We start from the raw sequence: 57,671 nt of genomic DNA, 5'->3' as shown, positions 1-57,671 counted from the left end.
GAGATCGCCGCCTACGAACAGGAGTTCTCCGGCGCGCCGGCGAACACACCGAAGCTGCGGATCGAACGCGGTGCCCTCCAGGTGGCGATGCAGCAGCCGCAATACGTCAACGCCACCCTCTTCGACGGGCTCAACGGCAAGGTCTTCTCTCACCCAGCCCACAGGGCAGTGCATCAGGCGATGAAGGACGCCGGAGGCATCCGCACTGCGATCACCGACCCGGCCAGCTGGCCGGAGAAGGTCCTCGAAGCAGGTCCCGACCAGCTGCGCGGACTCATCGGCGAACTCGCCGTCACCCCGCTGCCGGCCACCGACGGGCAAGGCGTCGAACGCTACTCACGCGGCATCATCGCCAGCCTGTTCGACGAGGACATGACCCGCATCGCCCGCGAACTGCACTCCCGGCTCTCCCGCACCGACCCCAACGACCCGGCAGCGACGAAGCTGCTCGAGCAGCTCCAGGTGCTCGAACGCCAACGTGCCCGGCTGCGCGCACTCATGTGAACCAGCCGGCGCCTCGGGAACGGCGGCCAGCTGAGCCAGGGGGAGTGATCAGTCGATGACGTGCGCCGGTGTGCGGCCGGCGGCATGCTCGAGGAGATTCTCGACCGCCCGGGAGAAGACGCGGCTGACCGTATCGCGGGTCTGCGCCCCGGCATGCGGGGTGGCCACGACATTCGGGGCGTCGAGCAGCGGATGACCGGCGATGTTCGGCTCGCCGGTGAACACGTCGAGACCGGCGCCGGCCGTGTGCCCCGAGTGCAGCGAGGCCGCCAGGGCCTCCTCATCGACGATGCCGGCCCGCGAGAGATTCAGCACGATCGAACCGGTGGGCATCGCCGCGAGCTGCTTGGCGCCGATGAGACCGTTGGTCTCTTCGGTCAGCGGCACGTGGATCGAGAGCACATCAGCCAGCGGCAGCAGGTCGTCAAGGGCCATGAACTCGATGCCGAGCTGCTCCTCGACCTCCGGCGGCTGGCGGAAGACGTCGAAGTAGACCAGGCGCATGTCGAAGGCAGTCAGCCGGGCAGCCAGCAGCCGGCCGATGTGGCCGAGTCCGATGATCGCAGCAGTCTTGCCTGAGAGCTCGATCGAGGAGTGCAGCCAGCGATTCGGCGTCCACTCACCGGCATGTGTGGCGGTGTTGAGTCCAGGCAGGTGGCGGGCGCAGGCCAGCAGTGAGGCGACGGCAAGTTCGGCAACGGCCACCGAGTTCGCACCCGGCAGGTTCGCGACGGTCACGCCTGCCCGGCGTGCGGCGTCGAAGTCGATGCCGTCGGTGCCGGCGCCGACGCGCTGGACCATCTTCAGATTCGGGGCGCGTGAGAAGACGGCCTCGTCGAGGACGCCGGCGCCGTTGAGGATGTACTCGGTGCGGGCCAGCTCTTCACCCGAGGGCGCGGTGCCTGCGGGGATGATGAGATCGGCTCCGGGGACAGGGGTGAACGCGTCGCGCAGCAGTGACAGCACCTCAGGGTCCTGCTCGCCGATCCAGATTGCGGTGATCATGCTCCCATCACAGCACCCGAGAGTGAACAGAAGTGAAATAGTGCACACAGTGCAAAGTTGCGCTTGACGTAAAGTTGCACTGGGTGCAAAATCTTTATGTGAGCACCACCGAAACCGAAAGCCTCCGCGACCGCAAAGCCCGGCTGACCCGCCGGGCCATCCACGTCGCTGCCGTCAACCGCGTCCTGGAGGACGGCCTGGAGCAGGCCACCGTCGCCCAGATCGCCGAAGACGCCGGCATCTCCGCGCGCACCTTCTTCAACTACTTCGCCTCGAAGGAGGACGCGATCGTCGGCATGACCGACGTCGTCATCGACACCGACCAGATCGAGGAGTTCCTCGAAGTCGACCCGGTGGGAGCGGATCTTGCTGAGGACGTCGCCCGGCTCATCTACGGCACATATCAGCTGACCTTCAACTCCGATGACGTCGTCCTCAAACGCCGCCAGATCCTCGCCCGGTACCCGGCGCTCATGCGCCGCCAGTTCGAGAAGAACGAAGCCATCGAACACGCCGCCGCCGAGGTGGTCGCCGCCCGGCTGCGCCGCGGGGACATCGACTTCGGCGGTGCCGACGGCACACCGGAAGAGCTGGCGCTCATGCTCGTGCAGCTGTGCGCGGTGCCGCTGCGCTTCGCGGTGCGCACCGTAATGCAGTCCGAACCGGATCAGATCGCCGACCCGGACTTCTCCAAGGAGACATTCGAACGTTCCATCCGGCTGTTCCGCTCGGTTCTGGCCGGAACACAGACACCTCAGAAGGGAAATGGTAAGTGAGACGCATGGCAAAGGACGTGACCCCGCCGCATACGGCAGAAGCTGAGTTCGCAGGCCACCGCGCGCCTGCACCCGCTGACTGCCGTGCCGCGACGTCTGCTGCCAGCGACCCAGCTGACAACGGCTCCGGCATGACGACCGGTGCGATTCTGTGGGTGTTCGCCGCCCTCATGGTCGCGATGTTCATGTTCTCGCTCAACCAGACGGTGCTGGCCACCGCCCTGCCGACGATCGTCGGCGAACTCCATGGCGTCGATCAGATGCTGTGGGTTTCGACGGCCTTCATGCTCGCCTCGACGATCATGATGCCGATCTACGGCAAGATCGGCGACCTGTTCGGCCGCAAGCCGCTGTTCATCTTCGCGATCTCGATGTTCATGCTCGGCTCTGTCTTCGCCCTCCTCGCCCAGGACATGTCCTTCCTCATCATCGGCCGTGTCTTCCAGGGCATCGGCGGTGGCGGCATGATGATCCTCTCCCAGGCGATCATCGCCGCGATCGTGCCCGCCCGTGAGCGCGGCAAGTACATGGGTGCCATGGGTTCGGTCTTCGCTGTGTCCTCTGTTGCCGGCCCGCTCATCGGCGGCTGGCTGACCGAGGGGCCGGGTTGGCGCTGGAACTTCGCGATGAACTTCCCGCTCGGCATCTTCGCCATCATCGCCGCGATGATCCTGCTCCGTGTTCCCGACACCCGTCCCGAGGTGCGCCCGCGCATCGACGTCGCCGGCATGGCGCTCATCGCCGTGTTCACCTCCGCCGTCGTGCTCATCGCCGCATGGGGCGGCCACCAGTACGAGTGGACCTCACCGGTCATCCTCGGACTCGGCGCCGCTGCGCTCGTCGCCGGCACCATCTTCGTCTTCGTCGAGCGCCGGGCGGCCGAACCGATCATCCCGATGTCGCTGTTCCGCGACCGCAACTTCGTGCTGTCCACCATCGCCGGACTGACGATCGGTGTGGCGATGTTCGGTGTGCTCAGCTACATGCCGACCTATCTGCAGATGGTCCACGGTGTCGACGCCGCCCGTGCCGGCCTCATGATGGTGCCGATGATGGGGTGCATGCTCATCGTCTCCACCGGCATCGGATTCGTTGTCGCCCGCACCGGCCGCTACAAGTTCTACCCGATCATCGGCATGAGCCTCATCGTCACCTCACTTGTGCTCATGTCCCAGCTGCGGGCCGACAGCCCTGCTTGGACGACGATGATCTTTCTCGCCATCATGGGTTCGGGCCTGGGCCTGAGCATGCAGCTGCTCGTCCTCGTCGTGCAGAACTCCTTCCCTGTCGAGATGGTCGGCACCGCCACCGCCTCGAACAACTTCTTCCGCCAGATCGGCGCCAGCTTCGGCATGGCGATCATCGGCTCGCTGTTCACCAGCCGCCTGATGTCGAACCTGACCGAGAAGCTCAGCTCCGTCCCCGGTGCCGATGCCAGCGGACTGCACGCCAATGAACTGACACCCGAAGCGCTGTCCCAGCTGCCGACCGCTATCCAGGACCTCATCATCGGCGCCTACAACGATGCACTCGTGCCGCTGTTCCTGTGGGCGGCCCCGCTGCCGGTGCTCGGACTGCTCGTGCTCTTCTTCATCCGCGAGAAGCCGCTGGCCACCCGGATCGAACGCGCGCAGGCCCGCCCCGGCCAGCAGACCCGGTCTACGATTGACACCGAGGCCGACTCTGCTGGGCAGAAGCCGGCCACCTGAACCAGCCGACCGCTTGGAGGACCGCCCATGACCGTCCTGACGATCCTCACCGCCCCTGACAAGAAGCGCCCAGCGCACTTCGACCGCCTGGCCGACGAAGCCAGCGAGGTGCGCTGGGTCGAAGCCGATGAGCTGGCCGCCGCACTGCCCGGGACCGAGGTGCTGCTCATGTGGGACTTCTTCTCACCAGCGCTCAAGGACGCGTTCAGCAGTGCTGACCGGCTGGACTGGATCCACGCGGCATCGGCCGGGGTCGACTCGCTCATGTTCGATCAGCTGCGCGACTCCGAGGTCACCGTCACCAACGCCCGCGGCATCTTCGACCGCCCGATCGCCGAATTCGTGCTTGCCTTCATGCTGCATTTCGCCAAGGACTTCCCGACCTCGCTGGCCCACCAGCGGCAGCGGATCTGGCAGCACCGCGAATCCCGCGACCTGGCAGGCTCGCATGCGATGATCGTCGGCACCGGGTCGATCGGCCGGGCGATCGCGACCACGCTGCGCGCCCTCGGTGTGCACGTCACTGGGGCCGGCTCCCGCGCCCGAGGCGGGGATCCCGACTTCGGAGAGATCATCGCCAGTGCCGATCTCGCTGAGCACGTCGCAGGAGTCGACTGGCTCATCAACATCGCACCGCTGACGGAGCAGACCACCGGGCTCATCGATGCAGCCGTGCTTGAAGCGCTGCCTGAGAGCGCGCATCTCATCAACGTCGGGCGCGGCGCCAGTGTTGTCACCGACGATCTGGTCGCTGCGCTGGAATCCGGGCAGATCGCCGGAGCCGGCCTCGACGTCGTCGACCCGGAACCGCTGCCGGAGGACAGCCCGTTGTGGCAGATGGGCAGTGTGGTCATCACCCCGCACATGAGCGGTGACTCCGCGGGCTGGTCAGACCGCTTAGCTGAGCAGTTCATGGCCAACTGGGACCGGTACCGGTCAGGCCAGCAGCTGTTCAACATCGTCGACAAGGCCAAAGGCTACGCCGCCGGCTGACCCGGTCCGTCTGGGAAAGGGGCTTTAGGTCAGTCCTCGACCCAGCCGAGGGACCGCTCGATCGCCTGGCTCCACCGGCTCAGCAACTGCTGCCGGTCCGCTGCGGTGATCGACGGCTGCCAGGAGGCATCCGCCTGCCAGTAGCCGGCCAGCTCGTCTAGGGAGCCGTACACTCCCGCACCCAATCCGGCTGCATAGGCGGCGCCGGCAGCGGTGGCCTCGATGATCTGCGGGCGGACCACCTCGCAGCCGGCGATATCGGCCTGGAACTGCATGAGGATGTCCGAGGCGCACATGCCGCCGTCAGCGGCGATCCGATCAATCGTGTACCCGGAGTCGCGGCGCATGACATCGAGCACCTCGGCAGTCTGGAAGGCCGTGGCTTCCAGGGCTGCCCGGGCGATGTGCCCGCGGCTGGTGAAGCGGGTCATGCCGATGAGCACCCCGCGTGCGTCTGCCCGCCAGTGTGGGGCGTAGAGACCGGAGAAGGCCGGGACGAAGTAGACGTCGCCGTTGTCGGAGACCTCGCGGGCCAGATCGTTGACCTCATCGGCGGTGCGGATGAGCCCGAGGTTGTCGCGCAGCCACTGCACGAGCGCACCGGCTACCGCGATCGAGCCTTCGAGCGCGTACTGCAGCGGCTGGCCCTCGATCTGGTACGCCACGGTGGAGACGAGTCCGTTGGCTGACCGGCGGATCTCCTCCCCGGTGTTCGTCAGCAGGAAGCAGCCGGTGCCGTAGGTGTTCTTCGTATCGCCGGGGGAGAAGCGGCACTGGCCGAACGCGGCTGCCTGCTGGTCGCCGAGCACTCCGGCGATCGGCACGCCGGCCAGCAGCTGACCGGATGCGACTGTGCCGAAGGTCCCGACTGATGGCCGGATCTCCGGCAGGCAGGCGGCCGGGATGCCGAGCAGCTCGCACATCCGCTGTGACCACTGGCCGGTGTGCAGGTCCATGAGCAGGGTGCGTGAGGCGTTGGTGACGTCGGTGACGTGCGCGCCGCCGTTGACCCCGCCAGTGAGGTTCCACAGCAGCCAGGTGTCGATGGTGCCGAAGAGCACCTCACCTGCCGCTGCCCGTTCGCGCAGTCCGTCGACGTGGTCGAACAGCCAGCGCAGCTTGATGCCGGAGAAGTACGTGTTGACCGGCAGCCCGGTGATCTCGGCGATCTCCTCAGCGTATTCGCTGAGCTGCGTGACGTAATCGCCGCCGCGGGTGTCCTGCCACACGATCGCGTTGTGCACCGGCTGGCCGTTCGCCGCCTCCCACACGACGGTGGTCTCACGCTGGTTGGTGATGCCAACAGCGGCGATGTCGGCGCTTGTCAGCGAGGCGGTGCCCAGTGCCTGGCCGATGACCTCCCGGCTGGTCCGCCAGATCACCCCGGCGTCGTGTTCCACACGACCGGCGGCGGGGAAGATCTGCTCGAACTCCTGACCGGCAGAAGCGACCGTGCGGCCATCTTCAGAGAAGATGACCGCACGCGTCGAGGTCGTGCCCTCATCAAGTGCGAGGACGTAGCCCATGGCTCAGCTGCGCTTCGGGAAGGCCGGGGTGTCGATGCCGGCCATGTCGGCGATGCAGCGGACCACCTGGCAGGAGTAGCCGAATTCGTTGTCGTACCAGACGTAGACGACAGCGCGATCACCGTCGACGATGGTCGCCAGGCCGTCGACGATGCCGGCGCGCTTGGAGCCGACGAAGTCAGTCGAGACGACCTCTGGGGAGGCGATGTAGTCGATCTGGTTGCGCAGCTCGGAGTTCAGCGAGGTCTCCCGCAGGAACGTGTTGAGCTCATCGACGGTCGTCTCGCGCCCGAGGTTGAGGTTGAGGATCGCCATCGACACGTTCGGGGTGGGAACGCGGATTGCGTTGCCCGACAGCTTGCCCTTGAGCTCCGGCAGCGCCTTGGCCACGGCCTTAGCAGCACCGGTCTCGGTGAGCACCATGTTGAGCCCGGCAGCACGGCCGCGGCGCGAGCCCTTGTGGAAGTTGTCGATGAGGTTCTGGTCGTTGGTGAAGGAGTGGACGGTCTCGACGTGGCCGTTGCGCACACCGAATTCGTCGTTGAGGACCTTGAGCACCGGGGTGATCGCGTTCGTCGTGCACGAGGCAGCCGAGAGGATCGTGTCCTCGGCGGTGATGTCGTGGGAATTGACGCCGTAGACGACGTTCTTGATCTCGCCCTTGCCCGGTGCGGTCAGCAGCACCTTCGCCACACCCGGGCACTTGAGGTGCTTGCCCAGGCCCTCCTCATCGCGCCAGCGGCCGGTGTTGTCGACGACGATGGCGTTGTCGATGCCGCACTTCGTGTAGTCGACCGAGGACGGGTCATCGGAGTAGATGACCTGGATGAGCACGCCGTTGGCACAGATCGTGCTGTTCTCCTCATCGACGACGATGTTGCCGTCGAACTTGCCGTGCACCGAGTCGCGGCGCAGCAGGGAGGCGCGCTTGACGATGTCGTTGTCACCGCCGCGGCGCACGACGATCGCGCGCAGGCGCATGTTCGTGCCGCCGGCGCGGTCGACGAGGATGCGGGCGAGCAGCCGGCCGATGCGGCCGAAGCCGTAGAGGACGACGTCCTGCGGCTTGCTCTGCTCGCGGTCTACAGCGTCGACGACTTCGGAGAGCTGCTCGCGCAGGTAGGCCTCGACGTCGTCTCCGCCGGAGTTGCGGAAACCGGCGGCCATGCGGCCGAGATCGATGCGGCACGGGCCCAGGTTGAGACCGTCGAGCGCGGTGACCAGACGCAGCGTCTCATCCATGTCGAGCTCGGTGCCGTCGAAGTGACGGGCGTAGCGGTGGGCCTTGATGATGCCGTTGACGGACTTGTTCAGCAGGCTGCGGCCGTAGACGGTCAGCAGCACCTCGTTGTTGCGGTAGAGGCGGCCCACCAGAGGGATCATGTCCTCAGCGGCGCTCTGCTTCGAGGCCCACTCTGCCATTTTCGCGATCGTTGGATCAGTCACCAGAAATTCCCTTTCGAATCCTGTCTCAGCTACTTCGCACAATCCTACTGGCCAGCGCCGCCGCTGCCGAACCCCGTGGCCTCGAGCGTCGTCTCGAACTCCAGCAGCTCAGCGCCGGTGGCCACCGGCTTCTTCTTCTCCGCACCCTCGGCATGACTGCTGGCGAAGGACCGTGAGTTCTTCCAGCCCTCGTAGGCCTCTTCGCTGGCCCACTGCGTGTAGACGAACCACACCGAACGGTCATCAGTCGGCTTGAGCAGCGCGAACCGCTCAAAGCCCTCGAAGCTGTCGAGCCGTTCGATGGCCGGGGCGAACCGGTTGACGATCTCATCACCGGTCTCGGCCGGGACGGTCAGGGCATTGATCTTGACGACGGACATAGCGGGTCCCTCTTCCTTATCCGTGCGGGTGCAGGCGTGCTGCCCTCAGCCTAGACGACACTGACCTCACAGATACTGCCGGGCGGCTGTGATGCTCGCCTGCCGGTAGCCGCCGCCGAAGAGCACCGCGTGGGCGTAGAGGCCGAAGAACTGATACAGCTCGATGCGCTCACGCCAGTCGCGGCCGAGCATGTCGACCGGATAGGCCTCGGCCCAGGCGCCGATGATCGTCTCCAGGTGCGGGGCGCTGAAGAGGCTGAGCATCCCGAGGTCGATGAGCGGGTGGCCGGCCCAGGCGGCTGGGTCGATGAGGGCGGCCGTGCCCGAGGTGAAGAGCAGGTTGCCGGCCCACAGGTCGCCGTGGACGCGGGCAGGGGCGGCATCGTCGTCGAAGGTGCCTGCGCCGATCCGCTCGATGAGCTGGGTGACCTCGGCAGGCGGGTTGGGGTCGTATCCGGCCAGGGACTCAAGGCGTGCTGCGTAGGCCTCACCGCAGCTGTCGGCAAAGCGTGTTGTGATCTTCAGCGGCTGGCTCAGCGGGCCGAAGTAGTAGGTTTCGACCTTCGGTGGGTTGTCGCCGAATCGACCGGCCGGTGCCTGGTGGAGGGCGGCAAGACGGTGGCCGAAGTCAGCAGCGGCCTCGCGGGTCGCAGGAGCTTCGTCGATGCGCTCCAGGATCAGCCCGGTCTCCGAGACATCGATGACGCCAGCGACGTCGACGGTTCCGGGTTCGGCCAGCCAGCGCAATCCGCCGGCTTCGGTGGCGAAGAAGTCTGAGGGGACGTGGTTGCCGGTCTTGCGGAAGGTCATGACCCTGCTTTCGTGACGTTGCGGCCGGGGACGAAGCGCGAAACGGTCGCATCCCCGGGTATCGAATACCTCCAGGGGAAGGCGTCGGGGTCACCACCGGGACCGGAGACGCCGACGCGGGGGCCTGCGACGTACTCGACCGGTTCGGCAGGCGGGGTGAAGGACCAGCCGGCCGGCGCCTCGGGCACGGTGAGTGCCGCCCCGTCGGTGGCTGCGCTGGCGGCGAAGACCTGGCCGAGGCAGCCGGGGCCGCGGGCGAGCTCACGGTCGGTCACCTGCCCACCGCGGCGCTGTGCGCGGCGGGCGCGGGCCACCTCGTGGCCGGTGATGACCTCGCCGGCGCGCAGCAGCACGGCGGCCGGGTCGCCGGGATCCTGGCAGACGATGTTGAGCAGCCGGTGCATGCCGTAGGACAGATAGCAGTACAGGTGCCCGGGTGGGCCGAACATCGTCGCGTTGCGTTCGGTACGCCCGCGGAAGGCGTGCGAGCCGGGGTCGTCGTCTCCGCCGTAGGCCTCGACTTCGGTCAGTCGCACCGCGATCGTGGTCTCACCGTCGGTGCAGGTGAGGATCCCGCCGAGCAACTGCGGCGCGACGGTGTGGACGCTGCGGTCGAAGAAGCCCGTCAGCGGAGCGTGTCGTGTTTGTCGGCCCACCGGTTGAACCCGAGGATGGTGACGGCGATGAGGCTGCCGGCCACGGCCAGCGCACCGATCGTCTCGGCGCTGCCCTGCGCGCGGGAGAGCTGTTCGCGGCTGGCCGGCGGGGCTTCGGCGATGGTGCCGAAGATCGGCTCGTCATCGGCGGTGCCCATCCAGGCGGCGACCATGAGGATGATGCGGGCGAAGACGTTCATCGAGAGCATGATCGCGATGACCGGGCCGAACAGTGCAGCGGTCGGTGAACCGGAGAACAGGTCGATGAGCACGGTGGCGATGTTCAGCAGCAGGGTAAGCGCGATGGCGCCGAAGAGCGAGCCGAGGCGCTTGGTGCGCGGCTGGATCGGGTGGATCGGGATCATCGTGAACAGGAACATGAAGATCAGCCACGAGGAGAACAGCGTGATGATGATCGGGGTGATCGTCAGCACCGGGGTGACCCAGCCGGGCAGCTGGAGCCATTCGACGATGGTGGTCTGCAGGCCGGTGCCGATGACGGTCAGGCCGATCGTCAGGCCGACGCCGATGAGCAGGCCGATGAGGGTGACGATGTTCGACAGGGTGCGGACGACGAAGTTCTCCTGCGGCTTGGCGTCCATGTCCTTGCGCAGCTGGGCGCGGATGGCGTCCTTGAGGTTGCCGATGAATCCCTGCGCGGTGTAGAGCGCGGAGATGATGCCGACGATGCCGACGGCCTGCCAGTTGTCGATGAAGTTCTGCAGCATCTCGACAAGCTGGTCCTGGCCGGGCGCGAACTCGTGCAGCTTCTGGGTGACGACGTCGACGAGTTCGGGGCGCACGATGTCAAGGATGAAGCCCAGCGCCGCGAAGGCGAACATAAGCGTCGGTATGAGGGCGAGGACGAGGAAGTAGGTGATCGCGGCACCGAACTGGCTGCCCAGCCGCTGGCCGAAGCGCTGCAGCGTGGCCATCAGGTGTGCCACTGCCGGCTTATTCATGAAGCTCCGGGCGGAGGCCGCCGCTGAGCTCGAACTCACCAAGATCCGGTTGTCGGGTTCCATATCTTCGCTTCCTCGAGGGGGCTGTCTGACGGCAATGCTCCTTGTTCTGCGGCTCTGATGAGGAGCTATGTGAATGAGCTTAGTCCCCGCTGAGGGTGGTGGGAAACGCGTCGGTCGGAGTTTCGCCATCGTCATACATGTCGCGTGGAGAGCCGACGATGAGCGGATCAGCCGCCCGCGCCACCCGCTGGTCTTTGCCCGGGTAGTCGAATTGGTTGAGCACGTAGCGCATCGCTTCCAAACGAGCGCGTTTCTTGTCGTTGGACTTCACAACCGTCCACGGGGCGGCCGGGGTGTCGGTGTAGAAGAACATCGCGTTCTTCGCCTCGGTGTAGGCATCCCATTTGTCGAGGCTGGCAAGGTCGGTGGGGGAGAGCTTCCACTGCTTGATCGGATCCGTGCGGCGGGCGCCGAAGCGGTGCAGCTGCTCTTCGCGGCCGACGGAGAACCAGAACTTGATGATGTGGGTGCCCGACTGCACGAGCATGTTCTCGAACTCGGGGCAGGAGCGGGTGAATTCCAGGTACTGCGTCGGTGTGCAGTAGCCCATCACCCGTTCGACGCCGGCGCGGTTGTACCAGGAGCGGTCGAACAGCACGATCTCTCCGCCGGCGGGCAGATGCTGGACGTAGCGCTGGAAGAACCACTGGGTCTTCTCCCGCTCGGTGGGCTTCTCCAGGGCGACGACGCGAGCGCCGCGCGGATTCAGGTGCTCGGTGAAGCGTTTGATCGCCCCGCCCTTGCCGGCGGCATCGCGGCCTTCGAAGATGATGACGATCTTCTGCTTGGTCTCGCGCACCCACGTCTGCATCTTCAGCAGCTCGATCTGCAGCTGGCGCTTCTCACGCTCATACCGGCGCCGGGTGAGCTTCTGGTCGTACGGGTAGCCGTGCTTCCACGCCTCGGAGTCGCTGGAGCGGGACTTGAGCTTCTTCGACAGCTCCCGGATCTCGTCGATCTCGTTGGCGAAATCGGGCACGCCCTCAGGTGTGAGCTCGAATTCTCCAGCGCTGCCGTTGCCGGCTGCGGAGTCAGATGTCTTCGTCCCTTTGTTGCGCTCGTCACTCATAGACACAGTCTAAAGGGCGGCTGCATCGCGCAGATGCAGCCGCCCTCGGCTCAGATCTCACCCTGCCGAGTGCCGGGAGGACTCAGCTGTCAGCTCTGCTGGCCGTTCGACGATGCGTAGATGTCGTCGATGACGTCAGCGAAGTCCCGGTCGATGAGGTGGCGCTTGACCGACTGCTTGGCCGACAGGTAGCCGTTCTGCTCGGTCAGCTCGGCAGGCACGATGCGGAATGCGCGGATGCTCTCCGCCTTCGAGACCTTCCGGTTGACGCGTTCGACGGCCTTCTCGATGGCCGCGTGGACCTCGGGGTTCGCCGAGGCCTCTTCGAGGTCCATCTTCGGCAGGCCGTGGTTCTCCAGCCAGGTCGGCAGCATCTCCGGATCGAGGAAGATGAGCGCTGAGATGAAGTTGCGGTTGTCGCCGATGAGCACCGGCTGATGGATGAGCATGTGGCGGCGCAGCGCGTCCTCGATCGGAGCCGGTGCGACGTTCTTGCCCGACGAGGTGACGATGAGCTCCTTCTTCCGGCCGGTGATGCGCAGATAGCCGTCTTCATCGAGGTCGCCGATGTCACCGGTGGCGAACCAGCCGTCCATGAAGTCCTTCTCGGTGGCCTCCGGGTTCTTCCAGTACTCGCGGAAGACGCACACGCCCTTGGCGAGGACCTCGCCGTCGGGAGCGATGGCCACCGCGCAGCCGGGCAGCGGCACGCCGACGGTGCCGATCTTCGACTTCGCCGGGATGTTGACCGTCACCGGGGCGGTGGTCTCGGTCAGACCGTAGCCTTCGAGCACGATGAGGCCGACGCCGCGGAAGAAGTGGCCGAGATGCTCACCCAGCGGCCCGCCGCCGGAGATCGCATGCGTGACCCGGCCTCCCATCACCTCGCGCAGCTTCGAGTACACGAGCTTGTCGAACAGCGCATGCTGGGCGCGCAGCGTCAGCGGCACCCGGCCGGCGTCGAGGGCCTGGGAGTAGAGCACGGCCACCGCCTCGGCGGCGCGGAAGATCTTCTGCTTGCCGCCGGCTTCGGCTTTGGACAGGGCGGCGTTGAAGACCTTCTCGAACACGCGCGGCACGCCGAGGATGAAGGTCGGCCGGAAGCTGCCGAGTGCGTCGGTGAGCTTCTTGAGATCGCCCTCGTGGGCCAGCGTGCCGTCACCCTGGATGGTGACGACCTGGATGAAGCGGGCGAGCACATGGGCCAGCGGCAGGAACAGCAGGCAGCGGGCACCGGGCCGGATGATCTCTCCAGCCTGATGGATGACGGCCTGGGAGGTGAGCACGAAGTTGCCGTGGGTGAGCACGCAGCCCTTCGAACGGCCGGTGGTTCCCGAGGTGTAGATGAGGGTGGCGATATCGTCCTGGGTCGCGTAGCTGGTACGCTCCTTCAGCTCCTCATCGCTGATGTCCGCACCGTCGCGCAGCAGGCCGGCGATGCCGTCTTCGGTCCAGATCCAGATCGTCGGCTCGCGATCGGCGAGCGCCTCGACATCGGCGAAGGCCTCCCGGATGCGCTGTGCGTGGTCTTCGGACTGCACGAACCCGCAGAACACCTCGGCGTCCTCGAGCATCCAGGCCAGCTGGTCACGAGACGAGGTGTCGTAGAAGGGGACGGTGACCCCGCCAGCGAACCAGATCGCGTAGTCGGCCAGGGTCCACTCGTATGCGGTCGAGCCGAAGATGCCGACCCGCTGGCCCGGCTGCACGCCCGCGGCGATGAGTCCCTTGGCCAGTGCTTCGACCTGGTGGAGGAAGGCCTGCGCGGTGACGTCGATCCACTCGCCGTTCTGCTGCCGCGACAGCGCGATGCCATGCGGGTCCCGCGCCGCCCGGTTGATGAGCGTGGCCGGAAGGTTCGGTTCCGGATCGAACTCGAATCCACTCACCGGGGTGACGGACTGCATCATGGTCTCGGCCATTGGGCACATCTCCTTAGGGCGCTTCGCTGCAGGGGCAGTATCGGCGTGTGCATTCAGCGCCGATCTCAGCCTCAAAACTATCACGCATGTGTCCTGGAGCACTCCTCTGAGATGGCGGGTCCGGAGCGGCCGAAGAGCGGTGCTGGGATCGTGTGGCACCGGGTGCGGCACGCACGTAGAATGCTTGCATCGCGCCGCTGGCGCCGACCTGCACCCGAACTCCGAAAGGCACATCCATGAGCACCTCCGATTCGCGCTCGAACACCGTCGACTACCGCTACGACGCGGAGCTCGCCGGTCAGCTCGAGGCGAAGTGGCAGGACCGCTGGGAGGCCGAGGAGACCTTCGCCGCGCCGAACCCGGTCGGCGAGCTAGCCAGCACGCGCCGCGGCGCCACCGCCGAAGGCCGTGAGACCGCCTACATCATGGACATGTTCCCCTACCCCTCGGGCAAGGGGCTGCACGTCGGACACCCGCTGGGTTATGTCGCCACTGACGTCTACGCCCGCTTCCAGCGGATGAACGGCAAGAACGTCATGCACGCCCTCGGCTATGACGCCTTCGGCCTGCCGGCCGAACAGTTCGCTGTGCAGACCGGGGCGCATCCGCAGAAGACAACCGAGGAGAACATCGCCACTATGCGCCGGCAGCTGCGCCGGCTCGGCCTCGGGCACGACGCACGGCGAACGTTCGCGACCACGGATGCTGAGTTCGTCAAGTGGACGCAGTGGGTCTTCCTGCAGATCTTCAACTCCTGGTACGACCCCGAGGCTGCCGACGGCCGTGGTGCCGCCCGCCCGATCGGCGAGCTCGTCTCCCAGTTCGAAGCCGGCCGCGACACCGGCACCGGCACCGCGTGGGCGGAGCTGTCAGCTGCTGAACGTGAGGACGTGCTGCAGAACTACCGCTTGGCCTACCTGTCGGATTCCCCGGTCAACTGGTGCCCGGGCCTGGGCACCGTGCTGGCCAATGAGGAGGTCACCGCAGAAGGCCGCTCCGAACGCGGCAACTTCCCGGTCTTCACCCGCCGCCTGCGCCAGTGGAACATGCGCATCACCGCCTACGCTGATCGCCTCATCGACGATCTCGACACCGTCGACTGGCCCGAGGCGGTCAAGGCCATGCAGCGCAATTGGATCGGCCGCTCGACCGGTGCGCAGATCACCTTCCCGGTCCGTGAGGACGTCAGCATCGACGTCTACACCACCCGCCCTGACACGATCTTCGGCGCCACCTACCTCGTGCTCAGCCCCGAGCACCCGCTCGTCGACGCCGTGACAACCGAATCCTGGGACGACTCCGTCCCGGCAGCGTGGCGCGGTGAGGGCAGCACCCCGGCCGAGGCGATCGCCGCCTACCAGCGCCAGGCTGCGGCCATGACCTCGGTGCAGCGCCAGGAGAACAAGGACAAGACCGGTGTGTTCACCGGCACCTGGGTACCGAACCCGGCCACCGGTGAGGACATCCCCGTCTTCGTCGCCGATTACGTCCTCATGGGCTACGGGACCGGGGCGATCATGGGTGTGCCGGCAGAGGACGTCCGCGACTGGGACTTCGCCAAGACCTTCGATCTGCCCTACATCCGCACCGTCCAGCCGGGCGAGGACCACGACGAGGACAAGCCGTTCGCCGGTGAGGGCGTCAAGATCAACTCTGCCAACGACGAGATCGACATCAACGGTGCCGGCGTCGGTGAGGCCAAGGACGCTGTCATCTCGTGGCTCGCCGGCCGCGGCCTGGCCGAGGCGACGACGCAGTACCGGCTGCGCGACTGGCTGTTCAGCCGTCAGCGCTACTGGGGTGAGCCGTTCCCGGTCGTCTATGACGAAGACGGCACGCCGATCCCGCTGCCGGCCGAGCAGCTGCCGGTGACACTGCCTGAGGTTCCGGACTTCTCGCCGCGCACCTTCGACAGCGACGACGTCGACTCGAAGCCCGAGCCGCCGCTGGGTCGCAACACCGACTGGGTCAACGTCACCCTTGACCTCGGAGACGGTCCGAAGACCTACCGCCGGGAGACCTCGACGATGCCGAATTGGGCCGGCTCCTCGTGGTACCAGCTGCGATACGCCGATCCGACGAACGATGAGCAGCTTGTCGACCCGGCGAATGAGGAGTACTGGCTGGGCCCGCGTGCGAACGCCGAATCCGGTGGCGCGGATCTGTACGTGGGCGGAGTCGAGCACGCTGTCCTGCATCTGCTGTACTCGCGGTTCTGGCACAAAGTGCTCCACGACCTCGGCCACCTGAGCTCCTATGAGCCCTTCCACAAGCTCATCAACCAGGGTTACATCCAGGCCTACGCCTACACCGATTCCCGCGGCGCCTATGTCCAGGCAGACGAAGTCGAAGAGCGCGTTGATGATTCCGGCGAGGCGACCTTCTGGCACAACGGGCAGCAGGTGAACCGCGAGTACGGCAAGATCGGCAAATCGCTGAAGAATGTCGTGACCCCCGATGAGATCTACGACGCCTACGGTGCCGATACCTTCCGGCTGTACGAGATGTCGATGGGCCCTCTTGAGCTCTCCCGCGCCTGGGAGACCCGCGCGGTCGTGGGCTCACAGCGGTTCCTGCAGCGTGTGTGGCGCCTCATCGTCGACGAGAACACCGGCGAGCTCGCTGTCGTCGATGACGCACCGGACCGCGAGACGCTGCGGGTGCTGCACACGACGATCGCCGGTGTGCGCGACGACATGGAGCACATGCGGTTCAACACCGCTGTCGCCAAGCTCATCGTGCTGACGAACCACCTGACGAAGCAGGGCGTGAGCCCGCGCGCGGTGATCGAACCGCTGACGATCATGCTCTCACCGCTGGCCCCGCACATCGCCGAGGAGATCTGGGAGCGGCTGGGCCACAGCGAGACCATCACCTACGAGCCGTTCCCGGTCGCCGATGAGCAGTTCCTCGGCCAGGACACGGTCACCTGCGTCGTGCAGATCAAGGGCAAGGTCCGCGACCGGCTCGAGGTCTCACCCGATATTTCGGCTGAAGAGCTGGAGAAGCTGGCTCTGGAGTCCAACGGCGCCAAGCGCACCCTGGCCGGCGCAGGTGTGCTCAAGGTCATCGTGCGTGCGCCGAAGCTCGTCAACATCGTCCCGGACAACTGAGCGAGACACTGATCGAGCTGGTGCCCGGCACCGGCTGGAAAGGGAATCCATGAGTGCACTGTCCGAACGGATCCGGTCGACTCTCCAGGTCAGCCCGGTCATCGACCCAGCGACCGAGATCGGGACCCGCGTGCAGTTCCTCGTCGACTACTGCCTGTCGACAGCGACGAAGGGATTCGTCCTCGGTATCTCCGGCGGCCAGGACTCGACGCTGGCCGGCAGGCTCGCCCAGCTGGCTGCCGAACAGCTGCGCGGCAGGGGAGTGGACGCGACGTTCTGCGCCGTCCGCCTGCCCTACCGGGTGCAGCATGACGAAGATGACGCACAGGCCGCCATGGAGTTCATCCGTCCGGACGTCGCGCTCACCGTCGACATCGCCGGCGCCGTCGACGCCACGGTCGAGGCGTTCAACGCGGCCACCGGTGAGACGATGACGGACTTCAACAAGGGCAATGTCAAGGCTCGCCAGCGGATGCTCGTGCAGTACGCGATCGCCGCGCAGCGCTCCAGCCTCGTCCTCGGCACCGATCACGCCGCCGAGGCGGTCACCGGCTTCTACACGAAGTTCGGCGACGGGGCCGCTGACGTCACCCCGCTGACCGGGCTGACGAAGGGGCAGGGGGCAGCGCTGCTGCAGCACCTCGACGCCCCTGAGCGGCTGTGGCAGAAGGTGCCGACGGCCGACCTTCTCGATGAGACCCCGGGCAGCACCGACGAAGACGCGCTCGGCGTCGGCTACGCCGACATCGATGCCTACCTCGAAGGCGGGGAGGTCTCAGCGGCGGCAGCCGAGCGGATCGAGGATCTGTACCTGGCCAGCGAGCACAAGCGCCGGATGCCGGTCGCCCCGGCAGACGGCTGGTGGATCCGCCACTGACTCACACGGTGCGGGTCTCCAGCGCCGTGCGCTCGAAATCGCGCAGGCTGTCGAGGAACGCATCCATGTTCTGCTCGCCGGCGTCCCGGGCGGCGCTGAACTCGTGCCAGCCGCCTTCGCGGATATCGCCGGGCTTGATCTCGAGTGCGCTGTCGGGAATGTAGGTCTCCTCAGACACCCACGAGTCGAAGCTCTTGCCGGCCCGGTAGACGTCCATGAACGCTGCGTGCATGCTCTGCTGTTCGAAGCTGGTCTTCTTGAACTCGTCGAGGAACGTGCGGAGCGGCTCCATCAGCTGCGGGTCGAGTGTGCTGAACCCGTTGGCCAGCCGCATGTACTGCACGAGCCCGGCATCCTTGGGAAACAGCTCCAGGACGCGCTTGGCCCGCGTTGTGTCAGCCGCTTCGTCTTCGTCCTCTTCGATGGGGCTCAGCCCGACCGAAGCATAGGTCTTCGAAGCGTCGGCGATCTCGGCGTTGAGCCGGTCGATGCGCTGCTGGTCCTGCCACCATTTCACGCCGATGAACAGCAGGCACACGGCCACCAGGAGAACGGTCACGATTCCGATCACCCAGGCCGCGCGGTGCAGGGGCGGAATGAGGAACAGCACCAGGCTGATGACGAGCACGCCGGCGGCCGCAGCGGCGGCGGGCGTGTTGAGGAGGAAATCACCGAAACGCTTCACCGCTCCAGGGTACCGAATTCCTGCTTCCAGACTGCGAACATCTATGCTGTGAACGGAAGAAGATCGGTCAGTTCAGCATACTCACGGCGGCCACCCTGCCAGCTCACTGACCGGTGATGCGACAAGCAGTGAGGAACACAACACGATGGCGAAGATCTCGGTGATCGGCTGTGGATATCTGGGAGCCGTTCACGCCGCGGCCATGGCATCGCTGGGCCACGACGTCGTCGGCATCGACGTCGACGAACGCAAGATCGACTCCCTACGCCGGGCCGAAGCACCCTTCTTCGAACCAGGTCTGGAAGACCTGCTCGACCGGGCGCAGACCAGTGACAATCTCGCCTTCACCACCGACATCGCCGAGGCGGCCAGCGCTGATGTGCACTTCATCTGCGTCGGCACCCCGCAGCGCAAGAGCGAATTCGCAGCCGACATGACCTATGTCGACGCCGCCGTCGAAGCCCTGCTGCCGCACCTGAGCGACACCGACCTCGTCGTCGGCAAGTCCACCGTCCCGGTCGGCACTGCCGCCCGGCTGGCCGAACAGGTCACGGCCACCGGTGCCGCCCTGGCATGGAATCCGGAGTTCCTGCGCGAAGGCCACGCGGTCGAGGACACCGTGGCACCCGACCGGCTGATCTACGGCGTACCCGACGGAGAGGCCGGTGAACGTGCCACCGAGATCCTCGACGACGTCTACGCCTCGATCGTCGACTCCGGCACCCCGCGTCTGGTGATGGACTACGCGACCGCCGAGCTCGTCAAGACCGCCGCGAACTCCTTCCTGGCCACGAAGATCTCCTTCATCAACGCCATGGCCGAGCTCTGCGAGGCTGCCGGAGCTGATGTCACCCAGCTCGCCGATGCGATCGGCATGGACGACCGGATCGGACGCAAGTTCCTCAACGCCGGCCTCGGCTTCGGCGGTGGCTGCCTGCCCAAGGACATCCGTGCCTTCATGGCCCGCGCCGGTGAACTCGGCGCCGACCAGGCCGTTGCGTTCCTGCGCGAGATCGACTCGATCAATATGCGCCGCCGCGTGCGCATGGTCGACCTTGCCCGCGAGGTCGTCGACGGCTCCTTCATCGGCAAGCGCATCACGATCCTCGGCGCAGCTTTCAAGCCGAACTCCGACGACGTCCGCGACTCCCCGGCACTGGCTGTCGCAGGCCTCATCGCTCTGCAGGGCGCCGTCGTGACGGTCGCCGACCCGCAGGCGGTCGACAATGCCCGGGCGATGTTCCCTGACCTCGAATACGAAACCGACTTGGAGACCGCGCTCACCGGCGCCGATGCGGTGCTGCTGCTGACCGAGTGGCAGGAATACCGCAGCCTCGACCCGGTTGAGAGCGCCAAGCTCGTCAAGCAGCAGGCGATCGTCGACGGCCGCAACGTCCTCGACCCCGTTGCCTGGCGCGCAGCCGGCTGGACGTATCGGGCACTGGGCCGGCCGTGACAGCTCTGGCGGTCATCTGCGACTCCACCGCGAACATCGACGCGGACACCGCTGAGGCGTACTCCGAACGCCTCGGCGGCCTGTTCGCGATCGTCGACCTCAGCGTCACCGTTGGGGATGACTCGCGGGCGGATAACGAGTGGACTGCCACCGAGGTGTGCGCCGGGATGGCATCAGGACTGGCAGTCACGACGTCGCTGGCCAGCCCCGAGCAATTCAGCACCGCGATCTCCGAGATGGCCGAAGCCGGTGCCGAGGCAGTGCTCGTGCTGACGATGTCAGCCCAACTGTCGGGCACGCACGCCTCCGCACAGCAGGCCGCAGGTGAGGCGCCTGTGCCGGTGCACGTCGTCGACACCCAGCTGACGTCGGCCGGTATGGCCGGTGCGGTGGCCCTCGCTGTCGCTGGTGCCCAGCGTGAGGTTCCTGTTGAGAGCCTGGCAGGCGAAGTCACCGACTGGTGCCTCGCTGAGACGCGCACCTTCTTCATGCCCGACTCATTGGAATACCTGCGCCGCGGCGGCCGGATCGGAGCCGCATCATCACTGGTCGGCCGAGCCCTGTCGATCACACCGGTGCTGGGCCTGCGTGACGGAACGGTGACACCGCTGGCCCGCGTACGCACCCGGGTACGGGCCGTTGATCGCGTCATCAACCTCGTGACCGAATCAGCCTACGAATTCAGCGAACTCTACCCCGAGCGCGGACAGGAAGTGGTCCTGCTCCACGCCGAGGCTACCTTCGACGAAGCCTCAAACACTGCCCACCGTCTCGCGGCTGCCGTGCGGGACGCCGACCTGCCGGACGGCACGCAGTTCCGCCAGGCAGTGCTCTCCACGGTCGTGACCGCCCACGTCGGACCGGGCAGCACCGGACTGGTCGTCCAGACCACTCCCTAGAACAGCACTCGCCAGCGCACCCGGTGGTGTGGATGCCACGCGGCGTCCACACCCTGCTACACATCCGGCTTGCAAAAGCAGGCTCCCGCTTACCGTGCGCGTATGGCTCCATCACCGGACGACCGGCTGGCCGACATGCTCACCCGGTCCAAACAGCACGGCTGGGCACCCAGCGCCAGCCACGCTGCCCGGGACCGCCCGCACCACCACCGTTGGCCCCTGAGCCCTCCACCAGACACCGCCACCCAGGCTGAGGAGGAGTTCGACGAGGACGCAGCCAACGATGCTGAGATCCTGGCGCTGCTGCCCGGCAACCGGCCGATTCCACGCCGCTGGATTGTTCTTGCCATTGTTGTCATCACCGTGTTGGGAATCGCAGGGTTCGTCCTGCTGCGCAATCCTGACCCACCTGAAGCCAGCGCAGCCGCTGACCCACAGACAGCGCAACCGCAGAGCCCTGCCGGTGCTGGGCAGGGCAGCTCTGCTGATGCACCGGTGCAGGTGAGTGCCGATGCCGAGGAGGTCACCGCCCATGTCGTCGGCGCCGTCGCCGAACCTGGGGTCGTGAGGCTCCAGGGAGGAGCCCGGGTCGTCGACGCGATCGAGGCTGCGGGCGGTCTGAGCTCAGACGCTCAGCCCGAAGGTGTGAATCTCGCCCGCCTTGTCGAGGACGGCGAGCAGATCATCGTGCCTGACCGCAGCAGCCTGCCAACCGGGCAGGGCCACGAAGCTGGGGACCAAGGAGCAGGCCAGGCAACCAGCACGGGGCCGGGGACAGGGCAAGCCGGTTCGCAGGCGAACACAAAAGTGAACATCAACCACGCTGAGGCAGCAGAGCTGGAGACGCTGCCCGGAGTCGGCCCAGCCACCGCCCAGGCCATCATCACCCATCGCGAGGAGAACGGGCCCTTCGGGTCAGTCGAGGACCTCGTGCTCGTTCACGGCATCGGCGATGCCACACTGGCGCGGCTGCGCGAGCACATCACAGTCGGATGAGCACCGGGCATCAGCGCCGCAGCCGAAACCGCCCTCTGCTCTCGAGGACGGGAGCTCACATCCGAGCATGGGTGCTGCATGGTGCCGGCCTGCACCGCCTGCTCAGTGCAGCAGCCGTCGGGTGGCTGGCAGCATCCGGTGTGCTGCCTGCCGACCTCACCGCGACAATCGGCTTAGGTCTCGCCTGCGTCAGCGCCGCAGCTCTCATGGGTCAGCGCATCACCGGCAGAGGACAGTCCCAGCTGACCGGTTGGCTGCTGAGCACCGCACTGCTCGCCGGGGCGGTCTGCGCTCTCATCGGGGCCGCACGCCTCGCGCAGCCGACGGAGACGACCCTGTACAGCGGCCCAGCGCTCATTGCGGCAGAATCCCACGCAACCGACTCCGGCAGCTATCGCACAGAGATCCGCACCCAGTTCGGACCTGCCACGGCACTCAGTCCCACTCCGCTGCCAGCCGCAGGCACCCAGACGACTACGCGGGCAGAGCTTGAGACCAGCGGCTCCCAGACCATCGCCTTCATCCGCGGAAGGCCGGAGATCCGCAAACAGCCAGGACCCGTATGGCAGATGCGTGCCCACATGCGCAGCTTCCTCGCCGACACGTCTGGAACCGCGCACGACGGAGCTCGGTTGCTGCCCGGCCTCGTCGTCGGCGACGTCTCACAAGTCGGCGATGACCTGACCGAGGAGATGCGCACCGTCTCACTCAGCCATGTCACCGCGGTCTCCGGTGCCAACATCACGATCGTCTCGTTGGCAGTTCTCTGGGTGGCCGGTTTTGTGGTGCGGGTACGGGTGGTGCGCATCATCCTCGCCGTGGCCGTCACCGCAGGCTATGTCTTCATCGTCGGACCTGAACCCTCAGTGACACGCGCTGCAGCCATGGGCATGGTCGGAGCACTGGCAATGCTGCGCGGAACCCGGACGGCAAGCCTGGCGCTGCTGGCTGCCGGCATCATCGGCGTGCTGGTCTACCAGCCGGGATTGTCAGGCTCAGTGGGATTCCACCTCTCCGTCAGCGCCACAGCCGCCCTCATCATCCTCGGCCAGCCGCTGAGCGACCGCCTCGAATCCTGGGGACTGCCACGGGTCGTGGCAACAGCGCTCTCAGTGCCGTTGAGCGCCCAAGCAGGTGTCACCCCGGTGCTGCTGGGAATTGATGGCACCATCTCTGCCTGGTCGGTGCTGGCCAATGCGCTCGCCGCACCGGCAGTCGCACCCGCCACGCTGCTCGGCATGATGGTGCTCGTCTGCAGTCTGCTGCCGGGCGGCACCTGGCTCGGCAGCATCATCGTCGCTCCAGCGAACTGGAGCGCCTGGTGGATCGCCCGTCTGGCGCGGGTCTTCGCCAACCTGCCAGCCTCAGAGCTGCCGTGGCCCGCTGGACTGCTCGGGATCGGCCTCAGCTGCGTCGTCCTGGCAGGACTCTGTCTGATCGTGCTCGAATACCGCATCCTCCACCGGATTGGCGCTGGCCTGCTCGCCGCTGCGCTGGCAGCCGGGCTCCTGGTTCCCGGTATCCGGATTCCAGTCGCCTCCGGCTGGGCCGCGATGTTCTGCGACGTCGGTCAGGGCAGTGCCACCCTCATCAGCCTGCCCGGCGACGACGTGCTCGTCATCGATGCCGGTGAGGACGAAGATCGCATCGACATCTGCCTTGACCAGACTGGTGACCAGCGTGTGCACCTGCTGATCTCCCATTTCGATGCCGATCACTTCGCGGGCTATGCAGGCACCGGCTTCGGCCGGGATGTCGCGTCCGTGTATTTCCCGGCCGGAACGGAACACGATCCGGGCCTGAAGGGAATCACCCACGCTTTCCCGGAGGCCCAGCGCACTCCGGTCAGCGCTGGACAGCGATTTCAGTTCGGCTCCGTGCACTGGACGATCCTCTGGCCGCCAGCGATCGCCGGACCCGCGCACGGTGATGAGAACAGCCGCTCTGTTGTCGTGCACGTACAGACCAGCACATTCAGCGTCATCGTCCCGGGCGACATCGGCGCACAAGAGCAGCGCCGGCTGGCCACCGTGACGCAGCCAGCCGACGTGCTTGCCGCACCCCATCACGGTTCCGCCGACCTGGATGAGGCGTACTTCCAGGCTGCCGGAGCCAAGCTCGGCGTGGTCTCCGTCGGAGCCGACAACCGGTATGGCCACCCGACGACGCGCGCACTGGCAGCCTTCGGCACCAGTCCGGTGCTGCGCACCGACGAATGCGGTTCGATCGTCATCGACGCACACAGACAGGTCAGCTCAGGCTGTCCGGGCTTCGTACTAGGGTAGAGGCGTGGCAGCGAAGAAGAAGACCCTCATCCCGTACAACCGGGCCAAACCCGCCCCGGTCGTGGTGATCTCCGGGCCTGAGGCAGTGCTCATCCGCAAGGCCCAGGATCGTATCGTCGCCGCCTGCCAGAAGTCCGCGGATCTGGAGACCTCCTACCTCGATGCAGCCGGATACGAACCCGGTTCCCTCGACCTCGTGGCCGGTGCCAGCCTGTTCTCCGAACGCAAGCTCGTCATCGTCGACGGCGTCGCGCAGATGAACGACGCCTTTCTCGCCGATGCCCTCGACTACGTCAAAAAGGTCAACGAAGACGCCGTTCTCGTGCTCAAGCACTCCGGAGGCAACCGCGGTTCAAAGCTGCTGACAGCCATCGAGAAGGCCGGTTATCCGCGCGTCGATGCGCAGGCGCTCAAGAGCGACAGCGACAAGCAGGCGTTCGCCCAACAGCAGTTCGCCGCTGCCAAACGCGAGATCTCCTCCGGTGCGCTCGCCGCGCTCATGGACGCACTCGGAGCCGACCTCTCCGAACTCAATGCCGGCATCGAACAGCTGCTGGCCGATACTGAAGGGCCGATCACCGAGCAGACGGTTGACGCCTACTACGGGGGCCGAGTCGAAGCGACCGGGTTCAAAGTCGCCGATGCCGCCGTCTCAGGCCGGACATCCGAAGCGCTCACCCTGCTGCGCCACGCCCTGGCCACCGGCACAGACCCGGTTCCGCTGGTCGCAGCGATCGCGATGAAGGTGCGCAACATGGCTCGTGTCGAAGGGATCTCCGGCAGCCCGCAGCAGCTGGCGTCTGAGCTGAAGATGGCCCCCTGGCAGGTCGATCGGGCCAGGCGCGAAATGCGCTCCTGGAACGACGTCGCACTCGGACGCGTCCTCATCGAAGTCGCTGAAGCAGACTATGCCGTCAAGGGCGGTGGCCGTGATCCGGTCTACGCGCTCGAGCGGCTCGTGACCTTCATCTGCCAGCAGTCGAAGGTGCGCTGAACCGGGCAGACTCCGGCAGGGGAGCAGCCGACGCCTGGGCACACGAATGAGGGCCAGGGATCCGAATCGGATCCCCGGCCCTCAGCCAGTGCGGTCAGCGCATCAGAGCGCGTTGACCTTCTTGGCAAGCTTCGACTTGCGGTTGGCCGCGTTGTTACGGTGCAGCACACCCTTCGACACAGCCTTGTCCAGCTTGCGGGAAGCCTTCTGGAAGGCGGCCTGCGCTTCTTCAGCGTTGCCGGCCTCGACCTGCTCGCGCACGGCGCGCACAGCGGTCTTCACCTCGGTGCGCACAATGCGGTTGCGCTGGCGAGCCTTCTCGTTCGTCAGGTTCCGCTTGATCTGAGACTTGATGTTTGCCAAATCCAACACTCTTTCGTGTTCGTCACTGTTCATGGTCGTGAGGGCTACTCACTGCTCGCCACAGCACTGCGGGGAAACACAGAGACTGCCAGAGCCGCGAGTGTACATTCACCCGACCACTGGTGAGACACACACCAACGGTGAACATACAGCGACCGATTCTACACGAGCACTAGGCGTTTCGCACTTCGTCGACGACGCGGGAGAACAGCCCCATCGGCATGATCGCGCCCTCCCGGCGCACCGCACCGTCTTCGATCCGCACGATCCGGTCGAGACGGATCTCCGAGGGCCGGTGCTCCACGTCCCAATCACCGGTGCCGATGTTGATGTAGCGGGCGTGCTCGGTCACATGGACCTCGCCGACCGAACCGGGGATGTTGTCCTTGCTTGTGAGCATGAGCCCGAGCAGCCACCGGCCCTCCCGGCCGATGATGAGCACCGGACGGTCCTTGCCCTTGGAATGGTCCTCCTCATAGGGCACCCACGCCCACACGATCTCACCCGGATCGGCTTCCCCGTCGAGATCCGGGGTGTAGATCGGGCGGATCGGGCCGGTGTAGTCACCGGGGTACCCGCCGGAGGGCCGTCGCGGGAAGCTCTGCTTGGGACGCTGTCGGCCTGCTTTCGTGGCAGGAGCGTACTCGCTGCGCGGGTCAGCACCCTTCGTCTTCCGCTCCCGAGGCGCCTGCTCGCGTTCCCGGCGGGCTCGCTCAGTGCGTTCGGCTCGGCCTGAATCGCGGTACTCCCGCAGCACGGTGGCCGGTTCCTTACCGCCGATGACGTCACCGATCGCCTGGCGCGTGCGCGGATCGGCCAGTTTGCGGCTGACGAAGCCGACGCCGCCGCGCACTCCGCGGTTGACGGCCCGGCGGGCGAGTCCCTTGAAATCCATGCTCACAGCCTAGCGAACTCGTGTCTCATCGACAGGCGGGCTGCAGCACTTCACCCGCAGTGCTCGATCAGCGCCTGAAGCGGAAAATGATCGGAGGGGTACTGCACACCGCGGCCAAAGATGTTGACGCCGGTTGCGCAGGTGCGCAGACCTGCCGTGTGCAGGATCCAGTCCATGTGCTGCCCGTCGCGGCGCGGGCCTCGGTAGCCGTGGAACGTATTGATCTCGCACGTCTCCGACGGGCAGGAGACCACCGCATCGGTCAGCAGCCCGGAATCCATGAGCGTGCGGTAGACGGCCCGGTCCTTATAGGCGTTGAAGTCACCGATGAGCACCGATTCGGTTCCCGCTTCCCGAATCTTCTCCAGGATGAGGGCTGCGGAGTTGACCTGGGCGTGATCGGACCGATGGTCGAGGTGCACGTTGATGAACCGCAGCGGAGCGCGCGTGCGGGTGTCGACGGCATCCACGACGGTCATCGTGCGCGGATAACGAGCACCCCATGACTTCGAACCTGGCACATGCGGACGCTCGGACAGCCATGACACCTCCTGGTGGGTGATCTCCAGGCGGCGCGAATCGTAGATTACTGCGGTGAACTCGCCGGCATCCCCGCCTTCGCGACCCTCACCGAGCCACTGGTAGTGATCCGGCAGCGCATCGATGAGCCCGGTGAGCTGGCGCAGCATCCCCTCCTGGGTGCCGATGAGGTGCGGGCGTTCCTGCCGGATGACCGCTGCCGCCTGCGGCAGTCGCCTGCGCCACGGCTGCCCGTCGAGGGCCGGATAGCGCAGGTTGAAGGACATGACGGAAAGCTGGTCAGCATCGCGTGGACGGAGAAGCATGGCCTCATTCTACGAACCGGCCACCACCGCCTGATGCCAGTTCGGTGCCAGGCGCACGGTCATGGAACAATAGAGGTTCGCTCGTATACGAAAGGGACGTCGACGTTCATGGCACCACAGGTCAGTGATGACGCCGCAGCACGCATCCAGGTAGCGGCGACCCCGCAGGAGCTCATCCGCAACTTCTGCATCATCGCCCACATCGATCACGGCAAATCGACACTGGCCGACCGGATGCTCCAGATCACCGGGGTAGTGCAGCCGCGCGATATGCGCGCCCAGTACCTCGACCGGATGGACATCGAACGCGAACGCGGCATCACCATCAAATCCCAGGCCGTGCGCATGCCGTGGGAGGTCGACGGCGCACCCTACGCCCTCAACATGATCGACACGCCGGGCCACGTCGACTTCACCTACGAGGTGTCCCGCTCGCTGGCCGCCTGCGAAGGCGCACTGCTGCTTGTCGACGCCGCCCAGGGCATCGAAGCCCAGACCCTGGCGAACCTGTACCTGGCGATGGAAAACGACCTCACGATCATCCCGGTGCTCAACAAGATCGACCTGCCGGCCGCCCAGCCGGACAAGTACGCCGACGAGCTCGCCGGGCTCATCGGCTGCGAACCCGAGGACTGCCTGCTCGTCTCCGGCAAGACCGGCGAGGGCGTCGAAGAGGTCCTCGACCGCATCATCACCGACATCCCCGCCCCGGAAGGCGACCCGGACGGCCCAGCCCGAGCGATGATCTTCGACTCCGTCTACGACACCTACCGCGGAGTCGTCACCTACGTCCGCGTCGTCGACGGCAGCCTGCGCCCGCGCGACAAGATCGAGATGATCTCCACCCACGCCACCCACGAGCTCCTGGAGATCGGCGTATCGTCACCGGAGCCGCACCCGTCGAAGGGCCTGCGGGCAGGCGAGGTCGGCTACCTCATCACCGGCGTCAAGGATGTCCGGCAGTCCCGCGTCGGCGACACCGTCACCACCGCCCACAATGCCGCAACCGAGCCGCTGGCCGGCTACCAGGATCCCAAGCCGATGGTGTTCTCCGGGCTGTTCCCGATCGACGGATCCCAGTACCCGGATCTGCGTGAGGCACTCGACAAGCTCAAGCTCAACGACGCCGCACTCACCTATGAACCGGAGACCTCCGCGGCACTCGGCTTCGGGTTCCGCTGCGGGTTCCTCGGCCTGCTGCACCTGGAGATCGTGCGCGAGCGCCTCGAACGCGAATTCGACCTCGACCTCATCTCGACCGCCCCGTCGGTCGTCTACGAGGTGCGGATGGAAGACGGTTCCGAACACACCGTGACGAATCCCTCGGAGTACCCCGAGGGCAAGATCGCCGAAGTGCACGAGCCGATGGTGCGCGCCACCGTGCTGACCCCCAGCGACTTCGTCGGCCCGGTCATGGAGCTGTGCCAGGCCAAGCGCGGGCAGATGAACGGCATGGACTACCTGTCCGAGGATCGCGTCGAGCTGCGCTACCGGATCCCCCTCGGCGAGATCGTCTTCGACTTCTTCGACCAGCTCAAGTCCCGCACCAAGGGCTATGCATCTCTCGACTACGAGCCCGACGGCCAGCAGGCCGCCAACCTCGTCAAGGTCGACATCCTGCTGCACGGCGACACCGTCGATGCGTTCTCGGCGATCGTCCACCGCGATGAGGCGTACAGCTACGGCGTGAAGATGGCCTCGAAGCTCAAGGAGCTCATCCCGCGCCAGCAGTTCGAGGTGCCCGTCCAGGCCGCGATCGGTTCGCGGATCATCGCCCGTGAGACGATCCGGGCGATCCGCAAGGACGTGCTCTCCAAGTGCTACGGCGGTGACATCAGCCGTAAGCGCAAGCTGCTGGAGAAGCAGAAGGAAGGCAAGAAGCGCATGAAGATGGTCGGCACCGTCGAGGTGCCCCAGGATGCCTTCATCGCCGCACTGTCCTCCGACGGCGACGGGGCGAAGAAGAACTGATATGCCCGCCCAGCCTGCGGGCGAACCGGCACCGCTGGACGGCAGCCTGCCGGCCAGCGCAGTCGTCGGTGCCGCCGAGCGCGGCCTGAGCCTCTATATCCACGTCCCGTACTGCCGGGTGCGCTGCGGGTACTGCGACTTCAACACCTACACCGCCGACGAGCTCGGACCCGGCGCCTCGCGCAGCGACTACCGCCCGATGCTCGCCGCTGAGCTCGACTTCGTCCGGGCATCTATGGACCGAGCGGGCTTTCCCGACCGGGAGGTCTCCACGGTCTTCTTCGGCGGCGGCACCCCGACCCTGCTGCCAGCAGACGTGCTGGCCGGGGTGCTGACAGACGTGCAGGAGCGCTTCCGGTTCGCCGCTGATGCGGAGATCACGACCGAGGCGAACCCTGACACGCTGAGCCCGGACTACCTTGCGACTCTGGCAGCGGCTGGATTCACGCGGGTGTCTCTTGGCATGCAGTCGGCCGTTCCCGAGGTGCTGGCCACCTTGGACCGCACGCACGACGCCGCGCGGATCCCGCAGGTCGTCGAATGGGCGAAAGAAGCCGGCCTGCAGGTCAGCCTCGACCTCATCTACGGCACACCGGGGGAGAGCCTCGATGACTGGCACGTCTCCCTCGAACAGGCGATCGCCTGCGCACCTGATCACGTCTCGGCCTACTCGCTCATCATCGAAGACGGCACGAAGATGGCTGGCCAGATACGGCGCGGGCAGCTGCCGATGCCCTCTGACGACGATGCCGCTGACAAGTACGAACTCGCCGACCAGCTGCTCGGTGCCGCCGGCTACCAGTGGTACGAGGTGAGCAACTACTCAACCGGTCCAGACACCCGCTGCCGGCACAACCTCGCCTACTGGCACGGCGACGACTGGTGGGGATTCGGACCCGGAGCCCACTCCCACCTCGGCGGGGTGCGGATGTGGAATGCCAAGCATCCGCGTGCCTGGGCCGACCGGCTGCGCGCCGGGCATAGCCCGGTCATCGGCCGGGAGATCCTCGATGACGAGGTGCAGGAACTGGAGCGGATCATGCTCACCGCCCGGCTGCGCGAGGGCCTGCCGATCGACAGCCTGCCGGCTGCCGGCCAGGCGGAGGCTGCCGAGTTCGCACGCGCCGGGCTGCTGGAGCCCAGCGCCTACGAACGCGGGATCTTCAGCCCGACGCTCAAGGGCCGCCTGCTATGTGATCTCATGGTCCGCCGCATCACCGAAACGCTGTGAGGCCGGCCCCAACGAGACCGGCCTCACAGAATCATGAGCTCGTACTGATCACTTGACCATGTCGATGGTGAGCGGCGCACGGTAGCCCTCACCGTTGTTGCCGCGCACGGCAGATATGATCGCGAAGATGTACAGCGCGATCACCGGGACGAAATACAGCACGAAGACGATCGCCCCGAAGCCCAGCGTCACGATCGTGATGATGCCGAAGACGACGGCGAGACCGATCAAGTACAGCGAGTAGGAGATGTTGGTGTTGAGCATCTGCCGCGAGTGCTCGCGGACGAAAGCGCTGCGGTCCTTGTAGATGACGAAGATGATGAGCGGCATGAGCCAGCCGAGCAGCAGGATGCCGACGCCGTTCCACATCGCCATCTGCCGTTCGTCAGGATCGGCGTGCCAGTAGCCTGCCGACCCCTGCTGGTACGCGCCTTCCGGGTGAGGGCCTTTCAGCGGCACACCGGCCAGAGTCGAACCGCCGATCGGCTGGCCGTTCGGGGCCGTCGGGCGCTGCTGCTGAGGACCCGGCTGACCATAGGCGCCCGGCTGTCCGCTGTAGCCGCCAGGCTGCTGGTAGCCGCCGGGCTGGGAACCGGGACCAGGATGGCCGCCGGGCTGCGAGCCGTAGCCGGGCTGGCCGGCCGGCTGCGAGCCGTAGCCGCCCTGGGGATTGTATTCGGAGCTCATGGCTGTCCTTTCAGAGAGTGTTCTGCGCTCTACGGTAGTCGAGGTGCGCTCGTGCCGTCACGGCGCGATGATGCAGTCTTGGCACATCGGAATGGCGCGTGGATGCGGCAACAGGCTGACACAGGTGCCGTGGCCGCTCACACCTGCCCGTAGAGGTGGTCGACGGTGACGAAGTCGATGAGCTCCTCGACCCGGCCCGACAGCGTCGGCTCGACATCGGCGATCGTCCTCACCGAGCGCAGAATCCGCTGCCAGCCCAGAGCGATATCGCGCTGATCGCGGGCCGGCCAGCCAAGCCGGCGCAGCGTGCCGACCTTGAAGTCCTCCCCGCGCGGGACCTGCGGCCACACCGGAATCCCGACGACGGCCGGCTTCACCGCCTGCCAGATGTCGATATAGGGGTGGCCGATGATGTGCACGACCCCGGCGAAGCGCTCATCGGCGAGCACCGCCTCGGCGATGCGGGATTCCTTGGTGCCGGCCACGAGGTGATCGGCGAGCACCCCGACGCGATGCTTCCGGTCGGGTCCGAACTCGGCGAGCTTGTCAGCCAGCACGTCGAGGCCGCCGAGCGGTTCGACGACGACGCCCTCGCCGCGCAGGTCGTCACCCCAGATCTTCTCCACCAGCTCAGCGTCGTGCTTGCCCTCCACCCAGATGCGCGAGCCGCGGGCCACCCGTGCCCGCTGGTCGGTCCTGGCCACCGATCCCGAGGCGGTGCGCGCCGGGGCAGCCGGGCGGCTGGCCTGCGGGCGGGTGATCGTCACCGGTTTGCCGTCGACCCAGTATCCCGGTCCCAAGGGCGCGAGGCGGGTGCGGCCGTGGCGGTCCTCCAAGCGCATGACCCAGCCGGCAGAGGTCTTCTCCACCCCGGTGATCGCCCCGACATACCCGGTCTCGACGTCCTCGACGACGAGGCCGCGCTGGGCGGGCACCTCAGCTGAGCGGGGACGGCGGTGGGCGCGCGGGGAGGAGCCGGCGAGCACATCGGCTCCGTAGGGATCGTAGAAAGTCACACGACAAGGGTAATTGCGCCCACCCGGTGTGGCCCTGTTTGGGCAGACCATCGGCGAGGCGTACACTTGATTGGCACTCGCATTGACTGAGTGCCAGCCCGCGTGCGTGCGGGCATGCGGGCCGGACACGAGTGAGGAGGAGGTCGAGGCCACGTGAACGATGACCGCCGGACGCGCGTGCTGCGCGCCATCGTCGAAGACTACGTCGCCACGAACGAGCCGGTCGGCTCGAAGGCGCTCGTCGAACGCCACCAGCTCGGCGTGTCCTCAGCGACCATCCGCAACGACATGTCCGCGCTCGAAAGCGAAGGGCTCATCGCCCAGCCCCACACCTCGGCAGGGCGCGTGCCCACCGACAAGGGCTACCGGCGCTTCGTCGATCGCATCGACGAGGTCAAGCCGCTCTCGGCAGCCGAGAAGCGGGCGATCGCCCGGATCCTCGAAGAGCCACTCGACATCGACGAGATGCTCGAGCGCACCGTCCGGCTGCTGGCCGGACTGACCCAGCAGGTCGCCGTCGTGCAGTACCCGATCGCCCGGCAGACGAAGGTGCGCCACATCGAACTCGTCTCGATCGCCGGCCACCGCCTGCTCGTCGTGCTCATCAGCGACGCCGGGCAGGTCGAACAGCGCCTCATCGACGCCGGCAGCGAACTGACCGACGAGGAGGTCGCCAGCCTCCGCGACCGCATCAGCGCCGCCGTGCACAACGTGCCGATGGACGCCGTCAAGCAGGCCTGTGAGCGCATCGAGGTGCCACCAGAGCACCAGCGAGCCGCCCACGCCGTGGCCACCGCCCTGGCCGACCTCAGCCAGGTCGGCCGCCAGGACCGCCTCGTCATGGCCGGCACCGCCAACCTCGCCCGCTCCGCCCGCGAGCTCGGCGCCCACATCGGCCCACTCCTCGAAGCCTTCGAGGAGCAGGTCGTGCTGCTCAAGCTGCTCACCTCGATCGCAGCCGAGACCGACGAGGTCAGCGTGCGCATCGGCAGCGAGAACACCGTCGAGTCCTTCTCCTCGACCTCGGTCGTGGCCACCAGCTACGGGGCGCAGGATTCTGCGGCCAGCCTGGCGGTGCTCGGCCCGACCCGCATGGACTATCCGACGACGATGGCCGCAGTGCGAGCTGTGGCGAAGTACGTCTCGGTCATTCTCAACGACTGACCGGCCCACACGCCCGCAACAGACAACCGATCCGCGAATCGCCTCATCGATCAAAGGACGAACGTGACCAACCACTATGAAACCCTCGGCGTGCCGAAGGACGCCTCGACGGCGGACATCAAGAAGGCCTACCGCAAGCTGGCGCGCGAACTCCACCCCGACGTCAACCCCGGCCGGGAAGACGAGTTCAAGCAGGTCGCGGTCGCCTACGAGGTGCTCTCAGACCCGGAGAAGCGCCGCAACTACGACATGGGCGGCTCGGAATACGGCCAGGGCTTCGGCGGAGCGAACTTCGGCGGGTTCTCCGACCTGTTCGAGACGTTCTTCGGCGGCGGCATGGGCGGATCGCCCCAGCAGCCGGCCTCGCGCAAGCGCCGCGGCAAGGATGCGCTCATCGGCATCGAGATCGACTTGGAGACCGCAGCCTTCGGCGGCACCGAGGAGATCGACATCGCCACCGCCGAGGTGTGCGAGACCTGCCAGGGAGACGGCACCCGGCCCGGCACCTCGGTCGAGACCTGCTCACTGTGCCACGGCACCGGCTCGGTCCAGCAGATGACCCGCACCCTGCTCGGGCAGATGGTCACCAACCAGACCTGCAACAACTGCGGCGGCTACGGCACCCGCATCACCGACCCGTGCACCTCCTGCCACGGCGACGGACGCGTGCGCGTCGAACGCACCCTGAGCTTCCGGATCCCAGCCGGCGTGTCGACCGGCACCCGCATCCAGCTCGCCGGCCGCGGCGAGGTCGGACCCGGCGGGGGGCCTCCCGGAGACCTGTTCATCGAGGTCACCGTCGCAGAGCACGCCTCCTTCGAACGCGACGGCGACAACCTGCGCTGCACCATCGAGGTGCCGATGACCGCCGCCGCCCTCGGCGCGACGGTCAAGCTCGACACCTTCGACGGTGCCCAGGACATCGAGATCCCCGCCGGCACCCAGTCGGGCACAACCCAGAAGCTCGCCGGCCTCGGTGCCAAGCGGCTGCGCCACCAGAGCCGCGGCGACCTCATCGTCACGATCAACGTCGCCACCCCGAAGAAGCTCGACGCCAAGCAGACCGAGCTGCTCGAAGAGCTCGCCCGGCTGCGCGATGAGACCCAGCCGGAGGCCACCGTCGGCAAGGCCGATGAGCGCAGCGCCTTCCGCCGGTTCCGCGAGAGGTTCGCCGGGCGATGACCCTGCCGGTCTTCATCGACCCGGACATCACCCACCCCGGCGAGCACGGTGAGGTCATCGCACCTGCGGCGGTGGCTCATCACGTCGTCACCGTCCGCCGGATGCAGGCGGGCGAGGAGCTGCAGCTCAGCGACGGCGCCGGCCTGCGCATCACCGGCACTATCACGACCGCTGAACGCAATGACCTGCGCATCGCCGTCACGGCCGTCCAGGTCGATCCACTGGCCAACCCGCAGCTCGTGCTCGTGCAGGCCCTGGCGAAGTCCGGCCGCGACCTCGCCGCCGTCGAAGCGGCCGTCGAGGTCGGCGTCGACGCCGTCGTCCCATGGGAGGCGCAGCGCTCGATCGTCAAGTGGCCGGCAGCCAAAGCCGGCAAGTCGATCGCCAAGTGGCGCCACACCTCGGTGGCGGCCGCCGAACAGTCCCGCCGCGCGTTCGTGCCTGCCATCAGCGAACTCGCCCGCGGCACCGGACTGGCTGACACGTTCACGGATGCCGATGCGGTCTTCGTGCTGCACGAGACCGCCAGCCAGCCGCTCACCGCACAGCTGCGCGAGCTGGCCGACAGCCTGACGGCCGCACCGGGCGGCATCGAGCGGCTCGTGCTCGTCGTCGGTCCCGAAGGCGGGATCTCCGAGGCTGAGATCGCCGCACTCACCGCGGCCGGTGCGCAGACAGCCCTGCTCGGTGCCAGCGTGCTGCGCGCCTCGACAGCCGGGCCGGTCGCCCTCGGACTGTGCCAGGCCGCCCTCAGCCGCTGGTGAGCCCAGGCGGGCCGGGCACCGACGCGCTAGAGTTGCCCATGAGAATCCGCACGCGAGAACACCGCTGAACACAACCTGAGAAGAGGACCTGAGCTGGAGCCCCAGAACACACCGGCACCCGAAGACACGCGCGAGGCCGAGACGGCGCACACCCGCGTGCACCTGTCGATCCCGGAGAACATCGACCCCGTCGCCCTGTTCGGGCCCGCCGAGGTCAACCTGCGCACCCTTGAGGCACTCGCCCCGGAGGTCGACATCCACTGTCGGCAGCACGAGATGACGCTCTCCGGCCCGGAAGCCGCCGTCGGCTCGCTCGTGACGACGATCGGCGAACTCAAAGCGCTCGTCGCCGCCGGGCACATCATCGAACCCGATGCGGTGCGCCGGGTGCACACGATGGAGCCCGAAGCCGGCAGCCCAGCCCGCGTGCTCAGCGAGAACATCCTGTCCTCCCGCGGGCGCACCGTGCGCCCCAAGACCTACGGCCAGCACCAGTACGTCGCAGCGATCCGCTCGCACACCATCACCTTCGGCCTCGGCCCGGCCGGCACCGGCAAGACCTACCTGGCGATGGCGATGGCGGTCAACGCGCTGCAGAACAAGGCCGTCTCGCGGATCATCCTCACCCGGCCCGCCGTCGAGGCAGGGGAGAACCTCGGGTTCCTGCCCGGCACCCTCGACGAGAAGATCGACCCGTACGTCCGTCCGCTCTATGACGCGCTGCACGACATGATCGAACCCGACCGGATCAAGATGCTGCTCGACTCCGGCACCATCGAGGTCGCCCCGCTGGCCTATATGCGCGGCCGCACGCTCAACGACTCCTTCATCATCCTCGACGAAGCGCAGAACACGACGTTCGAGCAGATGAAGATGTTCCTCACCCGGCTGGGCTTCGGCTCACGGATGGTCGTCACCGGCGACACCAGCCAGGTCGACCTGCCCGGTGCCGCACGCAGCGGACTCGTCCTCGCCCAGGACATCCTTGGCCACGTCGACGACATCCAGTTCTGCCGCCTGACGAGCAAGGACGTCGTCCGCCACGACCTCGTCTCGGCGATCGTCGACGCCTACGACCTGTGGTCCGGGCGCGAAGCCGGTCCCGCGAGCCAGAAGGGACGCTGAGATGGCCATCGACATCGGCAACGAGACCCCAGCCGAGATCGACCTGCCGGAGGTCGTCGCACTGGCTGAGCATGTGCTTGAGCGCATGCACATCAACCCCGCCGCCGAGGTGTTCATCCGGTTCATCGACGAGGCGGCGATGACCGAGCTGCACCTGCGCTGGATGAACCTCGACGGCCCGACCGACGTCATGTCCTTCCCGATGGACGAGCTCAAGCCCGGCCAGGACGAAGCCGGGATGCTCGGCGACATCGTCATCTGCCCCGGCGTGGCCGCCGAACAGGCCGCAGCCGCCGGGCATTCGCTCAGTGATGAGATCCTGCTGCTCACGGCTCACGGCCTGCTGCACCTCATGGGCTATGACCACCACGAGCCCGAGGAGAAGGAAGAGATGTTCGGCCTGCAGCGCCACCTGCTGCTGACCTGGTTCGCCGAGCGCGAGCCCGGCCGCACGACGATCCCCGAGCCGACTGAGGACTGAACACCGTGCCGATCCTCGCGTTCATGCTCCTCGGCCTCATCTGCATCGCCTTCGCCGCCGTGCTCGCCGCAGCCGATGCCGCGATCTCGAACGTCTCCCACCACGAGATCTCCGACGCTGCCGAGGACGGCACCCGCGGCGGGAGCACAGCCGCTGCGATCCTGGCCGACCTGCCCACCCACATCAACGTCCTGACCTTCGTCCGCCAGTTCTTCGAAGCACTGGCCACGGTCTTCATCGCCGTCGGCTACTACCATGTCTTCGGCATCAGCTGGCAGCTCATCCTCGCCTCCGTCATCACTGCCTCGATCGCGGTCTTCGTCGTCGCAGGCGTGTCCCCGCGGACCATCGGCCGGCGCCGGTCGCTCAAGGTCAGCCTGCTCACCGGCTGGCTGGTCGCCGGACTGCGCCGCGCACTCGGACCGGTGGCGCGGATCCTCGTGTGGCTGGGCAATGTGCTCACCCCCGATAAGGTCTTTCGCGACGGCCCGTTCGTGACAGAAGAGCAGCTGCGCGATCTCGTCGAGCGCGCCTCGGCTGTTGACGTCATCGAAGAGGAAGAGCGCGACATGATCGAATCGGTTTTCAACCTCGCCGACACCCGCGTGTACAAGGTGATGGTCCCGCGCACCGACATCGTCGCCATCGACTCCGACCAGCCGCTGGTCAAGGCGATGGAGCTATTCCTGCGCTCGGGCTTCAGCCGCGTGCCGGTCATCGACGACGACCTCGACGACGTGCGCGGAGTGGTCTACCTCAAAGACGTCGCCCGCCGCCTGCATCTGCACCCCGAAGACGCCGAGGCGCCGGTGTCCGAGCATTGCCGGCCGGTCGTCTTCGTGCCCGAGACCAAACCGGTCGATGAGCTCATGCGCGAGATGCAGCTGGCAAGCAACCACGTCGCGCTGGCCGTCGATGAGTACGGTGGCACCGCCGGGCTCATCACGATGGAGGACATCGTCGAGGAGATCGTCGGCGAGATCGAAGACGAGTATGATGCCGCCGAGGACGATATCGTCGAAACCGCGCCAGGGGAGTACCTGGTGAGCACCCGCACGCAGATCGACGACCTCGCCGAGTTCTTCGACACCCGCATCGAAGACGAGGACGTCACAACCGTCGGCGGGTTGCTGTCGAAGGCGATCGACCGCGTGCCGATCGCCGGGGCGCATGCGACGATCTCCGGACTGTACATCGAAGCCATGCCCGGCCAGGGCCGCCGCCACCGCATCACCCACGTGCGCGTGCGGCGGGAACGAGAGACTGAGGACGTATGACCGACCTGTTCCGCACCGATCTGCCCGAGGGCTACCGCGCCGGCTTCGCCTGCCTCGTCGGCCGCCCGAACACCGGCAAGTCCACCCTGACCAATGCGCTGGTCGGCTCGAAGATCGCGATCACCTCGGCGAAGCCGCAGACCACCCGCCACACGATCCGCGGCATCGTCCACCGCGACGACCACCAGCTCGTCCTCGTCGACACCCCCGGCCTGCACCGGCCGCGCACCCTGCTCGGCGCCCGCCTCAACGACCTCGTCGCAGCGACCCTGAGCGAAGTCGACGTCATCGGCTTCTGCCTGCCGGCCAACGAGCGCATCGGACCCGGCGACCGCTACATCGCCGAACAGCTGCAGATGGTCTCCGGACGCACCCCGGTCGTGGCACTCGTGACGAAGACCGACCTCGTCGACCGCGAACGGCTGACCGAGGCGCTCATCGCCGTCGAACAGCTCGGCGACTTCGCTGACATCGTCCCGGTCTCCGCCCGCGACGGCTACCAGGTCGACACCGTCGACGCAGTGCTGGCCAAGCACCTGCCCGAATCCCCGCCGCTGTACCCCGACGGTGAGATCACCGATGAACCGGAGACGGTGCTTGTGGCCGAACTCGTCCGCGAAGCGGCCCTGGAAGGCGTGCGCGACGAACTGCCGCACTCCCTGGCCGTCCAGGTCGAGGAGATGCGCCCGCGCGAAGACCGGCCGGAGGACAAGCCGCTGTGGGATGTGCACGTCAACCTCTTCGTCGAGCGCCCCAGCCAGAAGGCGATCGTCATCGGCCGCAAGGGCGCCCGCCTCAAGGAGATCGGCATGATGGCCCGCAAGAACATCGAGGCCATCCTCGGCACGCCGATCTACCTCGACCTGCACGTCAAGGTCGCCAAGGACTGGCAGCGCGACCCCAAGCAGCTCGGACGGCTCGGCTTCGACTTCTCCTGAGGCACCCGGTCGGGCACCACAGCCGGTCAAACGTTTGTAGACTTATGTGCTGTGAGTGAACCGCAGATCATCAAGCTGACCGAGCGCCGCCCGGAGGTCGCCCCCGAAGACCTCATCGACGGATTCGTGCCGCCGCCCCACTTCTCGGATGTGTCGTTCGACAGCTACCGGCCGGACCCGCAGCAGCCCTCGCAGTCCGAAGCCCGCGACAAGCTGCGCGACTTCACCCAACAGCGCCGGGAGACCGGCTTCCTGTCCAAGCTCTTCGGCTCCAAGCCCAAGGTCGGCAAGGGTATCTATCTCGACGGCGGATACGGTGTCGGCAAAACCCACCTCCTGGCAGCCGCCTGGCACGCCCACGAGAAGCCGGCCACCTTCGGCACCTTCGTCGAATACACCAACCTCATCGGCGCCCTCGGCTTCCAGCGCGCCCGCGACGAGCTGTCGAAGATGAAGCTCGTGTGCATCGACGAGTTCGAACTCGACGACCCGGGCGACACTGTCATGATGTCGCGGCTCATGCGCGAGCTCACCGACGCTGGCGTCAAGATCGTCGCGACCTCCAACACGCTGCCCGGCGCGCTCGGCCAGGGGCGCTTCGCCGCCCAGGACTTCCTGCGCGAGATCCAGGCACTGTCCGACCAGTTCACCGTGCTCACCATCGACGGTGAGGACTACCGCCACCGCGGCAGCCCCACACCTCCGGAACCGGTCGATGCCGCAGGACTCGACGACTACGCCGCCCGCACCAGTGCAACGACCCTCGCCCGAGATGACTTCGATGAGGTGCTCGAGCACCTGTCGGCAGTCCACCCGTCCCGCTACAGCCGCATGCTCGAAGGCATCGACATGGCACTGTGGGACGACGTGCACACCATCGACAACGAAAGCGTCGCACTGCGGTTCGTCGCTCTCGTCGACCGGATGTACGACCGCGGTGTGACCATCCATAACAGCGGCCAGCGCCTCGACGCCGTCTTCACCGACGACATGGTCTCCGGCGGGTATCGCAAGAAGTACATGCGCTGCCTGTCCCGGCTCACCGCGCTGGCCAGCGGAACGGAGAAATGATGAAGCTCGAACCCGCCGAGCAGCCGCCGCTTGCCGACAACGTCGAGCAGGCATCCCCGGCTGAGGTCGCTGAGCTGCTGCGGTTCAGTCCCGGTGATGACTTCTCCGCCATCGATACCTCCGCCACCCCGGGCTTCTCCGGTGACAAAGCCGCAGGCAAGGAAGCCCAGGCGATCGACCACGAGCTGCTCTCCGACCTGCAGGAGCGCCTGTACGCCAACGCCAATGCCGGCGACCTGCGCAAGGCAGTGCTGCTCGTACTGCAGGGCCGGGACACCGCCGGCAAAGGCGGGGTCGTCAAGCATGTCGTTGGCGCGCTCAGCCCGCACGGAATGCAGGTGGCCGCCTTCGGCGTCCCGACCGAGGAGGAGGCCTCCCACCACTTCCTGTGGCGGATCTACCGCGCACTGCCGAAGTTCGGCAACATCGGCGTCTTCGACCGGTCGCATTACGAGGACATCCTCGCCGTGCGGATGCACAAGCTGCGCCCGCCATCGGTGTGGCTCGAACGCTACGACACCATCAACGGCTTCGAAGACAGCCTGACCGACTCCGGTATCCACATCGTCAAGTGCATGCTCACGGTCTCCCAGGAAGAGCAGGCCGACCGTCTGGAGAACCGGCTGCGACGCGTGGACAAGCACTGGAAGTACAACAGCGGCGACGTCGCAGACCGTGCACGCTGGTCAGAGTACACGCAGGCCTACCAGGACGTCCTCGACCGCACGTCGACCGATGACGCCCCCTGGTACGTCATCCCAGCCGACCGCAAGTGGTACTCGCGCTGGGCGATCGTGCGCCTGCTCATCAACGAGCTGCAGAAGCTCGACCTCGACTGGCCGCTTGGTGACTTCGATCCCGAGGAAGAGCTGCGCGATCTCAAGGAGACCAACAAGCAGTTCACCGACTGAACGCGCTCACCGACGCGCCTCAGCGCAGCAGCAGCCAGTGGAACACCGGCCAATCCGGCACCCAGTCCGGCAGGCCGGTCATGAGCAGACCCAGCCACACCACGCCTGCGACGAAGGCACCCGTCAGCGTGGCGACGGCCAGCGACACAGACCAGTGGCTGGCACGCAGCCACTCCGTCCACCGGTGCAGCACCGCCCGGCCCCAGAGCAGCAGATTCTGCGCCCACTGGAACTCCGAGGCGATGATCGCCAGGCCGACGAACACGATGAGCCATCCAGGGCCCGGCAACGGCACGAGGATGAGCCCGATGACAATGACGGTGCCGCCGACGCAGCCCACAAGCCAGCGGTAGACGAAAGCCGTCTGCGGATTGCTCATGATGAACCTGCGCCAGCGCAGGAACGACAGCCGGGCACGGCGAAACCACGGCCGGCCCTTCTTGTGCGTGCGGGACAGCCAGCCCTGGGGACGGGGATGGCGCTGTGTCACGCCACCAGTGTAAGGATTCCGGCTTCGCGGCATCCTCGGCACCCTCCCAGGTGAGCGTGCTTTCACCGCTTGGGAGAGCGGCAGAACGGGCCTTCCAGAGCATGTGATGAGCGTCACTGCCAGGCGATTTGGCAACTTGGAGTTCACCCGATAGAGTTGTTTCTCGTTGCAAGGAAATCTCCCTCGCAATCATGCGGATGTGGCTCAGTTGGTAGAGCATCACCTTGCCAAGGTGAGGGTCGCGGGTTCGAGTCCCGTCATCCGCTCGGAGACAGGCCAGACCGTCTCACGGTGGAGTGGCCGAGAGGCGAGGCAGCGGCCTGCAAAGCCGTATACGTGGGTTCGAATCCCATCTCCACCTCGGCTTCGCCTTCGGGCGCAAGCGCGATTGGCGCAGCGGTAGCGCGCTTCCTTCACACGGAAGAGGTCACTGGTTCGATCCCAGTATCGCGCACGGCGTTGCACGCCATGCACAACTGAATACGCCACCACGCAAGTGGAACAGGCGCGATTGGCGCAGCGGTAGCGCGCTTCCCTGACACGGAAGAGGTCACTGGTTCGATCCCAGTATCGCGCACAGGATGAGAATGCCGGGCCTTGCAGCCCGGCATTCTGCATTTCCCGGCCCTGCGGCGCCCACGTGCATCCCAGCTGTGACAGGCGTGTTGCGAGATCGCAACGAGTCCATGCGCCGGCTGGCGGACTTGCCCGTTAAGCTGGGGTGGAACGCACTTACTGACCTCGATCTGAAAAGAGAGCCACGATGTCTTCTCAGCCCCCATACGGCTCCGATCCGTACGGCGACAGCGGTCAGGGCGGACAGCCCGGATACGGTTCGCAGCCCGGATATGGCGCCCAGCCCCAGTACGGTTCGCAGCCTGGCTACGGCGGACAGCCGCAGTACGGTGAGCAGGCCCCCAGCTACTCGGCAGCCGGCGGCTACCCCGGCGGCGAGGCCGGTCCGGCCGACCAGTACTCACCGAACTACAGCGGACAATCCGACCCGTACGGCGGCGGCTACGGTGGCGGATACGGCGGAGACTACGGCTCCGGCGGCGACTCGAAGGCCCGCAACATCCTCGGCATCCTCGCCCTCATCGCCGGCATCCTCGCCTTCCTGGCCTCGGGCGGCGCATGGATCCCGATCCTCGGCTTCGTCGTGGCTGGGATCGCCTTCCTGCTGGCAATCGCAGCCATCGTCCTCGGCTTCATGGGTCTGTCTGCGGCAAAGCAGAACAAGGCCACCAACCGCGGTATGAGCATCGCCGGCCTGATCCTCGGCGGACTGTCCATGCTGGGCACGATCATCCTCATCGTCGTCCAGGTCTTCCTCCTCAACTCCATGTCGACGGATCCCGGCCAGGACCCCACCGATGAGCCGACCGATTCGGCGACCCAGGAACCCGGACAGACCGACGGAGCGCCGCCGACTGACGAAGCCGAGCCGACCGAAGATCCCACCCAGCCCGCCGGCGGGGCATCCGAAGGCTCAGTGGACCTGACCTCCGGTGTGTCGCTGGCCGTGTCTGTCGGACCGGACAACGTCGACTTCGGTGCCAACACGACCAATGGCGAGATCGCCCGCGTCGTCTACACCATCGACAACACCTCCGGATCGGACTTCGACCCCGGCTTCCCGACGATCAAGTGCACCTACTCCGGCGGAACCTGCAACGACGTCTTCTCCGGTGACTACTCAGGTGGACTCGCCTTCGAAACCGTCCCAGCCGGACAGAAGAAGGAGTTCGCTCTCGGGTACGAGGTGCCCCACAGCGAGATCGACTCACTCAAGCTCGAAGTGACCATCCCGAACTCGGATCAGAAGTACACCCCGTACACCTTCGAGAAGAAGTAATCTGACCACCTGTGATGGGCTGAGGTTCCGGTAGCGGAACCTCAGCCCATCCGCTTCTGCCAGGCACCAGAAGCGGTAGACTTTCACCGACCGCCATCACCAATGACAACGAGGAGTACCGACGTGGCCGATTCCATTCAACTCGAGGGCAAGCAGATCCCATTCGAGGCAGGAATGACCGGCACGACGGTGTACGCCGACCGGAAAGACGTCATCGCCATCGAACTCAACGGTGCGTCTGCCGACCTCGACCGTGAGCTGTCCCCAGGAGACGTGGTCAACCCCATCACCCTGGCCGACGACGAGGGCCTCAACATCCTGCGTCACTCCGCCGGACACGTCGTCGCACAGGCGGTGCAGGAGCTGTTCCCCGGCACCAAGCTGGGCATCGGCCCGTTCATCACCGACGGCTTCTACTTCGACTTCGACGTCGCTGAGCCCTTCACCCCTGAAGACCTCAAGCAGATCGAGAAGCGCGCCAAGCAGATCATCAAGCAGGGCCAGCAGTTCAAGCGCGTCGTCGTGAGCGAGGACGAAGCGCGCTCCCGCATGGGCAGCGAACCGTACAAGCTCCAGCTCATCGACGACCGCGCCAAAGCCGGTGACGACGAAGAGGCATCCATCGAAGTCGGCGGCGGCGAACTGACCGTGTACGAGAACACCAACCGGCAGGGCGAAGCCGTCTGGCAGGACCTGTGCCGTGGACCGCACCTGCCGAGCACCAAACACATCGGCCAGGGCTTCGCCGTCACCCGCTCCTCGGCTGCCTATTGGCGCGGCGACCAGGCCAACGCGTCCCTGCAGCGCATCTACGGCACCGCCTGGGCCTCGAAGGATGACCTCAAGGCCTACCAGGACCGCATCGCCGAAGCCGAGCGCCGCGACCACCGCAAGCTCGGCGCTGAACTCGATCTGTTCTCCTTCCCCGACGAGCTCGGCTCCGGCCTGCCGGTGTTCCACCCCAAGGGCGGCATCGTCAAGCGCGAGATGGAGGACTATGTGCGCCGCCGGCACATCGAAGAGGGCTTCTCCTACGTCGGCACCCCGCACATCTCCAAGGAGTCCCTCTTCTACACCTCCGGACACCTGCCGCACTACGGGGAGAACATGTTCCCGGCTCTGCAGGTCGACGAGGTCCGCGACGAGGAGACCGGTGAGATCGTCAAGGCCGGCACCCCGTACCGGCTCAAGGCGATGAACTGCCCGCTGCACAACCTCATCTACCGCTCCCGCGGCCGGTCCTACCGCGACCTGCCGCTGCGGCTGTTCGAGTTCGGCACCGTCTACCGCGACGAGCCCTCCGGCGTCATCCACGGGCTCACTCGCGTGCGCGCCCTGACCCAGGACGACTCGCACTCCTACGTCTCCGAGGAAGATGCCGCCAAAGAGATCCGGCATCTGCTCGACTTCGTGCTCTCGCTGCTGCGTGACTTCGGCCTCGATGACTTCTACCTTGAGCTCTCCACCCGTGATGAGGACGGGAAGAAGAAGGACAAGTTCATCGGCTCCGACGAAGTGTGGGCGGAGGCAACCGAGGTGCTGGAGTCCGTTGCCCTGGAGACCGGCCTCGAACTCGTCCCAGACCCCGGTGGTGCTGCCTTCTACGGACCGAAGATCTCCGTGCAGGCACGCGATGCGCTCGGCCGCAGCTGGCAGATGTCGACGGTGCAGCTGGACTTCAACCAGCCGGAGCGCTTCGACCTCGAATACCAGGCCGCTGACGGCACCCGCAAGCGCCCGGTCATGATCCATGCCGCGAAGTTCGGGTCGATCGAGCGGTTCTTCGGCGTGCTCACCGAACACTACGCCGGCGCCTTCCCCGTGTGGCTGGCCCCGGTGCAGGTGACCTGCCTGCCGGTCGCCGAGGAGTTCTCGCCGTACCTGCACGAGGTGGCTGAGAAGCTGCGCGCCCGCGGGGTGCGCGTCGAGGTCGACGACTCCGATGACCGGTTCCCCAAGAAGATCCGCAACGCCTCGAAGTCGAAGGTGCCCTACACCCTCATCGCCGGCGGTGATGACCGCGATGTTGGTGCAGTGTCGTTCCGGTTCCGCGATGGCAGCCAGGACAACGGCGTCGCCGTTGATGAGGCCATCGAGCGGATCGTGGAGGCAATCGAGACGAAGGCGCAGGTATGACCGGCGAGGACGTCAGCGAGGCAGCCGCCCGGATGCCTGAACCCGAGGCGGCCGCTGGGTTCCCCGGTGAACCCGACGGCCTGCAGCGGCTGTGGACCCCGCACCGGATGGTCTACATCGGCGGGCAGAACAAGCCCAAGGACGACAGCACCCCGGAGTGCCCGTTCTGCCTGGCGCCGAGCAAGGACGACGAAGAGGGCCTCATCGTCGCCCGCGGCGAGCACGTCTTCGCTGTGCTCAACCTCTACCCGTACAACCCCGGTCACCTGCTCATCTGCCCGTACCGTCACGTCGCTGACTACACGGAGCTGACCGAGGCCGAGACGATCGAGATCGCGCACTTCACCCAGCACGCGATGCGCGTCATCCGTGCGGTGTCATCACCGCACGGCTTCAACCTCGGAATGAACCAGGGCGGAATCGCCGGCGCCGGCATCGCCGCCCACCTGCACCAGCACATCGTGCCGCGGTGGGGCGGGGACGCGAACTTCCTGCCGATCATCGCGCAGACGAAGGCACTGCCGCAGGTGCATGCCGACGTCCGCGAACTCTTCTCCAAGGAATGGGCCGCATGAAACCAGCCGACATCACCTCCCTCATCAGCTGCGCCGAGCCGGTCTCGGCCGGCGAACGCATCCTCTGCCAGCTCACCCGCCCCGACGTCGAGGCCAACAGCTACCGGTTCCAATACGTCGCACGCCAGCTCCCGGTCACCGGCACCAACACCGCCGGCGCCACGGGCACGGCAGGGGAGTGGACCCGTCTCAGCCACGGCTGGAACGACAGCGCACTGACGATCACCGATGATTCCTTCGGATTCCTGCGCGCGGTCGGCCCGAAGGAATCCCCGCAGCTGTACATCGGCGCCACCGGTGCCGAAGCCAGGCGCCTGACCGACGCACCGCTGGGCGTCAGCGGCTTCGCCTTCGACCCCTCGGGGCAGCGGGCTGTCTACCTTGCCCGCACACCCGAAGAGGGTCGCTACGGCACCGACGAGGACATCAGCGCCGATGCCGAGGCCCCGCGCCATATCACCGCAGCGAGCTACCTCAGCGACGGACTCGGCTACGGCGGCGACCGCCTCACCCAGCTGTTCTCCGTCGACCTGACCGACCCGGGGATGACCGCCGAGAGCCTGCTCGGCAGTGAGACTCTGCCTGAGTCCGTGCAGCTGACCGAGCACGCCGAGGACGTCAGCGACCCTCAGTTCAGTCCAGCCGGCCAGCTCAGCGTCGTCGCCGGCCTCGAACAGCCGACCGGTGACGTCGATCTGCGCTCCCACCTGTGGCTCATCACCGATGACGGGATGGAGCGCATCGACCTGGGCATGCACAGCGCCCACGCCCACGTCTGGCTCGATGAGGACCGCATCGCCTTCATCGGCATCGAACACCGCGCATCGGTCATCGACTTCGTCGCCGCCCTGCCCGGGCTCTTCATCCACGACCGCTCCACCGGCCAGACCACCCGGATCACCTGCGATGAGACGATCGAACTCGAAGGCATCCGGCCGGTCATCGCCGACGGGTGCGCCTACGTCGTCCTCACCGTCGACGGCTCCCAGCGCGCCGCCCGCATCCCGCTGGACGCCGGGACGGTGACCCTGACAGACGGTGAGCTCACCTGCGCCGAGGCGACCGGCACCTCGGGCACGGAGAGCGCACCTGCCCTGCTGAGCCCGCCCGAACTCGTCGTCACCGGCCTGTGCCGCCATGGCGAGCAGCTCATCGTCACCGCAGCCACCGTCACCTCACCCGGTGAGATCTTCGCCATCGACGCAGCCGGCGGACTCACCCAGCTCAGCGACTTCGCCACGCAGTTCGTCGACGAGCCGCTTGCCGTCACCACCCCGCAGGCGGTGTCGGCGACGACCCCGCTGGGCGATGTGCACGGCTGGGTGGCGATTCCGGAGGGCGAAGGCCCGTTCCCCGTCGTGCTCAACATCCACGGCGGACCGTTCTCCCAATACACCGAAGCGCTGTTCGACGAGACCCAGGTGCTCACCGGCGGCGGATACGCCGTCGTGTATGCCAATCCGCGTGGCTCCAACGGCCGCGGCCGCGCCTGGGGACAGGCCGTGCAAGGGGACATGGCCGCACCGGCACACGCCGATGTGCTCGCGATCCTCGACGCCGCACTGGCCGCCCACCCGCAGCTCGATGGCAGCCGCCTCGGCATCCAGGGCGGATCCTACGGCGGATACCTCACCGCCATGATCCTCAACGCCGAGGACCGGTTCGCCGCCGGTATCGTCGAACGCGGCTACCTCGATCCGACGACCTTCATCGGCACCTCGGACATCGGCCGGTTCTTCAGCGAGGAGTACTCCGGCCGCGACCCCGAGCGGATCGCCGCCCAGTCGCCGATGACGGACATCGAGAAGAACACCACCCCGACACTCGTCATCCACTCCGAACGCGACTTCCGCTGCCCGCTGGAACAGGCGCAGCGATACTATGCTGCCCTGCAGCGCGCCGGTACACACACCGAGCTGCTCATCTTCCCCGGCGAGAGCCACGGACTGTCCCGCACAGGCCAGCCGCGGCACCGCGTACAGCGCTTCGAGCACATGCTCACCTGGTGGAGCACGCACCTGCGCACCTGACAGTGACATCGACCGCGCCCCCGCAGCCCCGGCGGGAGGCCGATGCAACGACCGCACACGAGCTGGCGCACCAGCTCAGCCGAGAGGAAGCAGAATGAAAGCCCGCACCGCAGCACGCGTCGTGCTGCTCAACCCGGCAGGAGAGGTGCTCCTGCTGCATGTCAAGGACATGCACGACGATTCACGGCACTGGTGGATCACCTGCGGTGGCGGTGCCGAGCTCGGCGAGACCGCCGTGCAGACAGCCGCCCGCGAGCTCTCCGAGGAAGCCGGCATCGAGTGCGATCCAGCCGACCTCCTCGGCCCGCTGGCCAGCCGGTCGTTCGTCATGGAGTTCAAACACCACTCGACGATCCAGCACGAGACCTACTACGGCATGCAGTGCGATGAGGACTTCGACTTCGACGAGGCGATCTGGACCGACATCGAGAAGGCCTCGATCGTCGAGGGCCGGTGGTGGTCGCTGTCCGAGTTGAGCTCGACCACCGACGTCATCTACCCGCCGCAGCTGCCGACCCTGGTCGAGATGGTGCAGCGCCGGGACGTGCCGGACGAACCGCTGGTCCTCGAATAGCGGCCAGTCGCGGCGGTACACTTCAGACAGCCGCGCGGCAGGCCCCGGCGCTGATGACGCCGGCCCCAGACGGCACACACGCACAACCGAGACGAGGAGACATCAGTGGCAGGCCACTCCAAGTGGGCGACAACCAAGCACAAGAAGGCAGCGATCGACGCCAAGCGCGGCAAGCTGTTCGCCAAGCTCGTCAAGAACATCGAAGTCGCAGCTCGCAACGGCGGCGCCGACGTCGAAGGCAACCCCACCCTGTTCGACGCGATCCAGAAAGCCAAGAAGTCCTCAGTGCCCAATGACAACATCGAGCGCGCCGTCAAGCGCGGCGCCGGACTCGACGGCGGCGGGGTGGACTACGAAACCATCATGTACGAAGGCTACGGCCCCGGCGGTGTCGCCATGCTCATCGAGTGTCTGACCGACAACCGCAACCGCGCCGCCTCCGAGGTCCGCGTCGCGGTGACCCGCAACGGCGGGTCGATGGCCGACCCCGGTTCGGTGTCCTACAACTTCAACCGCAAGGGCGTCATCGTCGTCCCGGCCGAGGGCACCGATGACGAGGCGATCATGGAGGCCACCCTCGAAGCCGGCGCCGAAGAGGTCAACGACAACGGCGAGACCTTCGAGATCATCTCCGAAGCCACCGACCTCGTCGCCGTGCGCACCGCACTGCAGGAAGCCGGCATCGACTACGACTCCGCCGACGCCTCCTTCGTGCCCAACATCGAGGTGCCCCTCGACGCGGCGACCGCGGAGAAGGTCTTCAACCTCATCGACGTGCTCGAGGACTGCGACGACGTGCAGAACGTCTACTCCAACGCCGACGTCTCCGATGAGGTGCTCGCCGAGCTGAACGGCCACTGAGCCGATGCGCGTGATGGGAGTCGACCCGGGCCTGACCCGCTGCGGCATCGGCGTCATCGACGCCGAGCGCATCCACCGGCCGGCTCTCGTCGCCGTCGACGTCATCGAGACCCCCAGCGCCAGCGCCGTCGACACCCGCCTCGGGGCCCTGGCCGACGCCTTCGACCGGTGGCTTGATGAGCACCGGCCCGATGTCGTGAGCATCGAGCGGGTCTTCGCCCGCCACAACGTCTCCACCATCATCGGCACCGCCCAGGCATCCGGCCTGACGATGGGCCTGGCCGCCCGCCGCGGCATCCCCGTGGCCATGCACACCCCATCCGAGGTCAAAGCCGCGGTCACCGGCAGCGGCCGAGCCGGCAAAGCGCAGGTGACGAACATGGTCACCCGGATCCTGCGGCTCGACGCCCCGGTCAAGCCCGCCGACGCCGCCGACGCCCTGGCCCTGGCGATCTGCCACCTGTGGCGCGGTGCCGGATCTGCCGGCTCGACCCCAGGCGCGACGAAGGACGTCGACACCCGGCAGGGTGCTGGCCGGCAGGGCAGCTCGCTGACCCCAGCTCAGCAGCAGTGGGCGGCAGCCCTCAAGAGCGCCGGAACGCCGCGTCGCCGGTGACACCGGGCCCGAGGCGTGCTGGCCTCGGCACACGCCGGAGCCGAGGTGCCCGGTTCCGTCCGTGCGACCGGCTAGAGTGGTATTCGTACATACGTTCACACCTGGAGCTTGAGTGATCACCTACCTTTCGGGCACGGTCGCCAGCGTGCGCCCCGACAGCCTCACCGTCGTCACCGCCGGCATCGGCCGCCGCGTCTTCGCCACCCCGGCCCTGACCTCTGGCGTGCGCCACGGCCAGGACATCGAACTGCACACCGTGCTTGTCGTCCGCGAGGACTCACTGACCCTCTTCGGATTCGGCGACGCCGCCGAACGCGACCTGTTCGAAACCCTGCAGACGATCTCCGGCATCGGCCCGCGCCTCGCCCTGGCAGTCCTCTCGGTGCTCAGCCCCGAGGAGCTGAGCCAGGCGATCGCCGATGAGAACCAGGCCGCACTGACCAAGGTGCCCGGCATCGGCAAGAAGGTCGCCGCCCGGCTCATGCTCGAACTGGCCGGCAAGCTCACCTCCTTCCCGCAGCCGTCAGGCACAGCTGCCGCATCCGCGGCCCCGGCCGGCGGTGCCGATGCGGTCTCCGCGCAGGTCGTCGAGGGACTCGTCAACCTCGGGTGGCGGCAGGCGCAGGCGGAGAAGGCCGTGGCCGACACCCGCGCAGAGTTCGACACCGAACCGACGACACCTGAACTGCTCAAGGCCACCCTCAAGTCCATCGGCGGGCGCGTATGAGCGAACCGAGCTACGAAGTCGAGTTCACCGGAGACGACCTCACCGGTGCCGAAAGCGCACGCCTGACCCGCGCCGGGGCCGATGACGCCGAACGAGCAGCCGAGGTCGCGCTGCGCCCGCGGGGCCTGAAGGACTTCACCGGACAGCCGCAGGTGCGCGAACAGCTCTCCCTCGTCCTCGACGCCGCAGCTGCCCGCAACCGCGCCCCCGACCATGTGCTGCTCTCCGGCCCGCCGGGACTGGGCAAGACCACCCTGGCGATGATCATCGCCCATGAGCTCGGCACCCAGATCCGCGTCACCTCGGGCCCGGCCGTCCAGCACGCCGGCGACCTCGCAGCGATCCTGTCCTCGCTCGAAGAGGGCGAAGTGCTCTTCATCGACGAGATCCACCGGGTCGCCCGCGCCGCCGAGGAGATGCTCTACGTCGCCATGGAGGACTTCCGCGTCGACGTCATCGTCGGCAAAGGACCCGGCGCGACCGCCATCCCGCTCGACCTGCCGCCCTTCACCCTGGTCGGGGCGACCACCCGCTCCGGCTTGCTGCCGGCACCGCTGCGCGACCGCTTCGGGTTTACCGGCCACCTCGACTTCTACTCCGAAGAGGACCTGCACACTGTGCTGCGACGCTCAGCCCAGATGCTCGACATCGAAGCCGATGCCGCCGGTCTGCAGGAGGTCGCCACCCGCTCCCGCGGCACCCCGCGCATCGCCAACCGGCTGCTGCGCCGAGTGCGCGACTGGGCACAGGTCCGCGGCCGCGGCGTCGTCGACTACGACGCCGCACGCGCCGCACTCAAGGTCTACGAAGTCGACGAGCGCGGACTCGACCGGCTCGACCGCGCTGTGCTGCGCGCCCTGTGCGAGCGTTTCGACGGCGGACCTGTCGGCCTGCGCACCCTGGCCGTGTCCGTAGGGGAGGAGCCAGAGACCGTCGAAGAGGTCGCCGAACCGTTCCTCGTGCGCGAAGGACTCATCTCCCGCACCCCGCGCGGACGCATCGCCACAGGTCAGGGCTGGCGACACCTCGGGCTACCCCCGAAGGACGCCGAACGGGCTCTCTTCGAGTTCACAGACGACGATTAGTGATTGCCGCCGCGTCGCCACTAGACTGACTTCTTGGCTATAGCCCCGTCATATCGAAAGGCTGATCTCACTCGTGGATCCCACAACACTCATCTTCCTTGGCCTCGGCGCCCTCATGCTGTTCTTCCTGTTCAGCAGCCGCAAGAAGCAGAAGGCCCGCCAGGAGAGCATCAAGTCCAATCTGGTGCCCGGTGCCGAGGTGATGACGACGTTCGGTGTGTACGGAACCGTGCTCACCGTCTCGCCGGAGGACCACATCGTCACGATCGAGAGCGGTCCCGGCACTGTGCTGCGCATCCACCAGCAGGCCATCGGCCACATCGAGCCGGCCGCCGGTGTCGCCACCGACGGGCTGTCCGATGACACCGCTGCCGCTGATGCCGACCGCGACCTGCCTGCCGATGACACGCTGGCCTCCGATGACCGCCTGGCGGACGACCGCTTCGACGACTCGGATCGCCTCGACAACTACCGCGGCGGCAACCACGGCGGCGGCGACTACACGTCCGACAACGACCTCGATGACCCGCGCCGCGATGACCGCGGTGACGACTTCAAGGCCTGATCACATCCCAACGAAAGATCCCCTGTGTCAACTTCCGCAGACAAGCCCCGTCCGGGACTGCGCTTTGCGTGGCTGACGATCTTCACGCTGGCCCTCGTCGCCCTCATCGGCGGCGGGGCCATCTGGTCGAACGCCTCCTGGACCCCGAAGCTCGCCCTCGACCTCGAAGGCGGCACCTCCATCATCCTCGAGCCGCAGCTGGAGGATCAGCGCATCACCCAGGAGCAGCTCGAGCAGGCGGTGGCGATCATCCGCCAGCGCGTCGACTCCACTGGTGTGTCCGAAGCTGAGATCACCACGCAGGGCGACCGCAACATCATCGTCAACCTGCCGGGCAACCCGGACGAGCAGACCCGTGAGCTCGTCCGCTCCTCGGCACAGATGGTGTTCCGCCGTGTTGCCGTCGTCGCACCTCCCGAGCCGGACACCGGCGAGCAGCCTGCCGAAGAGCAGGGCGAGGAGGGCAACGACGCCACCGATGAGGAGAAGAAGCAGCTCGAGGAGCTGCTCAAGGACCAGGGCAATGAAGAGGCCCCCGCGGAAGAAGAGCCAGCACAGGGCGGCGCCGGTTCAGTGACCGGCACTGAAGGTGCCGACGTCACGGCCCAGCAGCCCAGCGATGCCGGCACCGTGCCCGGCCCGGCCGGCAACCCCGGCGACGCTGAGGATGCCGAGTCCGGTCAGGGCACCGTCAAGGAAGGCGAGTTCCCGCGCTTCGATCCGCAGACCGACCAATCGTGGCTGACCCCGGAGATCCTGCAGACCTTCCAGGAACTCGACTGCACCAAGGAAGAGAATCGCATCGGCGGCGAAGCAGCCCCTGACGACCAGCCGGTTGTCGCCTGCGACCAGAGCGGTGCGGCGAAGTACGTGCTCGGACCCGTCGAGTTCGACGGCTCCCACATCACCGACGCCGAGTTCACCTTCGAGACGACCGCACAGGGCGCCCAGACGAACCGCCCGGCAGTATCCATGACGCTCGACAACTACGGCGCTGAGGCCTTCAGCCAGATCTCCGGCAAGCTCACCGGCCTGCAGGAGCCCTACAGCCAGTTCGCGATGGTGCTCGACGGCCAGGTGCTCTCAGCACCGCGTTCCCAGGCACACATCACCGACGGCCGGATGATCATCACCGGTCAGTTCACCGTCGAGGAAGCCGAGACCCTGGCCAGCCAGCTGAAGAACGGCTCCCTGCCGATCAGCTTCCAGGTCCAGAGCGAACAGCAGATCTCACCCACCCTGGGTGCCGACTACCTCGCCAAGGGCCTGCTGGCCGGCGGTATCGGTCTGCTGCTCGTCGTGGTCTACTCGCTCATCCAGTACCGCGTGCTCGGACTGGTGACGGTCTCCAGTCTCGCTGTCGCCGGTGTGCTGACGTATCTGCTCTTGCTGTTCGTCACCTGGCGCTACGGCTACCGGCTGTCACTGGCCGGTGTCGCCGGTCTCATCGTCGGCATCGGCATGACAGCGGACTCGTTCATCGTCTACTTCGAGCGCATCCGAGACGAGCTGCGCTCTGGGCGCAAGCTCACAAGCGCCGTCGAGATCGGCTGGGATCGCGCCAAGCGCACGATCTTCGCCTCGAAGGCCGTCAACATGCTCGCCGCCGTCATCCTCTACATCCTGGCCGTCGGCAGCGTGCGCGGCTTCGCATTCACGCTCGGCCTCACGGTCATCGTCGACGTCATCCTCGTCGTCCTGTTCACGCATCCGATGATGCAGGTGCTGGCCCGCACCCACTTCTTCGGACACGGCCACCCGTGGTCGGGCATGGATCCGCGCCAGCTCGGCGTCAAGATGGCCGCCTACCGCGGTGCGATGGGCCTGGATCTGGAGAAGGCGAAGGAGAAGTCGAAGAAGCGCGGCTCCTACAAGGAGGCCAAGCGCCGTCAGGCATCCATCGAGAAGCGCTCCGGCTCATCGACGCGCGCCAGCCGGAAGTCCACCGGCACACTCACCGCCGACCGTTCAGAGCTCTCGATCGCCGAGCGCAAGGCGCTGCGCGAGAAGGAAGCCCGCGAACGCGAAGCCGGTGCTGACGCCGATGAGGCACGCACCGACAGCGACGACGTCACTGCCGGAGCAGGACGAAAGGACGGTGATGCCCGATGATGCGCTCGTTCTTCGCCTGGGGCAATGACCTGCACTCGGGCCGCACCTCGATCCCGTTCATCAAGCGTTCGAAGCTGTGGCTGGGCATCGCGATCGCCCTCATGATCGCCTCGCTCATCGTGCCGCTGCTGGGCGGATTCAACCTCGGCATCGCCTTCAAGGGCGGTTCCCAGTTCCAGATCGCCAACACCTCGGACACCTCCGAGCAGCACGCTCACGACGCAGTTGCGGAGGTCGTCGGCAACAACGTCTCGACCACGGTCGTGCCGACCTCGGACACGTCCATCAAGATCGACACCGACCAGCTGACCGACGATCAGATGCAGCAGGTCCGTGACGCGCTCGTGACGTCGTACAACGTCGAGAACGCCGACGTCACTTCGAACTTCGTCGGCCCGAAGTGGGGTCAGGACGTGACTGAGAAGATGACGCGCGCACTCGTCATCTTCGTCGCGATCGCGATGCTCGTGATGGCGATCTACTTCCGCACCTGGAAGATGTCACTGGCAGCGATCCTCGGTCTCGTCTTCGTCATGGTCGTCACGATGGGCATCTACTCCGCCCTCGGCTTCGAAGTCACCCCGGAGGCGATCATCGGCTTCCTCACCGTGCTCAGCTTCTCGCTGTACGACACAGTGGTGGTCTTCGACAAGATCCGCGAGAACACCGAGGACTTCAAGGAGAACAACCGCATGAAGTTCTCCGAGCTCGTCAATCTCGGCGTCAACCAGACGACCGTGCGCTCGATCAACACCTCGATGATCTCGGTGCTGCCGATCGCAGCGATCCTCTTCATCGGCGTGTTCCTGCTCGGCGCCGGCACCCTGACCGACATCGCGCTCTCGCTGTTCATCGGCACGATCGTCGCTGCCGCCTCGACCCTGTTCGTCGCCTCGCCGCTGTACAACCTGCTGCGGCAGAACGAACCGGCCGTCAAGGAGCAGGAGGCGATGGTCGACGAGCACCGCCGCAAGCGCGGACTGCCCGACCGCCCACCCGTGCTGTTCGAGGACGTGCGCGCCTGATCCGCATCAGCGAACACGCTCGCCTCGCCCGCGCAGCCCACAGAAGCGCGTAAGATGGACAGACCATGGCAGGAATGCTCTCCTGTCATGGTCTGTTGATTATGTGACGAAGGGAGCGACACGTGGCCGACACCACCGGTGAGTCCACGCGCAGGCCGCGCGGCATCTCCCGCCTGGCCTTCTGGACGGCCCGCTCCCAGCATGCCCCGCAGCACCCGAAGGCCCTCGGCCCGCTGCTGCAGGCAGTCGCCCACAGCCATCCCAAGGACGATGTCGAGCTCATCGTCCGGGCCTACCGCACCGCCGAGAAATGGCATCGCGGCCAGATGCGCAAGAGCGGCGACCCCTACATCACCCACCCGGTCGCGGTCGCCACCATCCTCGCCGAGATCGGCATGAACTCCTCGACGCTGGCCGCAGCGCTGCTGCACGACACCGTCGAGGACACCGAGTACAGCCTCGACCAGCTGCGCGAGGACTTCGGCGACGAGATCGCCCTCATGGTCGACGGCGTCACCAAGCTCGACAAGATCGAATACGGCGCAGCCACGCAGTCCGAGACCGTGCGCAAGATGATCCTGGCGATGTCCAAGGACATCCGGGTGCTCGTCATCAAGCTCGCCGACCGGCTGCACAACGCCCGCACGTGGAAGTACGTGCCGGCCGCCTCGAGCCAGAAGAAGGCCAAGGAGACCCTGGAGATCTTCGCTCCGCTGGCACACCGGCTGGGCATGAACACCATCAAATGGGAGCTCGAGGACCTGTCATTCCAGGTGCTCTACCCGAAGGTGTATTCCGAGATCGTCCGGCTCGTGGCCGAACGCGCCCCGGAGCGCGAGAAGTATCTGGCGATCGTGTCGAAGGAGATCAAGGAGGAAGCCGGCGAGGCCAACATCATCGCCGAGATTTCCGGCCGCCCGAAGCACTACTACTCGATCTACCAGAAGATGGTCGTCCGCGGCCACGAATTCGCCGACATCTACGACCTCGTCGGCGTGCGTGTGCTGGTGGAGACGGTGCGCGAATGCTACGGCGTGCTCGGCCTCGTCCACGCAAAGTGGTCGCCGATCGCCGGCCGGTTCAAGGACTACATCGCCATGCCGAAGTACAACATGTACCAGAGCCTGCACACCACCGTCATCGGGCCCTACGGCAAACCGGTCGAGATCCAGATCCGGACGCATGAGATGCACCGGCGAGCCGAGTTCGGCATCGCCGCGCACTGGAAGTACAAGGACCGCCGCAAGGTCAACCCCCAGGCGATCAACGCCGCCGGCGGACGGATGGCCAAGGTCGGCGACTCCGGTGAGGTCGACCAGGTCGCATGGCTGCGTCAGCTGCTCGACTGGCAACGGGAGACCTCCGACCCGGACGAGTTCCTCGACAACCTGCGCTTCGAGGTCAACTCCAAAGAGGTCTACATCTTCACGCCCAAGGGCGACATCATCTCCCTGCCGGCAGACGCGACCCCGGTCGACTTCGCCTATGCCGTCCACACCGAGGTCGGACACAAGACGATGGGCGCACGCGTCAACGGACGGCTCGTCTCCCTGGACTCGAAGCTGCACAACGGCGACGTCGTCGAGGTCTTCACCTCCAAGGACGAGAACGCCGGGCCGTCCCGCGACTGGCTGGCCTTCGTCACCAGTCCTAGGGCGCGCAACAAGATCCGCCAGTGGTTCTCCAAGGAGCGCCGCGAAGAGGCCATCGAGACCGGCCGCGACCAGCTGGCCCGGGCGATGCGCCGCCACCATCTGTCAGCTGATGCGCTCATGAGCCAGGAAGCTCTGCTCGTCGTTGCGAGTGAACAGCGGCTGCCGGATGTCACCGCGCTCTATGCTGCGATCGGCAACGGCAACATGTCAGCCGCCCACGTCGTCGATCTGCTGGCCAAGGAGGTCTCGGCAGACGAGCAGGAAGATGACCAGCCGACGACCGAGATCCTGCGGCCGTCGAATCGGCGCGGCAAGTCC

51 protein-coding genes and 4 tRNA genes (2 of these 55 cut by a window edge) are annotated in these 57,671 nt (G+C 66.6%); 39 read left to right on the top strand and 16 right to left on the bottom strand.

What is annotated here, in order from left to right; all coding sequences use genetic code 11:
* Nucleotides 1–504, top strand: partial view of a DNA primase gene (dnaG, locus tag HLA91_RS07990; RefSeq protein ID WP_170274244.1) — the end only. 1,500 nt of this gene lie to the left of the window's left edge; only the last 504 of its 2,004 coding nucleotides appear in the window; its start codon lies off the left edge, out of view; its stop codon occupies nt 502–504.
* Between the two features lie 48 nt (nt 505–552).
* Here dnaG and HLA91_RS07985 read toward each other — a convergent pair whose 3' ends face one another.
* Complete coding sequence (locus tag HLA91_RS07985; protein ID WP_170274243.1) at nt 553–1,509, bottom strand: NAD(P)-dependent oxidoreductase; 957 nt, start codon at nt 1,507–1,509, stop codon at nt 553–555.
* A gap of 98 nt (nt 1,510–1,607) precedes the next feature.
* Between HLA91_RS07985 and HLA91_RS07980 the strand changes: the two genes are divergently transcribed.
* Genes HLA91_RS07980 through HLA91_RS07970 form a run of 3 tightly spaced genes read left to right on the top strand, consistent with a single transcriptional unit; the run spans nt 1,608 to nt 4,987 of the window.
* Nucleotides 1,608–2,285, top strand: coding sequence for a TetR/AcrR family transcriptional regulator (locus HLA91_RS07980; RefSeq protein ID WP_170274242.1), 678 nt, complete (start codon nt 1,608–1,610; stop codon nt 2,283–2,285).
* Nucleotides 2,286–2,290: 5 nt separating this feature from the next.
* Nucleotides 2,291–3,994, top strand: a complete 1,704-nt coding sequence (locus tag HLA91_RS07975) for an MDR family MFS transporter (RefSeq protein ID WP_239557039.1) — start codon at nt 2,291–2,293, stop codon at nt 3,992–3,994.
* Between the two features lie 27 nt (nt 3,995–4,021).
* Nucleotides 4,022–4,987: a D-2-hydroxyacid dehydrogenase gene (locus HLA91_RS07970; RefSeq protein WP_102160408.1), complete on the top strand. Its 966-nt coding sequence runs from the start codon at nt 4,022–4,024 to the stop codon at nt 4,985–4,987.
* Between the two features lie 29 nt (nt 4,988–5,016).
* On the opposite strand, the gene glpK is transcribed toward HLA91_RS07970, so the two are convergent.
* The 8 genes from glpK to HLA91_RS07930 all read right to left on the bottom strand — a co-directional run bounded on the left by glpK (nt 5,017) and on the right by HLA91_RS07930 (nt 13,821).
* Nucleotides 5,017–6,513 carry a glycerol kinase GlpK gene (gene glpK / locus HLA91_RS07965; protein WP_170274241.1) on the bottom strand — a complete coding sequence of 499 codons (1,497 nt, stop codon included), beginning with the start codon at nt 6,511–6,513 and terminating at the stop codon, nt 5,017–5,019.
* Between the two features lie 3 nt (nt 6,514–6,516).
* Nucleotides 6,517–7,935: a glyceraldehyde-3-phosphate dehydrogenase gene (locus tag HLA91_RS07960; protein WP_170274240.1), complete on the bottom strand. Its 1,419-nt coding sequence runs from the start codon at nt 7,933–7,935 to the stop codon at nt 6,517–6,519.
* Between the two features lie 68 nt (nt 7,936–8,003).
* Nucleotides 8,004–8,339 carry an antibiotic biosynthesis monooxygenase family protein gene (locus tag HLA91_RS07955; RefSeq protein WP_102160401.1) on the bottom strand — a complete coding sequence of 112 codons (336 nt, stop codon included), beginning with the start codon at nt 8,337–8,339 and terminating at the stop codon, nt 8,004–8,006.
* A 66-nt stretch (nt 8,340–8,405) separates the two neighbouring features.
* Nucleotides 8,406–9,149, bottom strand: coding sequence for a fructosamine kinase family protein (locus tag HLA91_RS07950; RefSeq protein WP_170274239.1), 744 nt, complete (start codon nt 9,147–9,149; stop codon nt 8,406–8,408).
* A complete protein-coding gene (locus HLA91_RS07945) occupies nt 9,146–9,805 on the bottom strand; it encodes a DNA-3-methyladenine glycosylase (protein WP_338076728.1) in 660 nt (219 codons plus the stop codon). Before HLA91_RS07945 ends, HLA91_RS07950 begins: the two co-directional genes overlap by 4 nt.
* A complete protein-coding gene (locus HLA91_RS07940; RefSeq protein WP_239557040.1) occupies nt 9,775–10,767 on the bottom strand; it encodes a YhjD/YihY/BrkB family envelope integrity protein in 993 nt (330 codons plus the stop codon). The genes HLA91_RS07945 and HLA91_RS07940 overlap by 31 nt, the downstream gene beginning before the upstream one ends.
* 142 nt (nt 10,768–10,909) lie before the next feature.
* Entirely contained in the window at nt 10,910–11,899 is a 990-nt protein-coding gene (gene ppk2 / locus HLA91_RS07935) for a polyphosphate kinase 2 (RefSeq protein WP_170274237.1), read from the bottom strand.
* Nucleotides 11,900–11,988: 89 nt separating this feature from the next.
* Nucleotides 11,989–13,821, bottom strand: a complete 1,833-nt coding sequence (locus HLA91_RS07930; protein WP_239557041.1) for an AMP-dependent synthetase/ligase — start codon at nt 13,819–13,821, stop codon at nt 11,989–11,991.
* Between the two features lie 236 nt (nt 13,822–14,057).
* On the opposite strand from HLA91_RS07930, the gene leuS reads away from it, so the two are divergent.
* Both leuS and nadE read left to right on the top strand, forming a co-directional pair.
* Entirely contained in the window at nt 14,058–16,934 is a 2,877-nt protein-coding gene (leuS, locus tag HLA91_RS07925; protein WP_170274236.1) for a leucine--tRNA ligase, read from the top strand.
* 49 nt (nt 16,935–16,983) lie between these two features.
* On the top strand, nt 16,984–17,811 hold the full coding sequence (gene nadE / locus HLA91_RS07920) for an NAD(+) synthase (protein ID WP_170274235.1): 828 nt from the start codon (nt 16,984–16,986) through the stop codon (nt 17,809–17,811).
* A 1-nt stretch (nt 17,812) separates the two neighbouring features.
* Here nadE and HLA91_RS07915 read toward each other — a convergent pair whose 3' ends face one another.
* Nucleotides 17,813–18,496: a beta-ketoacyl-[acyl-carrier-protein] synthase family protein gene (locus HLA91_RS07915; RefSeq protein ID WP_102160388.1), complete on the bottom strand. Its 684-nt coding sequence runs from the start codon at nt 18,494–18,496 to the stop codon at nt 17,813–17,815.
* Between the two features lie 145 nt (nt 18,497–18,641).
* On the opposite strand from HLA91_RS07915, the gene HLA91_RS07910 reads away from it, so the two are divergent.
* From HLA91_RS07910 to holA, 5 genes are all read left to right on the top strand, one after another.
* The gene (locus tag HLA91_RS07910; RefSeq protein WP_102160386.1) at nt 18,642–19,952 is read left to right on the top strand and encodes a UDP-glucose dehydrogenase family protein; all 1,311 of its coding nucleotides are present in this window, start codon (nt 18,642–18,644) and stop codon (nt 19,950–19,952) included.
* The gene (locus tag HLA91_RS07905) at nt 19,949–20,851 is read left to right on the top strand and encodes a DegV family protein (protein WP_170274234.1); all 903 of its coding nucleotides are present in this window, start codon (nt 19,949–19,951) and stop codon (nt 20,849–20,851) included. Before HLA91_RS07910 ends, HLA91_RS07905 begins: the two co-directional genes overlap by 4 nt.
* 102 nt (nt 20,852–20,953) lie before the next feature.
* Nucleotides 20,954–21,847 (top strand): ComEA family DNA-binding protein, encoded by an 894-nt coding sequence (locus HLA91_RS07900; RefSeq protein ID WP_102160383.1) that lies wholly within the window; start codon nt 20,954–20,956, stop codon nt 21,845–21,847.
* A gap of 71 nt (nt 21,848–21,918) precedes the next feature.
* Nucleotides 21,919–24,132, top strand: a complete 2,214-nt coding sequence (locus HLA91_RS07895) for a ComEC/Rec2 family competence protein (RefSeq protein WP_180964677.1) — start codon at nt 21,919–21,921, stop codon at nt 24,130–24,132.
* Nucleotides 24,133–24,136: 4 nt separating this feature from the next.
* Complete coding sequence (gene holA, locus HLA91_RS07890; RefSeq protein WP_102160378.1) at nt 24,137–25,126, top strand: DNA polymerase III subunit delta; 990 nt, start codon at nt 24,137–24,139, stop codon at nt 25,124–25,126.
* Nucleotides 25,127–25,228: 102 nt separating this feature from the next.
* Here holA and rpsT read toward each other — a convergent pair whose 3' ends face one another.
* From rpsT to HLA91_RS07875, 3 genes are all read right to left on the bottom strand, one after another.
* Nucleotides 25,229–25,489, bottom strand: a complete 261-nt coding sequence (gene rpsT / locus HLA91_RS07885; protein ID WP_102160376.1) for a 30S ribosomal protein S20 — start codon at nt 25,487–25,489, stop codon at nt 25,229–25,231.
* Between the two features lie 172 nt (nt 25,490–25,661).
* Nucleotides 25,662–26,384, bottom strand: a complete 723-nt coding sequence (locus HLA91_RS07880) for a type II toxin-antitoxin system PemK/MazF family toxin (protein ID WP_102160374.1) — start codon at nt 26,382–26,384, stop codon at nt 25,662–25,664.
* Nucleotides 26,385–26,434: 50 nt separating this feature from the next.
* A complete protein-coding gene (locus tag HLA91_RS07875; RefSeq protein ID WP_102160373.1) occupies nt 26,435–27,229 on the bottom strand; it encodes an endonuclease/exonuclease/phosphatase family protein in 795 nt (264 codons plus the stop codon).
* A gap of 108 nt (nt 27,230–27,337) precedes the next feature.
* On the opposite strand from HLA91_RS07875, the gene lepA reads away from it, so the two are divergent.
* Nucleotides 27,338–29,200: a translation elongation factor 4 gene (gene lepA / locus HLA91_RS07870; protein ID WP_102160371.1), complete on the top strand. Its 1,863-nt coding sequence runs from the start codon at nt 27,338–27,340 to the stop codon at nt 29,198–29,200.
* Between the two features lies 1 nt (nt 29,201).
* Complete coding sequence (gene hemW, locus HLA91_RS07865; protein ID WP_170274232.1) at nt 29,202–30,431, top strand: radical SAM family heme chaperone HemW; 1,230 nt, start codon at nt 29,202–29,204, stop codon at nt 30,429–30,431.
* A gap of 48 nt (nt 30,432–30,479) precedes the next feature.
* Here hemW and HLA91_RS07860 read toward each other — a convergent pair whose 3' ends face one another.
* Together HLA91_RS07860 and HLA91_RS07855 are read right to left on the bottom strand one after the other, a co-directional pair.
* Nucleotides 30,480–31,118, bottom strand: a complete 639-nt coding sequence (locus tag HLA91_RS07860; protein WP_170274231.1) for a DUF4870 domain-containing protein — start codon at nt 31,116–31,118, stop codon at nt 30,480–30,482.
* Between the two features lie 137 nt (nt 31,119–31,255).
* Nucleotides 31,256–32,134: a DUF3097 domain-containing protein gene (locus tag HLA91_RS07855; protein WP_259798027.1), complete on the bottom strand. Its 879-nt coding sequence runs from the start codon at nt 32,132–32,134 to the stop codon at nt 31,256–31,258.
* Nucleotides 32,135–32,287: 153 nt separating this feature from the next.
* Here HLA91_RS07855 and hrcA point away from each other — a divergent pair, with 153 nt between their 5' ends.
* The 9 genes from hrcA to HLA91_RS07810 all read left to right on the top strand — a co-directional run bounded on the left by hrcA (nt 32,288) and on the right by HLA91_RS07810 (nt 41,047).
* Complete coding sequence (gene hrcA / locus HLA91_RS07850) at nt 32,288–33,298, top strand: heat-inducible transcriptional repressor HrcA (RefSeq protein WP_170274229.1); 1,011 nt, start codon at nt 32,288–32,290, stop codon at nt 33,296–33,298.
* Nucleotides 33,299–33,361: 63 nt separating this feature from the next.
* Nucleotides 33,362–34,480: a molecular chaperone DnaJ gene (gene dnaJ, locus HLA91_RS07845; RefSeq protein ID WP_102160365.1), complete on the top strand. Its 1,119-nt coding sequence runs from the start codon at nt 33,362–33,364 to the stop codon at nt 34,478–34,480.
* The gene (locus HLA91_RS07840) at nt 34,477–35,244 is read left to right on the top strand and encodes a 16S rRNA (uracil(1498)-N(3))-methyltransferase (RefSeq protein WP_170274228.1); all 768 of its coding nucleotides are present in this window, start codon (nt 34,477–34,479) and stop codon (nt 35,242–35,244) included. Before dnaJ ends, HLA91_RS07840 begins: the two co-directional genes overlap by 4 nt.
* Nucleotides 35,245–35,400: 156 nt before the next feature.
* Nucleotides 35,401–36,369, top strand: a complete 969-nt coding sequence (locus HLA91_RS07835) for a PhoH family protein (RefSeq protein WP_102160361.1) — start codon at nt 35,401–35,403, stop codon at nt 36,367–36,369.
* Nucleotide 36,370: 1 nt separating this feature from the next.
* A complete protein-coding gene (gene ybeY, locus HLA91_RS07830) occupies nt 36,371–36,850 on the top strand; it encodes an rRNA maturation RNase YbeY (RefSeq protein ID WP_102160360.1) in 480 nt (159 codons plus the stop codon).
* 5 nt (nt 36,851–36,855) lie between these two features.
* Nucleotides 36,856–38,127 carry a CNNM domain-containing protein gene (locus tag HLA91_RS07825; protein WP_259845535.1) on the top strand — a complete coding sequence of 424 codons (1,272 nt, stop codon included), beginning with the start codon at nt 36,856–36,858 and terminating at the stop codon, nt 38,125–38,127.
* The gene (gene era, locus HLA91_RS07820) at nt 38,124–39,065 is read left to right on the top strand and encodes a GTPase Era (RefSeq protein ID WP_170274227.1); all 942 of its coding nucleotides are present in this window, start codon (nt 38,124–38,126) and stop codon (nt 39,063–39,065) included. The genes HLA91_RS07825 and era overlap by 4 nt, the downstream gene beginning before the upstream one ends.
* 51 nt (nt 39,066–39,116) lie before the next feature.
* The gene (gene zapE / locus HLA91_RS07815) at nt 39,117–40,136 is read left to right on the top strand and encodes a cell division protein ZapE (RefSeq protein ID WP_102160357.1); all 1,020 of its coding nucleotides are present in this window, start codon (nt 39,117–39,119) and stop codon (nt 40,134–40,136) included.
* A complete protein-coding gene (locus HLA91_RS07810; RefSeq protein ID WP_102160355.1) occupies nt 40,136–41,047 on the top strand; it encodes a PPK2 family polyphosphate kinase in 912 nt (303 codons plus the stop codon). Before zapE ends, HLA91_RS07810 begins: the two co-directional genes overlap by 1 nt.
* Nucleotides 41,048–41,066: 19 nt before the next feature.
* Here HLA91_RS07810 and HLA91_RS07805 read toward each other — a convergent pair whose 3' ends face one another.
* On the bottom strand, nt 41,067–41,537 hold the full coding sequence (locus HLA91_RS07805) for a TIGR02611 family protein (protein ID WP_259845532.1): 471 nt from the start codon (nt 41,535–41,537) through the stop codon (nt 41,067–41,069).
* 193 nt (nt 41,538–41,730) lie between these two features.
* On the opposite strand from HLA91_RS07805, the gene HLA91_RS07800 reads away from it, so the two are divergent.
* From HLA91_RS07800 to HLA91_RS07720, 17 genes are all read left to right on the top strand, one after another.
* Nucleotides 41,731–41,803 (top strand) — tRNA-Gly (locus HLA91_RS07800).
* A 24-nt stretch (nt 41,804–41,827) separates the two neighbouring features.
* A tRNA-Cys gene (locus HLA91_RS07795) sits at nt 41,828–41,898 on the top strand.
* A gap of 21 nt (nt 41,899–41,919) precedes the next feature.
* A tRNA-Val gene (locus tag HLA91_RS07790) sits at nt 41,920–41,991 on the top strand.
* A 51-nt stretch (nt 41,992–42,042) separates the two neighbouring features.
* Nucleotides 42,043–42,114, top strand: a tRNA-Val gene (locus HLA91_RS07785).
* Between the two features lie 186 nt (nt 42,115–42,300).
* Entirely contained in the window at nt 42,301–43,392 is a 1,092-nt protein-coding gene (locus HLA91_RS07780; RefSeq protein ID WP_170274226.1) for a hypothetical protein, read from the top strand.
* A gap of 123 nt (nt 43,393–43,515) precedes the next feature.
* The gene (gene thrS / locus HLA91_RS07775) at nt 43,516–45,528 is read left to right on the top strand and encodes a threonine--tRNA ligase (protein ID WP_170274225.1); all 2,013 of its coding nucleotides are present in this window, start codon (nt 43,516–43,518) and stop codon (nt 45,526–45,528) included.
* Nucleotides 45,525–46,103, top strand: a complete 579-nt coding sequence (locus tag HLA91_RS07770) for an HIT family protein (protein ID WP_170274224.1) — start codon at nt 45,525–45,527, stop codon at nt 46,101–46,103. The genes thrS and HLA91_RS07770 overlap by 4 nt, the downstream gene beginning before the upstream one ends.
* Nucleotides 46,100–48,133, top strand: a complete 2,034-nt coding sequence (locus HLA91_RS07765) for an alpha/beta hydrolase family protein (RefSeq protein WP_170274223.1) — start codon at nt 46,100–46,102, stop codon at nt 48,131–48,133. The genes HLA91_RS07770 and HLA91_RS07765 overlap by 4 nt, the downstream gene beginning before the upstream one ends.
* A gap of 94 nt (nt 48,134–48,227) precedes the next feature.
* Nucleotides 48,228–48,707, top strand: a complete 480-nt coding sequence (locus HLA91_RS07760; protein ID WP_170274222.1) for an NUDIX hydrolase — start codon at nt 48,228–48,230, stop codon at nt 48,705–48,707.
* Nucleotides 48,708–48,812: 105 nt separating this feature from the next.
* A complete protein-coding gene (locus tag HLA91_RS07755) occupies nt 48,813–49,568 on the top strand; it encodes a YebC/PmpR family DNA-binding transcriptional regulator (RefSeq protein WP_165882812.1) in 756 nt (251 codons plus the stop codon).
* 4 nt (nt 49,569–49,572) lie between these two features.
* Nucleotides 49,573–50,184 (top strand): crossover junction endodeoxyribonuclease RuvC, encoded by a 612-nt coding sequence (gene ruvC / locus HLA91_RS07750; RefSeq protein WP_170274221.1) that lies wholly within the window; start codon nt 49,573–49,575, stop codon nt 50,182–50,184.
* 112 nt (nt 50,185–50,296) lie between these two features.
* On the top strand, nt 50,297–50,911 hold the full coding sequence (gene ruvA, locus HLA91_RS07745) for a Holliday junction branch migration protein RuvA (protein ID WP_102160341.1): 615 nt from the start codon (nt 50,297–50,299) through the stop codon (nt 50,909–50,911).
* A complete protein-coding gene (ruvB, locus tag HLA91_RS07740; protein ID WP_170274220.1) occupies nt 50,908–51,996 on the top strand; it encodes a Holliday junction branch migration DNA helicase RuvB in 1,089 nt (362 codons plus the stop codon). The genes ruvA and ruvB overlap by 4 nt, the downstream gene beginning before the upstream one ends.
* Nucleotides 51,997–52,069: 73 nt before the next feature.
* Nucleotides 52,070–52,561 carry a preprotein translocase subunit YajC gene (locus HLA91_RS07735; protein ID WP_338076729.1) on the top strand — a complete coding sequence of 164 codons (492 nt, stop codon included), beginning with the start codon at nt 52,070–52,072 and terminating at the stop codon, nt 52,559–52,561.
* Nucleotides 52,562–52,585: 24 nt separating this feature from the next.
* The gene (gene secD, locus HLA91_RS07730; RefSeq protein ID WP_170274219.1) at nt 52,586–54,673 is read left to right on the top strand and encodes a protein translocase subunit SecD; all 2,088 of its coding nucleotides are present in this window, start codon (nt 52,586–52,588) and stop codon (nt 54,671–54,673) included.
* The gene (secF, locus tag HLA91_RS07725; protein WP_165884759.1) at nt 54,673–55,698 is read left to right on the top strand and encodes a protein translocase subunit SecF; all 1,026 of its coding nucleotides are present in this window, start codon (nt 54,673–54,675) and stop codon (nt 55,696–55,698) included. The genes secD and secF overlap by 1 nt, the downstream gene beginning before the upstream one ends.
* A 122-nt stretch (nt 55,699–55,820) precedes the next feature.
* A protein-coding gene (locus HLA91_RS07720; protein WP_420867888.1) for a RelA/SpoT family protein crosses the window boundary here: on the top strand, nt 55,821–57,671 show its 5' portion. It continues 468 nt past the right edge of the window; 1,851 of the gene's 2,319 nt are visible here — the first part of the coding sequence; it begins with the start codon at nt 55,821–55,823; its stop codon lies beyond the right edge, outside the window.

Source organism: Brevibacterium luteolum (assembly GCF_013004595.1).
GTDB lineage: Bacteria > Actinomycetota > Actinomycetes > Actinomycetales > Brevibacteriaceae > Brevibacterium > Brevibacterium luteolum.
The sequence above is the reverse complement of the archived record's forward strand: the minus strand, read 5'-3'. Positions and strand labels throughout refer to the sequence as shown.

What these genes read in the sequence shown, in the direction of transcription:
- HLA91_RS07940 (WP_239557040.1), bottom strand. Translation starts at nt 10,767, where the DNA reads ATGAATAAGCCGGCAGTGGCACACCTGATGGCCACGCTGCAGCGCTTC.
- nadE (WP_170274235.1), top strand. Translation starts at nt 16,984, where the DNA reads ATGAGTGCACTGTCCGAACGGATCCGGTCGACTCTCCAGGTCAGCCCG.
- HLA91_RS07810 (WP_102160355.1), top strand. Translation starts at nt 40,136, where the DNA reads ATGAAGCTCGAACCCGCCGAGCAGCCGCCGCTTGCCGACAACGTCGAG.
- lepA (WP_102160371.1), top strand. Translation starts at nt 27,338, where the DNA reads ATGGCACCACAGGTCAGTGATGACGCCGCAGCACGCATCCAGGTAGCG.
- HLA91_RS07950 (WP_170274239.1), bottom strand. Translation starts at nt 9,149, where the DNA reads ATGACCTTCCGCAAGACCGGCAACCACGTCCCCTCAGACTTCTTCGCC.
- HLA91_RS07900 (WP_102160383.1), top strand. Translation starts at nt 20,954, where the DNA reads ATGGCTCCATCACCGGACGACCGGCTGGCCGACATGCTCACCCGGTCC.
- HLA91_RS07880 (WP_102160374.1), bottom strand. Translation starts at nt 26,384, where the DNA reads ATGGATTTCAAGGGACTCGCCCGCCGGGCCGTCAACCGCGGAGTGCGC.
- ruvB (WP_170274220.1), top strand. Translation starts at nt 50,908, where the DNA reads ATGAGCGAACCGAGCTACGAAGTCGAGTTCACCGGAGACGACCTCACC.
- ybeY (WP_102160360.1), top strand. Translation starts at nt 36,371, where the DNA reads ATGGCCATCGACATCGGCAACGAGACCCCAGCCGAGATCGACCTGCCG.
- secF (WP_165884759.1), top strand. Translation starts at nt 54,673, where the DNA reads ATGCGCTCGTTCTTCGCCTGGGGCAATGACCTGCACTCGGGCCGCACC.
- HLA91_RS07955 (WP_102160401.1), bottom strand. Translation starts at nt 8,339, where the DNA reads ATGTCCGTCGTCAAGATCAATGCCCTGACCGTCCCGGCCGAGACCGGT.
- HLA91_RS07765 (WP_170274223.1), top strand. Translation starts at nt 46,100, where the DNA reads ATGAAACCAGCCGACATCACCTCCCTCATCAGCTGCGCCGAGCCGGTC.
- ruvC (WP_170274221.1), top strand. Translation starts at nt 49,573, where the DNA reads ATGCGCGTGATGGGAGTCGACCCGGGCCTGACCCGCTGCGGCATCGGC.
- HLA91_RS07985 (WP_170274243.1), bottom strand. Translation starts at nt 1,509, where the DNA reads ATGATCACCGCAATCTGGATCGGCGAGCAGGACCCTGAGGTGCTGTCA.
- HLA91_RS07780 (WP_170274226.1), top strand. Translation starts at nt 42,301, where the DNA reads ATGTCTTCTCAGCCCCCATACGGCTCCGATCCGTACGGCGACAGCGGT.
- HLA91_RS07970 (WP_102160408.1), top strand. Translation starts at nt 4,022, where the DNA reads ATGACCGTCCTGACGATCCTCACCGCCCCTGACAAGAAGCGCCCAGCG.
- ppk2 (WP_170274237.1), bottom strand. Translation starts at nt 11,899, where the DNA reads ATGAGTGACGAGCGCAACAAAGGGACGAAGACATCTGACTCCGCAGCC.
- HLA91_RS07770 (WP_170274224.1), top strand. Translation starts at nt 45,525, where the DNA reads ATGACCGGCGAGGACGTCAGCGAGGCAGCCGCCCGGATGCCTGAACCC.
- HLA91_RS07975 (WP_239557039.1), top strand. Translation starts at nt 2,291, where the DNA reads ATGGCAAAGGACGTGACCCCGCCGCATACGGCAGAAGCTGAGTTCGCA.
- glpK (WP_170274241.1), bottom strand. Translation starts at nt 6,513, where the DNA reads ATGGGCTACGTCCTCGCACTTGATGAGGGCACGACCTCGACGCGTGCG.
- leuS (WP_170274236.1), top strand. Translation starts at nt 14,058, where the DNA reads ATGAGCACCTCCGATTCGCGCTCGAACACCGTCGACTACCGCTACGAC.
- HLA91_RS07860 (WP_170274231.1), bottom strand. Translation starts at nt 31,118, where the DNA reads ATGAGCTCCGAATACAATCCCCAGGGCGGCTACGGCTCGCAGCCGGCC.
- HLA91_RS07960 (WP_170274240.1), bottom strand. Translation starts at nt 7,935, where the DNA reads ATGGCAGAGTGGGCCTCGAAGCAGAGCGCCGCTGAGGACATGATCCCT.
- era (WP_170274227.1), top strand. Translation starts at nt 38,124, where the DNA reads ATGACCGACCTGTTCCGCACCGATCTGCCCGAGGGCTACCGCGCCGGC.
- HLA91_RS07910 (WP_102160386.1), top strand. Translation starts at nt 18,642, where the DNA reads ATGGCGAAGATCTCGGTGATCGGCTGTGGATATCTGGGAGCCGTTCAC.
- HLA91_RS07840 (WP_170274228.1), top strand. Translation starts at nt 34,477, where the DNA reads ATGACCCTGCCGGTCTTCATCGACCCGGACATCACCCACCCCGGCGAG.
- HLA91_RS07930 (WP_239557041.1), bottom strand. Translation starts at nt 13,821, where the DNA reads ATGGCCGAGACCATGATGCAGTCCGTCACCCCGGTGAGTGGATTCGAG.
- HLA91_RS07875 (WP_102160373.1), bottom strand. Translation starts at nt 27,229, where the DNA reads ATGCTTCTCCGTCCACGCGATGCTGACCAGCTTTCCGTCATGTCCTTC.
- HLA91_RS07760 (WP_170274222.1), top strand. Translation starts at nt 48,228, where the DNA reads ATGAAAGCCCGCACCGCAGCACGCGTCGTGCTGCTCAACCCGGCAGGA.
- hemW (WP_170274232.1), top strand. Translation starts at nt 29,202, where the DNA reads ATGCCCGCCCAGCCTGCGGGCGAACCGGCACCGCTGGACGGCAGCCTG.